Raw genomic sequence first — 47,332 nt, 5'->3', positions numbered from 1 at the left:
GTGGCGTAGGCGTCGCCCAGCCGGCCGAACGACGATCCTGCCAGGGTGCCCGTCAGTTGCTGCCAGGCGTTTTCATGGACAGGATCGGCCGCTCGCCAAGCCAGGAAGTCGTTGTAGTCTTGGGCCGTTGCCTTGCCGGAGCGCAGCAACAGCAGCCAATTGATCACCTGGTCCGCCATGGGTTGTCCTTGGGCGTACTTCAATTCATGCTTCCCGCAGGCAGGGGCCTACAGGGGGTCCTCTCAGTGGCAATTTTTAAATCATAAAGGTTTTTTACCAAAGATTACGGGGTGGTTGTCAATTCTTGACGAAATTAATGCCAAAAGCCGGCGTTTGGCCGGCTTTTTGAAGGCAATGTAGCCCGAACGGGCGGAATTACTGCTTAGGACGTCGTCCAAAATCCCTGAGTCGGAATCCAAACAGTAACAACATTCCGAAGTACACCACGCCGCTTGCCGCCAGCACGCCGGCCAGCAACAGGGCGCGTTGGCCGGCATGCGTCTGCAGCGCAATCCAGTCGATGCGCGTGTCCGCATACCAGAGCAGCGCCGCCAGCCCGGCCAGCGCGGGCACCAGTCGCAAGGCAAACACCGTCCAGCCGGCGCCGGGCACGTAGACGCCGCGGCGGCGCAGCCCGATCAGCAGCGCCAGGGCGTTCAGGCAGGCGCCCAGTCCGATGGCCAAGGCGAGTCCCGCATGCGCCAGCGTCGGCACCAGCAGCACGTTCAGCAACTGCGTCACCACCAGCACGGCGATGGCGATCTTCACGGGCGTGCGGATGTCCTGCTTGGCGTAGAACCCGGGGGCCAGGATCTTGACCGCCAGCAGGCCGATCAGCCCGGCCGAATAGGAGACGACGGCCAAGCGCGTCTGCAGCACGTCCTGCGCGCTGAAGGCGCCGTAATGGAACAGCGTGGCGACCAGCCCGTCCGACAGCATGGCCATGCCCACCGCAGCGGGCAGGCCCAGCAGCAGCACCAGGCGCAGGCCCCAGTCGAGCAGCGCGCTGTAGCCGCCGTGGTCGTCGCGGGCATGCGCTGCGGACAGGCTGGGCAAGAGGACGGTGCCCAGCGCCACGCCCAGCAGCGCCGTGGGGAATTCCATCAGGCGATCGGCGAACGACAGCCAGGTCACGCTGCCAGGCGTCAGCCACGTCGCTATATTGGTGTTGATCAGGAGCGAAATCTGCGCCACCGACACGCCGAGCGTGGCGGGCGCCATCTGCTTGAGAATCCGCTGCACGGTGGGATCGGCCCAGGCCTGCCGGAAGCGCAGCGAGAAGCGCGGCGTGAGACCCAGGCGCGCCAGGGCCACCCATTGCACGGCCAACTGCAGCACGCCGCCGATCATGACCCCGACGGCCAGCGCGTAGACCGGCACGTCCATGCGCGGCGCAAGCCAGATGCAGGCGCCGATCATGGACAGGTTCAGCAGCACGGGCGTGAAGGCGGGCACCGCAAAGCGCCGCCAGGTATTGAGCACGCCGGACGCGAAGGCGATCAGGGACATGCAGAGGATGTAGGGAAACATCATCCGCGTCATCCAGACCGCCGCGCCAAATTCGGTGTCGCGCGCCGCGCCGCGCAGGCCGCTGGCCATGGCCGACACCACCCAGGGCGCCGCGACGATGCCGATCAGCGTGACCAGCATCAATGCGGCGGTCAGCAGCAAGGCCACGCGGTCGAGCAGCGTGCGGACTTCTTCTTCGGAACGGTTGTTGCGCGCGGCGCCCAGGATGGGCACGAAGGCCTGAGCGAAGGCGCCCTCGGCGAACAGGCGGCGCAGCAGATTGGGAATGCGGAAAGCGACCCAGAAGGCATCGGTAATGGGGCCGGCGCCAAAGGCGCGGGCCACCAGGATGTCGCGGATCAGGCCGGAAATGCGGGACAGCAACGTAAAGCTGCTGACCGTGGCCGCCGAACGGAACAGGCTCATGGGTGGACTACTGAAGAGAAACGCGGGCCAGCAACTGTAAAGAACCTGCCCCTGCCCGCAAGAAGGCCTTTTCCCCGCCGGGCCGCCCCAAGGGGAAAAGCGCCCCCTCGGGGGGCAGAGAACCCGCGCAGCGGGTGAAGCGTGGGGGCATACTTTCCCCGCCGGGCCGCCCCAAGGGGAAAAGCGCCCCCTCGGGGGGCAGAGAACCCGCGCAGCGGGTGAAGCGTGGGGGCATTATTTTGGCGGCATGCGGATGGCGCCGTCCAGGCGGATCGTTTCGCCGTTCAGCATGTCGTTGGTGATGATGCTGTGGACCAGTTTGGCGTAGTCTTCCGGGCGGCCCAGGCGCGCGGGGAAGGGGATGCTGGCGGCCAGCGAGTCCTGCACTTCTTGCGGCATGCCGAAGATCATCGGGGTGCCGAAGATGCCCGGCGCGATGGTCATGCAGCGGATGCCGGTCTTGGACAGGTCGCGCGCGATCGGCAGCGTCATGCCCGCCACGCCCGCCTTGGAAGCGGCATAGGCCGCCTGGCCGATCTGGCCGTCAAAGGCGGCGACGGACGCCGTGTTGATCATCACGCCGCGTTCGCCGGTGGGCTCGGGCGTGTTGGCGCTCATGGCCTCGGCGGCCAGGCGCATCATGTTGAAGCTGCCGATCAGGTTGATCGACACGACCTTCTGAAAGAGCTCCAGCGGGTGTGCGCCGTTCTTGCCGACGATCTTGGCGGCGGGGGCGACGCCCGCGCAGTTGACCAGGCCAAACAGCGCGCCCAGTTCCAGCGCGGCGGCCACGACCTTCTTGCCGTCGGCTTCCTGCGTGACGTCGCAGTGCACGTAGCGCTGGCCGAGTTCCTTGGCGAGCGCTTCGCCCGGCTCGTCCTGCAGGTCGGCAATGACGACCTTGGCGCCATGTTCAACCAGCATGCGGGCGGTGCCGGCGCCCAGGCCGGATGCGCCGCCGGTAACGATGAATACCTTGTTCGCGATTTCCATGTGTGTACCACCAGATCAGTTCAAGGGAAGGAAGGCGGCGCGCCGGGCGCCGGATGCAACAAGGCCTTCGGGCCAGGGCCGGGACGCGCTGCGTCCGGCCGGCGCCGAAGGCCTTTGGGCCATCGAGGCGCCGATCAGCTTTGAACGGCTTCGAACAGGCGCGACTTGATTTCGTCGACGGCGCCCACGCCCGAGATCTTGCGGTATTTCGGGGCAGCGGCGGAATCTTGCTGCGCCCAGGCAGAGTAGTAATCGACCAGCGGACGCGTTTGCTCGCGGTATACCGACAGGCGGTGGCGCACGGTTTCCTCGCGGTCGTCGTCACGCTGGACCAGCTCTTCGCCCGTGACGTCGTCCTTGCCTTCGGTCTTGGGCGGGTTAAAGCGCACGTGGTAGCTGCGGCCGCTGGACTGGTGCACGCGGCGTCCGCTCATGCGTTCGATGATGTCTTCTTCGGGGACGGCGATTTCCACGACGTAGTCCAGCTTGACGCCGGCGCTCTTGAGCGCGTCGGCCTGCGGGATGGTGCGGGGAAAGCCGTCGAACAGGTAGCCGTTGGCGCAGTCGGGCTGCGTCAGGCGGTCTTGCACCAGGCCGATGATGATCTCGTCGGAAACCAGGCCGCCGGCGTCCATGACCTTCTTGGCTTCAATACCCAGCGGGGTGCCCGCTTTCACCGCGGCGCGCAGCATGTCGCCGGTGGAGATCTGGGGAATGCCGAAGTGCTGCGTTAGAAACGCGGCCTGGGTGCCTTTGCCGGCGCCGGGGGGTCCGAGCAAGATGAGACGCATGAGTGCTCCTGAAGGGGTTTATTTTTTGTGATCCGGGGGATTATGCCGCAACGCAGCAGCCAATGCGGGGCTGCGCCATGCGAAATAACCCTTATATCTGATTGCTGTAGATCAAGCGGACGCGATCAAGATCGGCCGGGGTATCTACCCCGCCCGCAGGAGGCGTCGAGGCCCGATGGACGACGATGACGTGGCCGTGTTCCATGGCCCGCAGTTGCTCCAGCGATTCAAAGCGTTCCAGCGCGCCTTGCGGCAGCGTCGGAAAGCGGCGCAGGAACGACGCGCGGTAGGCGTACAGGCCGATGTGATGCCAGGCGGGCAGGCCCTGCGCCAGCACGCGTTCGCCGCCGGCCAGCGCGTCCCGGGCCCAGGGGATGGGGGCGCGCGAAAAATACAGCGCGCGGTCGTCGGCGGCGCAGACCAGCTTGACGACGTTGGGATTGAACAGAGCCTCGGCATCCGCCAGGGGGCATGCACAGGTGGCGATGTCGGCCTGCGGATAGGCCTGCAGCTTGGCCGCCACCGCGTCGATGAGTTCGGGTTCGATCAGGGGCTCGTCGCCCTGCACGTTCACGACGATCGCGTCGTCGGGCAGGCCAAGCTGCTCGACCGCTTCGGCCAGCCGGTCGGTGCCGGTGGGATGGTCGCCGCGGGTCATCAGGGCGCGCAGGCCGTGCGCCTGCGCAGCCTGCTGCACGCGCAGGTCATCGGTGGCGATGAAAATTTGCGAGGCGCGCGACAGCGCGGCGCGATCGGCGGTGCGCACGACCATGGGCTTGCCAGCGATGTCGGCAAGCGGCTTGTCGGGCAACCGGGTCGAGGCGGTGCGCGCCGGGATGATGGCGATGAAGCTCACGATGCGGCGTTCAGCGGGAGGCGGCGGCGTCGTCCAGCGCGCGGGCTTCGGATTCCAGCATGACCGGAATACCGTCGCGCAGCGGGAAGGCCAGCCGGTCCGCACGGCAGACCAGTTCGGCCTGCTGCCGGTCGTGTTCGAGGCGGCCCTTGCACAAGGGGCAAACGAGGATGTCGAGAAGGCGGGATTCCATGACCGGGATTCTAAAACAGTTTTGCCGCCTGACAGCGCGCGGCGCGTCGGGGTTGCAGCAAGCCGCCCGTTACGCGGCCGGGTTGCGGCCCCGGTTTTTGCCGCCGCCGTTCTGGCCACTGACCGGGCGCTCTTTGCAAGCGCGCAGCGCGTCGGCCAGCCAGTCAAAGAGCTCCGGGTCGGAGAACGCGGCCTGCACCGGCACTTCCCACAGCCGGGGATCGTTCAAGGCGTCGCATTTGATGGCGTCCTTGGCGGTCACCAGGATGACGTCGGCGTCCAGCGCCTGGAAGGGTGACGTGGCGTAGTCGTGGTGATCTGGCAGGTGAAGCGTCGCGGACAGCGTGATGCCGGCTGCCCGCAAGGTGGCGAAAAAACGCTCCGGATTGCCGATGCCGGCCGCCGCCGCGATGCGGGGCTGGCCGGCAAAGGCCGATAGCGGCTGTGTGGCGTGTCCCCCGATATGGCGCGCCAGGCCGGGTTCAAGCCACATCTGGACCTGGCGGGGACGGCTGCTTGCGGTGTCTGACACCCTCGGGAGCCGGCCGTCAGGCTGTGACGGTTCCTCAAGGGTGTCAGACACCGCAAGCAGCCGTCCGTCATGCCGCGAACGTGCCTCAAGGGTGTCAGACACCGCAAGAGAATTGCCCGGCGTGCCGATATTGGTGACCACGGCGTCCACGTCGGCCAGCCGGCTGGCGGGCTCGCGCAGCGGGCCGGCGGGCAGCAGGCGCCGGTTGCCCACGCCGCGCTGGTCCTGCACCACGATTTCGATGTCACGCGCCAGGGCCAGGTGTTGCAGGCCGTCGTCCGAGACGATGACGTCCACCCGCGGATGGGCCTGCAGCAAGACTTGGGCGGCGCGCGCGCGCTTGGGGTGGATGCACACGGGCGCGCCGGTGGCGCGGGCGATCAGCGCCGGTTCGTCGCCAAAGCGGGCGGCTTCCAGGTCGCCCAGCCCCACACGCGGATGCGGGCCGACCTTCACACCGTAGCCTCGGCTGACCACACCCGGGGTGTAGCCCCGGGCCCGCAGGTTCTCGACGGTGGCGATCACCATGGGCGTCTTGCCCGTGCCGCCCACGTAGATGTTGCCGATCACGACCACGGGCACGGGCGGCCGGTAGGACACCTTGGCGCCGCTGGCATAGCGCGCGCGCTTGCGCTCGACCGCCCAGGCGGTCAGCGCGGACAGCGGGCGCAGGGCGGTGGACAGCCAGCCGCCGCGCTGCCATTGGCGGGCCAGCAGTGATGCGCGTCGGGTTTTCAACGGTTGGTCTGGGCGGCGAAATTGACGCGGCCGATGCCCGCAAGGCGCGCGGCTTCCATGATGTTGATCACGGACTGATGGGTGGCCTGGGCGTCGGCATTGATGATGATGAGCGGCTCGGTCTTGCCGGCTGCGGCTTGGCGCAAGGCCTCGGCGATTTCGGGCGGGGTGGACACGTCGATCAGGGTGCCGTTCAAGGCGTAGCGGCCATCCTGGCTGACCGCGACTTCCAGCGCGGGCGGCGTGTCCTGTTCGGACGACGCCTGCGGCAACGTCACCTTCAACTGCGTGAAGCGGGTGAACGACGTGGTGGCCGCCAGGAAGATGAGGATGACCAGCAGGACGTCGATGAGCGGGATCAGGTTGATGTCCAGCTCATCGCGGTCGCCCCGGGAACCGCGGAAATTCATGGACGGGCCTCGCGGGAGGCGCGCGCGGGCGAGAGCGCGCGGATCAGGCGCGACGCGGCCTGTTCCATGGCGTTGAGGTAACCGTCCACGCGACCGCGCAGATAGCGGTGCGCGATCATGGCGGGAATGGCGATCAGAATGCCGAAACCGGTGTTGTAAAGCGCGATCGAGATGCCGCGCGCCAGTTGGGCGGGGTCGCCGCCGCCGGGGGTGTAGGAGCCGAAGATTTCGATCATGCCGACAACGGTGCCGAACAGGCCCATCAGCGGGGCGACGACGGCGATGGTGCCGATGGCGGAGATGTAGCGGCCGAGGTCATGCGCAACGGCGCGGCCGGTGTCTTCGACCACGTTGCGCAGTTCTTCGCGCGGCAGGTGGCGGTGACGCATCACTTCAGCCAGCACGCGGCCCAGCGGGGAATTGCGTTCCAGTCGGTGGATCGATTCCGCCGTGTCCTGGTGGTTGCGCAGCATCTCGGCGACCTGGTCGTTCAGGCCGCGCGGCATCACCAGGTTCCGGCGCAGGGACAGGAAGCGCTCGAAGATCAGCGCCAACCCCAGCACGGATGTCGCCAGCAGGGGCCAGATAGGCCAGCCGGCCTCGCGCAGAATGGAAAGCAAAGCGGTCAACTCCTGAGGAGCCGAAGGCGCCGCAAGCGGCGCGCAGTGGCATCTGAATAAGCCGAAACTGTAACGGTGCGGCGCGCATGTGGCAAGGCAGGGGGATCCCCAAATTATCCACAGAATCTGTGGATAATTCTGTGTAGAACTCAGCCAGAAGGCTTATGGGCACGGGGCTTGCGCTTGTTTGCTTCAATTGCGCGCACTGCTGTTCCCTATAAAAATTCATTGAAATCAATGGCTTGCACCGAATTTGCTGGCGTTCTGGGCAGTTCGTGCAAATTTCTGCGGACGCGGTATCATTGCGCCCCGCTACGCCTGCCCTGTGGACAGGTTCGCATCGGAAAGCCCCATGACAATTGAGCTCCCAGTCACAAACAACGCATTTGCGCGGGAAATCCTTACAGTTGCCCAGCTAAACCAAGCAGTGGGGCAGTTGTTGGAGCGCAGCATCCCGGCGCTGTGGGTTCGCGGCGAGATTTCCAACTTCACGCAAGCCGCGTCCGGGCATTGGTACTTCACGCTCAAGGACAGCCGGGCCTCCGTGCGGGCCGTCATGTTCCGCAGCCGCGCCAGCGCGGTGGGCTTCGTCCCCCGAGCGGGCGACCAGGTCGAGATCCGGGCCCGCGTTTCCCTGTACGAACCGCGGGGCGACTATCAGCTCCAGGCTGACGCCATGCGGCGGGCAGGATTAGGGAATCTGTACGAGGCCTTTCTGCGGCTTAAAGAGCAACTGGCCTCCGAAGGCTTGTTCGATCCGGCCCGCAAACGTGAGCCTGTCCCTCTTCCCCGCGCAATCGGCGTGATCACCTCGCTGCACGCGGCGGCGCTGCGCGACGTGCTGTCGGCGTTGGCCCGGCGCGCGCCGCAGGTGCCGGTCATCATTTATCCGGCCCCGGTTCAGGGGGCGGACGCCGCCAACAAGCTGGCCGCGCAGTTGCGTCTGGCCAACGAGCGGGCCGAAGTCGATACGCTGCTGCTGGTACGGGGCGGCGGCAGCATCGAAGACCTCTGGAGCTTCAACGACGAAGACCTGGCGCGCCAGGTGGCGGTCAGCGAGATTCCCGTCATCAGCGGCGTCGGCCACGAAACCGACTTCACCATCGTGGACTTTGTGTCGGACCTGCGGGCGCCCACGCCCACCGCTGCGGCTGAACTGGCGTGCGCGCCGCGCGCCGAACTGCTTGGCCGCGTCATGCAGTCCCTGCAAACCATGGTGCGCGGCCAGCAGCGCCGGCTGGAGCGGGCGGCGCAGCGCCTGGATCGCGCCACCGCGCAACTGGTGTCCCCGGCGCAACGCCTGCAACACCAGCGCGAACGACTGAACAGCCTGCAATACCGCCTGGCCTCGGCCTGGTCGGCGCCGCAAGGCCGGCGCGCCGCGCGCGTCAATCTGCTGGCGCAGCGCCTCAGCCATCGCGTGCCGGATACCGGCCGGGCAGCCGAACGTCTGGCTGGCGCCGTGCGCCAATTGGGGCAGGCCCATGCCCGCCTGCTGGTGCAGCGGCGCAATCGGCTTGCCGCCGCCTCGGCGCAGCTACGCGCCCTGGATCCCGGCAACACGCTGGCGCGCGGCTACGCGATCGCCCGCGACGCGGAAGGCCGCATTGTTCGTGACGCGGCCGCGCTATCGGCGGGCCAGCCGCTGGACCTGAGCTTCGCGCAGGGCGGCGCGCAGGTTCAGGTGCAAACCACCCGTACCACGCGCGACCCAAGCTGATTTTTCCGCGAGCCCCCGACTGGGGCGGCGTGCGGCTCGGTCGCCGCAAATCCTTTCCACCCAAACCATGGCGGCAGGATGTTCCACGACAGAAATCTGAAATGGGCGGCCACCGGTCTGGCCGCGGCGATATGGGCATCTGGAGTTGGCTCCGTGGCCCATGCGGAAAACGCAGCCGTTTCCCCGGCGGCATCCGCAGCCGCCGATTGCAACTGCGCGTCGCCGTACCGCGAATACAAGAAAGCCGACACCCCGCAGACCGAGGCGCTGTTCGCAGCGGTAAGCCGCAACGATGAGGCGGCATTCCTGGCCGCGTTGGCGCAGGTGGCGCGGCCCGGCGATTACGCTCTGGACGGCGTCCCCTTGCTGCACGCCGTGCTGATGCCGACTCGCAGCCTGCGATCGCAGTACGTGTATTGGGATATGACGCCGGAAGACGCGGCGCGGCTGCGTAAGGCCCACGAGGCCAACCTGCCGGTCCGCGCGCGCATGCTGGCCGCGCTGCTGGCCACCAAGCCGGGACTAAACGACATTACGTACGACTCGCGCCGGCCGCCGCTTCACCTGGCGCTGCTGTATGGCACGCCCGAGATCATGGAAACGTTGCTGGCCGCGGGCGCCAACCCCGATCAGCGTGGCGACGCCAACGACACGCCGCTGGAATTCCTGCTGAACCGCGATTTCGAATTCGCGGTGCGCATGACGTACCTGCCGCGCCTTGTCGATCGCAAGAACCTGACGCGCATGGTGGTGGCCTTGTTCGGCGCCGGCGCCAGCCGCCCGTATGCGGCGCTCGATGCGGCCGACAAGACCGCGACGAGTGTTTTCAAGGACGGACAGGGCAAAGCGCGGCCTGCGGCGGACTTCCTGTCCTGGCTGCCTCTGGTGGAATTGACGGAAGGCGGGCAAGCCCTGCGAGCGCTGGCCGCGACCGGCAGCCAGCCCGCCTATGAAGAGGAACTGACCGCCCTGGCGTTCGCCGCCTACGAGGGCGATGCGCAGGCGGTGTCGTACCTGATGGACCAGGGGCCGCGCACGATCCCGGCCACGGCGTACGGCGAAACCCGGGATCGCGACGTTTGGCTGGATGCGGCGCAAGCGGCGGTCGAAGGCGGGCATCCCGCAATCGCCGAACAACTGCTGCGCGCGGGCATGCCCTTCGCGCAACGCGGCCCGCAAGTGGGCTCGGGCGGCCTGATCTTCGCCAAGCCTCAGATGAACAACCGTCCCATCATGAATCTGGCCGCCCAGCGCGGCGACACGCAGACAGTGCAGCGCCTGCTGGCTTTGGGTGCGCCGGTTGACGGCGATCCCGCCGAGCCGCATGGAAACACACCCTTGGCCGATGCCGTCGAAGCCGGCCAGTCCGACTCCGTCAAGGCGCTGCTGGCCGGGGGCGCCGATCCGGGCTTGCGGCGCGAAGGGTACGACCGCCGGTCAGCGCTGGAGGTTGCGGTGCGGGCCGGAGACACAACGCTGTTGCGCACCCTGCTGGCCGCGATGAAACCCGACGCCCTGCGCGCGGCGCTGCAGAACCCTGCCGACTCGCCCATCGCGCAACTGTTGCGGCAGCCGGGCGGGCAGGGCGCGGCGGTGCTGCGCATGTTCGCGGACGCGGGATTCGACATGAAGACGCTGGACGCAAGCGCCATTCGCCAGGCTCTCGAAAGCCGCGATACGGCGATGGCCATGATGCTGATCGACGCGGGCGTGCCGGTGAATCCGCCCGTGGGTCCGTCAGCGCAAACAACCGGCGGTGACGGCTTGCCGATGGCCATGGACGATCCGCGCGGCACGCCGCCGCTGCTGTTGGCGGCAACGTCCGGCCAGGTCGCGGTCGTCGATGCATTGCTGGCCAAGGGCGCCGACCCCGCCGCCATCGCGCCGGACGGCGAAAGCGCCCTGTATTGGCTGATCGGCCGTCAGGACACCGCCATGCTGGATCGGCTGCTGCGCGCCGGTGCGCGGTTGGACGACCCGCGGCTGCCGGTCGCGCCCAAACCGTACGCGCTGCTCAACGCGGCCGTGGTGTCCGGCGACATGGAAACGGTGCGCCGCGTGAGCGCGGCGAACCGCCAGCCGGTTGCGCAAGCGTGCATGCCAGACAACGGGGAGTTCGTGCTGATCGACAAGCCTGGCTACTTTGCGGCATTGCACGCAGCCGGCTTCACCGGCCAGCCATCGTCATGCGCGCGCGATGGGCGCCCCTTGCCCGAGCGCATCGTGTCGATGCTGCTGCAGAGCCGGCAATTGATCACCGCGCGGCATGACACGGTGGTGCAGGTGTTGGGCCAGTTGAAGGAGTCGGGCACCGATCTGGATGCGCCTTTGGCCGATGGCGATACGCCGCTGAACGTGGCCATCCGGCTGGGCCGCCGGGACCTCGCCCAAGCGTTGCTCGATGCCGGCGCAAGCCCTGACGCCGACGACGGCGCGGGCCGCGGTCCTGCGTGGATCGCACTTGAAACCGGCCAACCCGCCATGTTGTCCCTGCTGGCTCAGCACCACGCGCGCTTCGACGCGGCGGTGGCGCCGTCGGGCCAGTCGTTCCGCACGGCGCTTGCCTGCCAATCCGATCCGGCCTTCGCCCGCGTCCTGCAGGATGCGGGCATCACGCTGCAGGCGGACTGCGCGCCGCCGCCCGCGCAAGGCCGGCGCGTGGGCGCCAAGGCCACCAGCAAGTCATCCGAAGCGCTGCGCGTGCCGGGGCACTACTACCTGCGTGGCGTGCGGGAAGTGGGCAGCGAATTGCTGCTTCTGGAAGACGGCAACTTCGAATATTTCCTGAGCTATGGCGCGGTCGACATCAATGCGCGCGGGGCCTGGCGCACCGATGGTAAGCAGGTCTTCCTGGACACGCCGCCGCTGCGGCCGTACACCGCCATTGCGAACGTGCGCGCCGATACACGCACCGATACACGCGCCGGCAACAGGCCGGCCGAGCCCGGCATGCTGACGGTGCGCGTCTATCACCGTGGCCGTCCGGTCAGCATCGACGTGGCGATGTCCTCAGCCGATCAGGATTACGGCGGCGGGCCACGCCAATCTGAAGGGGCGGACGGCGTCTCCGTTCCCATCGCGGCGGGCGCATTGAAGGCGCTGGCCGTCTTCGTGCCGGTGCCGTCGGGCGGACGTTGGCACGACGTGGATGTCGCCCGCATCGACCCCGCCACCCGCGCCGTGCGCATCGACGTCGACGTGCCCGACGCCGCGGCCAGCGCGCCGCTGCACAAGGTCCTGATCATGGATAAGGACGGCGCGCTGGTCGAGACCGGCAGCGGGCGGGAGCTGCGTTACGTGAAGTGACGCCATGCGCGCCGCCGCGCGCGGGCGCAACAACGCAGGGTCATAAGCATGTGCCTGTTAACCCCGCGCCAGCGCGGGGTTAACACGGTATCCTCGGGAGTTGCCGATACAATTGTCCGGCTTGATCGTGCTCTCAACAGAAGGAACCATCACATGGCACATACTCTTCCCCCCCTGCCTTACGAACTCGACGCTCTGGCGCCGCACATCTCCAAGGAAACGCTGGAGTTCCACTACGGCAAGCATCACCAGACGTACGTCACGAATCTGAACAACCTGATCCCGGGTACGGAATTCGAAACGCTGTCGCTGGAAGACATCGTGAAGAAGTCCTCGGGCGGCATCTTCAACAACGCAGCCCAGGTCTGGAACCACACGTTCTACTGGAACAGCCTGGCTCCCAAGGCCGGCGGCGCACCGACGGGCGCGCTGGCTGACGCCATCAACGCCAAGTGGGGCAGCTTCGACGCCTTCAAGGAAGCCTTCAACAAGTCGGCTGCCGGCAACTTCGGTTCGGGCTGGACCTGGCTGGTCAAGAAGGCCGACGGCTCGGTCGACATCGTCAACACCAGCAACGCGGCCACCCCGCTCACGACGGCCGACAAGCCGCTGCTCACCTGTGATGTCTGGGAACACGCGTACTACATCGACTACCGTAACGCGCGTCCCAAGTACCTCGAAAACTTCTGGGCCCTGGCGAACTGGGATTTCGCCGCCAAGAACTTCGCCTGATCGGCGGTTCCGGCATGCATGCGGCCTCTGCGCCGCAGCCCTGAATTCAACCCCTCGCCCCGGCGAGGGGTTTTCTTTTTGTTCAGGAAAAAGTCAGTTTCGAAAACCCTGTCGATTGTCGCGTTCATTACACGGAACTGACGCGGGAACTGGCTTTTCTTCAGGGTAAGCCCTTACCGAAACGTCGCTATCGTTGCCCACGGTCAGCGGCTGCACCCCGGAGCACATGGCTGCGGCAAGACCGCAAAAGCCGGGGCAATCACAGGGAAGGGAAGCATGTTGCGGTTATTTTCGGGGATGCGCATCGGCGCTCGCCTGACAGGGGCGTTTTTGCTGGTGGCGGTAATAGGCGGTGCGATCGGGGCCTTTGGGGTGTGGGGGCTGGCGCGCATCAATGACATGAACGACAGGCTTTACGACACCGAACTGCGCGGCATTTCGGATCTGAAGGAAGCCAACATCAATCTGATCTACGCAGGACGCGCGCGCAATGCATACCTGGGCGCGTCCACCGACCAGGAGCGTCAGGCGCTGCGCAAGCAGTTTGACGACGCGGTCAAGAACATGGATGTGCTGCGCGAGAAGGCTGCCGCGAACTTCTACGAAGAACAGACCAAAAGCCTGTTGGCCCAGTTCGGTGAAACCGAGCAGGTGTGGAAGCGTGAGGCTGCCGCGTTCTTCGATGCGGCCAAGTCGCAGCCCATGACCCAGACCGATCCGCGCGTGGCCGATATCGAAAAGCGTGTCATCGCCTCGTCGCAGAAGCTCGATGACCTGATGACCAACCTGGCCATCAGCAAGGAAAAGGTCGCCGAGCGCTCGGTGGCGGAAGGCACGGCGCTCTACAACACGGTTCGCGCCATCATGATCGCCCTGGCGATCGCGGGCGTGGCCATCGGCATGCTGTTGGGATGGCTGGTGACGCGCGGCATCGTGCGTCCGCTGGGCGAGGCTGTGTCGGCGGCACGGCAGGTGGCCGCGGGCGACCTGACCACCGATATCCGTGTGGTCACGCGCGACGAGACCGGCGACCTGATGGGCGCGCTCAAGGCCATGAATGAAAGCCTGGCCCGCATCGTCAAGGACGTGCGCGACGGCTGCGAGAACATCGCCTCGGCGTCGTCGCAGATTGCGCAGGGCAACGCCGACCTGTCGCAGCGCACGGAAGAGCAGGCATCCTCGCTCGAAGAAACCGCTGCATCGATGGAAGAACTGACCAGCACGGTGCAGCAGAACGCCAACAATGCCAGCGAGGCCGACCGTCTGGTCAGCCAGGCGTCGACCGTCGCTGTGCGCGGCGGCGAGGTTGTCGAGGGCGTGGTGCAGACCATGAGCGCGATCTCGGACAGCTCGCGCCGCATCGCCGACATCACGGGCGTGATCGACGGCATCGCATTCCAGACCAACATCCTGGCGCTCAATGCGGCCGTGGAAGCGGCGCGCGCGGGCGAGCAGGGCCGCGGCTTCGCGGTCGTGGCGGGCGAGGTGCGCACGCTGGCCCAGCGTTCCGCGGTGGCGGCCAAGGAAATCAAGGCCTTGATCGACGAGTCGGTGACGCGCGTCGAAGGTGGCACGCGTCAGGTCGACGAGGCCGGACGCACGATGCGCGAAGTGGTCGACAGCGTACGTCAGGTCGCGACGCTGGTGCGCGAGATCTCGGGCGCATCGGAAGAGCAATCGACCGGTATCGGTCAGGTGAACCAGGCCGTCTCGCAGATGGACACGGTGACCCAGCAGAACGCCGCCCTGGTCGAAGAAGCCGCGGCCGCCGCTGCCAGCATGCAGGAGCAAGCCACGCGTCTCGCGCAGGAAGTGCGCCGTTTCAAGGTGGATGCAAGCGGCGGGTCGGCGGCGCAGCCGCAGGCCCGGCTGATGCCGGCCGAACGCGCGCCGGTGCGCAAGCCCGTCGCGCCGGCAGCCCGTGCGGCGCAGTCGCGGCCTGCGCTGGCGAGCGCTTCGCAGGACGACTGGTCGTCATTCTGAGGTCCGGCCGCGCGGCGATGGACGGCCGTTGACGGCCGTTCCCATCCAAACTTCCGGTTGCGGAACGCTGCATCTTTCGGCTACGGGTCAGGCTGGGATGGTAAGGTTGGCAACTTCCCACGCCGCCCTGTCCCCCTCCATGAGTCTGCCCGACCCCGTCCGCCGCGTCATCGCCCGAACACGCCGGGTCGCGCGCCGCAAGGTGCGTCAGATCAACCGTCTGTCGAAGAAGAGCGTGCAGCTTGGGCTGCTGCTGGGTGGCGCGGCGATGGTGGCGCTCATGTCGCTGGGCTTTACCTATCTGGCCGACAAGGCGCTGGCCTGGAACCGCCAATGGGTCGCCTACAACGGCTGGCTGGCGCTGCTGGTCATGCCGTTCGGGCTTGCCGCCCTGCGCTGGCTCACGCTGCGCTTCGCGCCCAACGCCTCTGGCAGCGGCATTCCCCAGGTTATCGGCGCGTTGTCGCTGCCGCCGGGCCCCAGCCAGAACAGCCTCGTGTCGCTGGCCCAAAGCCTGTGGAAGATTCCGCTGGCATTCTTTGGCATGCTGTGCGGCGCGTCGATCGGCCGTGAAGGGCCCTCCGTGCAGGTGGGCGCGGCCCTGATGCTGGCGTGGGGCGATTTCTGGAAGCGCCGCGGCTTGCAGTTGCGCGGCTTTCACGCCAACGAGCTGATCGCGGCGGGCGCCGCGGGCGGCCTGGCGGCGGCCTTCAACGCGCCGCTGGCCGGCGTGATCTTCGCCATCGAGGAACTGGGGCGGGGCACCGTGCTGCGCTGGCAGCGGCTGGTGCTGATCGGCGTGCTTTCGGCCGGCTTCCTGGTGGTGGCGGTGGAAGGCAACAATCCTTATTTCGGCGTCTTCGCCGGCGCGCCGCTCTCGCAGAACATGGTGATGTGGATCGTCATCTGCGCCGCGCTCAATGGTGCGCTGGGCGGCATCTTCGCCCGCCTGCTGGGCAAGGGGCCGATCGGCGCGGCGCCGCAGTCGTGGCGCGCATGGATCCGCGCGCATCCGATCTGGACGGCGTTTGTCATGGGGCTGGCCCTGGCGGTGATCGGCCTGTGCACGGCAGGCAGCGTGTACGGCACCGGCTATGCCGTGGCGGCCGACCTCCTGAACGGCAAGGACTCGGTGCCGGACGGCTTCGGTCTGGCCAAGCTGGCGGCCACCGTGGCGTCGTACTGGGCGGGCATTCCCGGCGGCATCTTCACGCCGGCGCTGACCACCGGCGCGGGCATCGGTCATCACATCTGGGAGCTGGCGGGCGAGGGCGTCGACCAGCGCGTGCTGGTGCTGCTGTCGATGGCCGCCTTTCTGGCGGCCGCCACGCAGGCGCCGCTGACCGCAAGCGTCGTGGTGATGGAAATGACGGGTAGCCAGCCGATGCTCTTCTGGCTGCTGGTGGGATCGTTGCTGGCATCGGGCGTGTCGCGCCAGTTCTGCCCGCAGCCGTTCTACCATCTGGCGGCCGGCCGTTTCCGCCGTCAGGCCATCGTCGACGCGGGCCGCGCGGCCAAGTCCGGAGCGCACTGATCCCGGGCATGGCCGCCCGGTTTCGTGCACGCGCGCGCCGGGTAATGTGAACGTCCACTGGACACTGTCCGTGCTGCGGACATCCTGGCCACGCACCAACTTGGCGCGAAACCGCTGCGTTAACATCGTCGGATCCCGAGTTCTTTCACTTCACTCCGAGCTTCCCATGACCGTGAATGCCTTTATCTGTGATGCGATTCGTACCCCCTTCGGCCGCTACGGCGGTGCGCTGGCTTCCGTGCGGCCCGACGATCTGGCTGCCGTAGCCATCAAGGCCCTCGCGGCGCGCAATCCTGGCGTGCGCTGGGAAGAACTCGACGACGCCATCATGGGTTGCGCCAACCAGGCGGGCGAAGACAACCGCAACGTGGCGCGCATGGCCACGCTGCTGGCCGGCCTGCCCGTCGAAGTGCCCGGCGCCACGGTCAACCGTTTGTGCGGTTCGGGTCTGGATGCCATCGGCACCGCCGCGCGCGCCATCCGTGCCGGAGAAGCCGGCCTGATGCTGGCTGGCGGCGTGGAAAGCATGAGCCGCGCCCCGTTCGTGATGGGCAAGGCCGACAGCGCCTACTCGCGCAGCGCCGCCATTTATGACACCACCATCGGCTGGCGTTTCATCAACAAGCTGATGAAGGCGCAGTACGGCGTGGACTCGATGCCCGAGACCGCCGAAAACGTCGCCGACGATTTCAACATCAGCCGCGCCGACCAGGACCTGTTCGCGCTGGCCAGCCAGGAAAAGACCGCGCGCGCACAGAAGGAAGGCTTCTTCGACGCGGAGATCGTGCCCGTGTCGATCGCCCAGAAGAAGGGCGACCCGATCATCGTCTCCAAGGACGAGCACCCGCGTGAAACGTCGCTGGAGTCGCTGGCCAAGCTCAAGGGCGTGGTCCGCGAAGGCGGCAGCGTCACGGCCGGCAACGCGTCGGGCGTGAACGACGGCGCCGCCGCGCTGCTGCTGGCCGACGAAAAAGCCGCTGCCCGCCATGGCCTGACTCCGCGCGCCCGCGTCGTCGGCATGGCAACCGCCGGTGTCGCGCCGCGCATCATGGGCATCGGTCCGGCGCCCGCCACGCTGAAGGTGCTGGCCCAGACCGGCCTGACGCTGGACCAGATGGACGTGATCGAACTGAACGAAGCGTTTGCCGCGCAAGGTCTGGCCGTGCTGCGCCAACTGGGCATCGCCGACAACGACCCGCGCGTGAACCCCAACGGCGGTGCGATCGCCCTGGGCCACCCGCTGGGCGCCAGCGGCGCGCGTCTGGCCACCACGGCCATCAACCAGCTGCACCGCACCGGCGGCCGCTACGCGCTGTGCACGATGTGCATCGGCGTCGGCCAAGGCATCGCGCTGATCATCGAGCGCGTGTAAAGCGCGTCGAACGCCCGGCGGGGCACATGGCGCTGCCAGGCAAACAACAAGGGAGCCCTCGGGCTCCCTTTGTCATTCAGTACGTCGATGGTCTGCCGAAAAGCTTCAGGGCAGGCCGTCGAGCTTTTTGCCGGCGGCGATGCCGTGCTTGTCGAACCACCCTTGCGCCATCTCCAGCGCGTAGCGCACCGGCTTTTTCGCGCAATGCGGATCTTCGGTCTGGGGCGCCATGTCTTCAATGTTGACGATCGTGCCGTCGTCGGCGATAAAGGCAATCGACAGGGGCAGCAGCGTATTGCGCATCCAGAAGCACTGCACATCCGGGCGGTCGAAGACGAACAGCATGCCGTCGTTGCCGGGCAGCTCTCTGCGGAACATCAGGCCGTCGCGCCGCGTGGCGTCCGTGTCGGCGACTTCCGCGCGGATAATATGGATGCCGGCCGACAGTTGCGTGGTGGGCAGACGCGGCTGCGGGCCAGTCTGTTGCTGTGCGCTGGCGGGCAGGGGCAGGGCGGCGGTTGCGATCGCGAGGGCTGCGGCGGCGATCACCGACACCTTGCGGCCGGCCGCGGTGCCCGCTGACGATGCTTTGGTAAACGTTGTTTTGAACAGCGTGTGAACAATGGGAAACAAAACGGCAATCTTCAGCATGGCCCGGCGGAGTAATAAGAAAATAACAAGGCGGGGCCCGAAAGCCCCGCCTGCATAATGGCGCAACCTAACCGTTGCGCTTTAAAGGGTAACTCAGGCAGCCGTAATATTGAGCGCCTGTTTACCTTTAGGCCCCTGGATAATCTCGAAGGCCACTTTCTGGCCTTCTTTCAGGGTTTTAAAACCATTCATCTGGATGGACGAGAAGTGGGCGAACAGATCTTCACCGCCATCGTCGGGCGTAATGAAGCCAAACCCCTTTGCATCGTTGAACCATTTGACGGTGCCCGTCGATTTGGGATTGTCCCCTTGGACGGCGGTTGCGGTCGTATCAGACATGCGGCCTGCCTCATTGAATCGTATGTTGACAGAAGGGCATTGTGGTCTAGACCCCTGTCCCCCCTCCGGCTTCCTGGCAGATTTTCGGTAAATTGAAAACCCCAGAATGCGTGGATAATGCGCCGCTTTTCTTGACCTAGTCAAGTATGGATACTACGTATTTCTGCGTGTAATTTTCAGTAAGTTGAGTGGTTGCCGTCCCCAGTTTAAATAGAATACCCGCCCTATGAGTTCTACCTTGGATTCCCAGCATGACTTGGTCGTCGAGAAGGCGCCGGCACGCACTGCGCCGCCGCCGATGTACCAGGTGCTGCTGCTCAACGACGACTACACCCCGATGGAGTTCGTCGTGAAAGTGCTGCAGAAATTCTTCAATAAGAATCAGGAAGAGGCGACGCGGATCATGCTGCAAGTGCATCACGAAGGCCGAGGCGTCTGCGGGGTTTACCCGCGTGACCTGGCCGCCACGCGCATTGCGCAGGTCGGACAATATGCGCGGGCGCGTCAGCACCCGCTGCAGTGCGTGATGGAACCAGTTTGATTTCGACAAAATACAGCGCCGCCAGCAATGGCGGCGTTGTGCTGCCGGTTGCATCCCGGGTTCCGGGATGAACGGTTTTGCCGCGTAACGGGAAGCGCGCGGCACATGCGGGTCGGCAGCTCCGCCGCTAAGGAGCGTTGTGTTCTAGTGGGCGGGGAGGTTTCGCCGTGAGTGGAAAGTTCAACAAGACCTGGCTGGCCGTAGCCGGGGTCGCGGTGTTGGCCGGCGCCATTGGCGTGGGCTGGTGGATGGGCAAGGGGCAGCAGCCGGCAAGTCCGGCAGCGGTTCCAGCGGCGCAGACGGCAACCGCCACGGCCGCGCAGGCGCCGAGCAGCGCGGCGCCAACGCTGCCTGCCACCGCAACGGTGGGCGCCGCAGATCCCTTCGCAGCGCTCAATTGCCAGCCTCGCCAATACAACGATGCCTTGTCGCTGGCCGTGACCTTCACGCAGCCGGTGGATGCCAAGAGCAATCTGGACGCTTTCCTTCAGGTGACCGATACGGGTTCCACGGCCGGCAAGGCCGACGAGGACAGCGAATCGGCCGCCGCGCCGGGCCAGCAGCCGGCCTCGGTGCGTCCTGGCGATTCCGCGCCCAAGGGCAAGATACTCAAGGGCAACTGGGTCGTCGGCGACAACCCGCGCGTGGTGTACTTCCCCTATGTGCAGCCGCAGCGCTCCTATGCCATCACGGTCCGTTCGGGCCTGCCGGGCGCGGGCGACAAGGTCGCGCTGACCGAGGCGTCGCATTGCGAAGTCAGCACGCAGGCCATGCCGCCGTCGTTCTACTTCGCGAGCCGCGGCGTGGTGCTGCCGGCTGGCCAGAACGGCGGTCTGCCGGTGGCCACGGTCAACGTGCCCGAGGTCGACGTGCAGTTCCTGCGCGTGTCCCCCGACCGCGTGCCCGAACTCTTCGACGCTGTCCTGGGCGTGGGTCGCACTCCCGCCGCCTCGGAAGACGAGGACGACGGCAACTATGACGAGAACGACTGGCGCTATGCCGGCAATCGCAGCCTGAAGGGCTCGGTCAGCAACTGGGACCTGGACCGGCTGAATTCGCTGACGACCAGCGTTTATCAAGGCCGTTTCGTCACCGACGACAAGCCGAATCGCCGCCATGTCACGTTCCTGCCCGTCGAGGGCATCAAGGAACTGCAGGAGCCGGGCATCTACGTTGCGGTCATGAGCCAGCCGGGCCGTTTCCGCTACGAATATCAAGTCACCTATTTCTATGTCAGCGACATCGGGCTGCACGCACGCCGCTACAGCGACCGCATCGAAGCGTATTCGGTGTCGCTGAAGTCCGGCCAGGCCATCTCGGGCGCCGTGTTTGAACTGGTGGACGGCGCCGGCAAGCCGCTGGCCAAGGCCGCCGCCGATGCGCAGGGCCATGTCCGCTTTGACGGCAGCTTTGCCAATGCCCGCGTCATCCGCGCTTCGCGCGACAAGGAAATGACCGTGCTGGCGCTGGGCGAGCCGGCGCTGGACCTGTCCGAGTTCGATACGGGCGGCCACGCGTCGCGCGCGAACAACCTGTTCGTCTACGCCGGCCGCAACCTGTACCGCCCCGGCGAAACGTTCCACGTATCGGTGTTGCCGCGCGACCTGGACGGCCGCGTGCTGACGCCGTCGCCGCTGACCGCGACCCTCAAGCGTCCGGATGGCCGCACAATGCAGACCGCGCTGTGGCAACCGCAGAAGGATCTGCCCGGCTATGTCGAGCGCGCGATCGATCTGCCGCTGGATGCGCAGACCGGCACGTGGCTGCTGGAACTGCGCGTGGATCCGTCCTCGCGCGCCCCGGATGCCTCGTGGAAGTTTCAGGTCGAGGAGTTCCTGCCCGAACGCATGAAGATGGCGCTGACCTCGGGCCAGGACGTGCTGTCCCCCGACGAGGAACTGACCGTCGATGTGCAGGGCGACTACCTGTACGGCGCGCCAGCCGCGGGCAACCGCCTCTTGGCGACGTTCCAGGTCAAGCGTGACCGCTTTGCGCTGGCCCAGCAATGGCCGGGCTTCATCTTTGGCGATGTGGCCGACGACACGCGCCGCAGCTTCGGCGAACTGCCGGAGTCCGCGCTGGACGACAAGGGCCGCGCGCAGCTCGACGTGAACCCGAACGCCGCCGGCACGCATTCGCCCATGAAGGTCCGGGTGTCGGCCAGCCTGCTGGAATCCGGCGGCCGCCCGGTGGTCCGCTCCATCGAGCGCACCGTCTGGCCCGCCGACAAGTTGATCGCCGTCCGTCCGCAGTTCGACAGCGACGTGGCACGCGAGAACTCGCCGGCCGGTTTTGAAGTGATCCGCGCCAACGCGCAAGGCAAGATCGAACCGCTCGCCCAGGCGCAGATGCGTCTGTTCCGCGAAGAGCGCCAGTACTACTGGCGGTTCGACGACCAGCGCGGCTGGAACAGCGGCTACACCGAAACCGAAGAACTGGTCGACTCGCGCGAGATCGCGCTGAACGATCGCTCCCAACTGACCGTCCCGGTCAAGTGGGGCCGCTACCGTCTGGAAATCACGGATCCGGAAACCGGCGAGACGATGCGCTATCGCTTCTATGCCGGTTGGAACGCGCAGGACGCCGATGCCATGGGCAACCGTCCCGACCGCGTGCAGATGAAGCTGGAAGGCGTGCCCGCCAAGCCGGGCGACACCGTCAAGCTTACGCTGACGCCGCCGCATGATGGGCAGGCGCTCATCACCGTCGAAGGCGACCGCATGCTGTGGTCCCAATGGGTGGCCGTTAAGGCCACTGGCACCGAGGTCGAGATTCCGGTCGACAAGGAATGGAAGCGTCACGACCTGTACGTGGCTGCGGCAGTGTTCCGCCCGGGCAGCGAGGGTGACCGCGTCACGCCGGCCCGCGCGCTGGGCCTGGCGTTCCTGCCGATCGCCAGCGCCGATCGCAAGCTGGACGTCAAGCTCACCGCCGCGCCCAAGGCCGTGCCGGAAACCAAGACGACCGTGCGCGTCAAGGTTGACGGCGCGCAGGGCAAGCAGGCGATGGTGACGCTGTCCGCGGTCGACGTGGGCATTCTCAACATCAACCAGTACGCCACGCCCGATCCGCTGGATTACTTCTTCGGCAAGCACCGCTACGCGCCCGAATTGCTGGACATGTACGGCAAGCTCATCGAGAAGATGGACGGCACCAAGGGCAAGCTGAAGTGGGGTGGTGACGCCGCGATGCGCGGCGACAGCAAGAGCCTGCCCAAGAAGGTCAAGCTGGTGGATCTGTTCTCTGGCCCCGTTGCGCTCAACGCGCAGGGCGAGGCGGACATCCCGCTGGACCTGCCCGACTTCAACGGCACGTTGCGCCTGATGGCCGTGGCGTTCACGCCCGACAACTACGGCAGCACCGACGCCGAAATGGTCGTGGCCGCGCCGATCGTGGCGGAACTGAACACCCCGCGTTTCATCACGCCGGGCGACCAGGCCGCCATCGCGCTGGACGTCACCAACCTGAGCGGCGCCGAGCAGAAGATCTCGGTCAAGCTCGAGGCCCTGGATCCGCTGGCCATCGTTGATGGCGTGCGCACCGTCACGCTGAAAGACAAGCAGCGCACGACGTTGCGCTTCACGGCGACGACCACCGGTTCCTACGGCCTGGGTCTGATGCGCTTGACGGTAGACGGGCAGGGCGGCGCCAAGCCGGTGCACATCGTGCGCGAGTCCGTGCTGCAGGTGCAGCCGGCGCACGCGCCCGAGCGCCAGGTCCGGCGTCTGCGCCTGAATCCGGGCGAGTCGCAATCGGCGCAGGCTTCTTGGGTCGCGTCCTACTACCCGGACTCGACGACCGTCAGCCTGACCGTGTCCAACCGTCCGCCGTTCAACGTCAACCGCCTGGTCGAGGACCTGCTCAACTATCCCTATGGATGCACCGAGCAGACCATCAGCGCGACCATGCCGTGGGTGATGCTGGATGAGGATGCCGCCAAGCAGTTCGGCCTGAAGCCGCGCACCGAGGCCGAACGCGCCGCCAAGGTCGCGGGCGCCATCGGCCGCCTGTCGGGCATGCGCAACTCGGTCGGTTCGTACAACCTCTGGAGCGGCGCGTCCTCGCGCGATGTGTGGCTGACGGCCTATGCCGTGGGCTTCATGCAGGACGCCCGGGATCGTGGTTTCGACGTGCCCGAGGCTTCGCTGGACCGCTCGCGGACCTGGCTGCTGGAACAGGTGCAGCAGAGCGCGGGCGCATTCGGCACGTGGTCGGCCAACCTGCGCCGCAACGTCGAGGCCAACCGCATCGACAGCAGCGACGCCAACGTGCTCCGCGAAGACCATCGCCGCTTCGCGGGCCTGGCCACCGCCGCACTCGTGCTGGCGCGCGACAAAAAGGCGCCGCTGTCGACCGTGCGTCAGCTTTTCGACAACTACCAGGAACGCGCGCGCTCGCCGCTGCCGTTGGTGCAACTGGCCGCCGCCTTCAAGCTGATGGGCGATGAAGGGCGCATGAAGCAGGCGCTCGACCTGGCCATGGCGCGCGCCTACGGCATCAACATCAACAACCGCAGCAGCGCCTACTACGACGAATGGATGGGCGATTACGGCAGCAGCGTGCGCGACTACGCGCTGTCTTACGCGCTGGTCTCGCAGTACGAGCTGCGCCATGAGCGCAGTGAAAACCTGCTGACGCAGCTCTCCAGCCGCCTGGGCAACCGTTCGTACCTGTCCACGCAGGAACAGATGGCCCTGCTGCTGGCCGCGCGTGCCGCGGGCGGCAGCAAGAACACGCCATGGGAAGCGGTGCTGACCGTCAACGGCGAGCGCAAGCCGCTGACCGGCGGCAAGAGCGACCAGACGGTCTCGCTGTCGGCCGCGGATCTGGCGGGTACGCAGTTGCAGAACACCGGCAGCCAGTCCTTGTTTGTCGAATACGACATCCAGGGCAGCCCGACCGCGACCCCCGCGCCGCGCAACGACATCATCCAGCTCAAGCGCGGCTGGTACCGTCCGGACGGCCGTCCGTGGGATGGCGGCACCCTGCAGACCGGCGACATGCTGGTGGTGTGGGTGCAGGCCAGCGCCAACCAGAACATCCCGGACGGGCTGCTGGTTGACCGCGTGCCGGCAGGCTTCGAGGTCGAAAACCTCAATCTGTCGCAGAGCCCGGAGATGCAGGACTGGTCGATTGGCGGACGCCGCGTGGCCGACGCAATGTCGGATTCCAACATCAAGCATCGCGAGTTCCGCGACGACCGCTACGTCGCGGCGGTATCGCTGGGCCGTGGCAAGGTGGACGTGTTCTATCTGGTGCGCGTCGTGACGCCGGGCCGCTACGCGGTGCCGTCAACGGTGGCCGAGGATATGTACCGGCCGGAAATCCGCGGCGTGGGTGAGCAATGGAGCACGGTCGAAATCCGCGATCGCGGCGCCAAGCGTCCTTGAACGCCGCCGCTGCTTCCGGGGCGGGCGCATCGCGCGCCCGCCGCTGGCGGCGGCGCGGCATCATCGCGGCCAGCGCGTTGTCAGCGCTGGCCGCGTTGTTATTCGCGCTCGACCGTCTGTATCCGCTGCCCCCCATCGACTCGGGCGGGGCGGCGGTTGTCGTGGCGGCCGACGGCACGCCGCTGCGCAACTATCCCAGCCGCGACGGCATCTGGCGCTACCCGGTCCAGCCGGATCAGGTCTCGCCCCGCTATCTTGAAACGCTGCTTACCTATGAGGACCGCTGGTTTTACTGGCACCCCGGGGTGAACCCGGTGGCGCTTGCGCGCGCGGGCTGGCAATGGGCCACCAACCGCCGCATCGTGTCCGGCGGATCCACGCTGACCATGCAGGTGGCGCGGCTGATCGATCCGCAACTGGCGGGCAAGCCGTCGCGTACGATGTCGGCCAAGCTGCGGCAGGCGTGGCGCGCCGTGCAGCTTGAAATGCACTACAGCAAGGACGAGATCCTTTCCCTGTACCTGACGCATGCCCCCATGGGCGGCATCGTCGAAGGCGTGGAAATGGGTTCGCGGCTGTGGCTGGGCAAGCCGGCCCGCGATCTGGGTCCGGCCGAGGCCGCCATGCTCACTGCCTTGCCGCAGGCGCCGTCGCGGCTGCGTCCCGACCGCCACCCCGAGGCCGCCCAGGCCGCCCGCGACAAGGTGCTTGACCGTATGGCCGAACTGGGCCGCTGGACCCCGGCCGAGGTCGCCGACGCCAAGATCGAGACGGTCATTGCGCCGCCGCTGCGAGCGCGCTGGCTGGCGCCGCTGGCGGCCCAGCGCCTGCTGCTGGAGGCGGGCGGCGCGCGCCGTGCCGGCGACCGCCCGCCGCTTGTCACGTCGACGCTGGACGCCGACATGCAGGCATCGGTGGAACAAATGTTGCTGGACCGGGTCGATAACCTTCCGCCCAAGGTGTCGATGGCCGTGCTCGTCATGGACAACGACTCCCTGGAGATCAAGGCCTATGCCGGATCGGCGGATTTTTCGGACGATTCGCGGTACTCGCACGTCGACATGGTGCGCGGCGTGCGGTCGCCGGGCTCGACGCTCAAGCCGTTTCTGTATGCCCAGGCGCTGGACGAGGGACTGATCCATTCGGAAAGTCTGCTGATGGACGCGCCGATGTCGTTCGGCGGTTATGCGCCCGGCAATTTCCAGGCCGCCTTCGCGGGGCCGATCAGTGTGGCGCAGGCGTTGCAACGGTCGCTGAATGTGCCCGCCGTGGACCTGCTGGACCGGGTCGGGCCGGTCAGTTTTGCCTCGGTTATGCTGGCAGGCGGCGTGAAGTTACGTATGCCCGCGGGCGCCGAGCCAAATCTGAGCTTGATTTTGGGCGGGGGTGGCACCACATTGGAAGAACTGGTCGGCGCTTATCGCGCGTTGGCCCGGGACGGTGTCTCGGGGCGGCCCCGTCTCAGGCCGGAGCAGCCCCTTGTCGAGTCCCGTATGATGAGTCCTGGCGCGGCCTGGATCGTCCGGGACATCCTCGAAGGCGGTGGACACCCGGACCGGCCGTTTTACCAGTCGGGCAATCCCGGCCGGCAACTGGCCTGGAAAACCGGGACCAGTTTCGGTTTCCGGGACGCCTGGGCAGTCGGTGTGACCGACAGATGGACGATCGGCGTATGGGTCGGCAGGCCCGACGGTACGCCGAATCCGGGATTTTTCGGGGCGAATGTGGCGGCGCCGCTACTGCAAGATATCGTGGCGGCATTGCCCGAAGGCGCCCAGCAAGTCCGCGTCAGGCCCGAAACGGTGCAGGCGGTGGTGACATGCTGGCCCCTGGGTTACAGGCTGGGCAGCGAGCCCTCGGGCACGTGTCCCGAGCAGCGCGCGGCCTGGATGCTCAATGAAACGGCGCCGCCGTCGTTTGCCGGTTATGCCGATGCCACCCAGGGACCGCTGCGGCTCGGTGGCGTGGCCAACGGCTCGGTGCTGCGGCCCGTGCCCGGCATGCGGCAAGTCGCGCTGGACGTTGATGTCCAGGGCGCTGAAGGCGAAGTCTGGTGGATGCTCGATGGTCGTGTCGCAAGTCATGGCGCCGCGGGTCATCCGTTTAATTTGGTGCTGGCGCACGACGGCCGGTATACGCTAACCGTCATGGATACACATGGCCGGCACGACAGTGTGGTTTTTGAAATCGCTGGCGTTACGCCATGATCGGCATAGAATATGAATCGTGTATTAGCCCGCTTCGATGCGTTACGGAGGAAGCGTGATTTCTCAAGAGCTTGAAGTCAGCCTGCATATGGCTTTCGTCGAGGCCCGTTCGGCCCGGCACGAATTTATTACCGTCGAGCATCTGCTGTTGGCGTTGCTCGACAACGCTTCGGCGGTCGAGGTCCTGCGCGCCTGCGCGGCCAACCTGGATGACCTGCGCCGCAACCTGCGCCAGTTCGTTTCGGAAAATACGCCGGTAATTCCCAGTGGCGCCGAAGTCGACACGCAGCCCACGTTGGGTTTCCAGCGCGTCATTCAGCGCGCGATCATGCATGTCTCCGCCGGCGGCACGGGCAAGAAGCCCGTGACGGGCGCGAACGTGCTGGTGGCCATTTTTGGCGAAAAGGACTCGCACGCCGTGTACTACCTGCAACAGCAGGGCGTCACGCGCCTGGACGTGGTCAATTTCCTGTCCCATGGCATTACCAAACAGCCGCAGGTGGAGTCCGCCGCCGTGCAGAAAGAGCAACAGCCCAATGGTGAAGAGCAGGGCGATTCGCGTCAGTCGCCGCTGGATCAGTACGCCACCGACCTGAACGCCGCCGCGCTGGCCGGCCGCATCGATCCCCTGATCGGCCGCGAGCACGAAGTCGAGCGCGTCATTCAGGTGTTGTGCCGCCGCCGCAAGAACAACCCGCTTCTGGTGGGCGAGGCCGGCGTGGGCAAGACCGCCATCGCGGAAGGCCTGGCCTGGCGCATCACGCGCGGCGAAGTGCCCGAAGTCCTGCAGGCCGCTCAGGTCTTTTCGCTGGACATGGGCGCGCTGCTGGCCGGCACCAAGTACCGCGGCGATTTCGAACAGCGTCTGAAAGGCGTGCTCAAGCAGATCCGCGGCAATCCCGATGCGATCCTGTTCATCGACGAAATTCACACGCTGATCGGCGCCGGTTCCGCGTCGGGCGGCACGCTGGATGCCTCCAACCTGCTCAAGCCGGCCTTGTCGTCGGGGCAGTTGAAGTGCATCGGCGCAACCACCTACACCGAATACCGCGGCGTCTTCGAGAAAGACCACGCGCTGTCGCGCCGGTTCCAGAAGATCGACGTCCCCGAGCCCAGCATCGAACAGACCGTGCAGATTCTTCGCGGCCTGAAGAGCCGCTTCGAAGAGCACCACAGCGTGCGTTATTCGGCTGCGGCGCTGTCGGCTGCGGCCGAACTGTCGGCGCGCTTCATCAACGACCGCCACCTGCCTGACAAGGCCATCGACGTGATCGACGAGGCCGGCGCCGCGCAGCGTCTGCTGCCGCGTTCGCGCCAGAAAAAGGTGATCGGCAAGGTCGATATCGAGAACATCGTTTCCAAGATCGCGCGCATCCCGCCGCAGTCCGTCTCCAACGACGACCGCAGCAAGCTCGCCACGCTGGACCGCGACCTCAAGACGGTGGTATTTGGTCAGGATGGCGCTATTGACGCGCTGTCCGCCGCCATCAAGATGGCGCGCTCGGGCCTGGGCAAACCGGAAAAGCCGATTGGCGCTTTCCTGTTGTCGGGCCCCACGGGCGTCGGCAAGACCGAAGTCGCGCGTCAGTTGGCATTCACGCTGGGCGTCGAACTGCTGCGTTTCGACATGTCGGAATACATGGAACGCCACGCGGTGTCGCGCCTGATCGGAGCGCCGCCGGGATACGTGGGTTTCGACCAGGGCGGCCTGCTCACCGAGGCGATCACCAAGCAGCCGCATTGCGTGCTGCTGCTCGACGAAATCGAAAAGGCGCACCCGGATGTTTTCAACATCCTGCTGCAGGTCATGGACCACGGCACGCTGACCGACAACAACGGCCGCAAGGCAGACTTCCGCAACGTCATTCTCATCATGACGACCAACGCGGGCGCCGAGACCTTGAACCGTCCGTCGATCGGTTTCGCGAATTCGCGGATGGTGGGCGACGAAATGGCGGAAATCCGCCGCATGTTCACCCCTGAATTCCGCAACCGCCTGGACGCGATCATTCCCTTTGCCGCGCTGGACCACGAGGTCATCATGCGCGTGGTGGACAAGTTCCTCATGCAGCTTGAAGACCAGTTGCACGAACGTCGCGTGGAAGCCGTATTCACCTCGCGCCTGCGTGAACACCTTGCCAAGGAGGGGTTCGATCCGCTGATGGGCGCGCGTCCCATGCAACGCCTTATCCAGGACACCATCCGGCGCGCGCTGGCCGACGAGCTGCTGTTTGGCAAGCTGGTCGACGGCGGCTCGGTCACAGTGGATCTGGACGAGTCGGGCAAGGTTACGCTGGACTTTGACGACAGCGGCAAGCCGCCTTCGTCGGACGCGCCGGACAAGCAGGAAGTCGAACTCGTCGACTGATGACCGCGGACCGCCAGCCGCTGATCGAATGCGAACACTGCGCAAGCATTTATCGCCGACATCAGCTTGAACCTGGCGAGACCGCCAATTGTGCCCGCTGCGGTGCCGTCCTCTGGCGCTACAGCGGGCTTACTTTGTCCAATTGGCTGGCGCTCGCCATCACCGCCCTGATCGTCTTCGGGGTGGCCAATGCCTACCCGGTCGCTTCGATGTCCGTGCAGGGCATGGTGCAGCAGGCTTCTCTGCTGGACTCCATTTCCATCACCTGGCGCCAGGGCCATTGGCTCGTGTCCATCATGACCGGGTTGGCGGGCTTCGCGCTGCCGCTTCTGCAACTGATCGTGCTGCTGTGGGTGCTGGGCCCGTTGTCCCGGGGCCGCGAACCGGCGGATTTCCACGCCGCCATGCGCCTGTTGGGCGTCTTGCGCCCATGGTGCATGGTGCCCGTGTTTCTTTTGGGCGTGCTGGTCGCCGTGGTGAAACTGGCGGGGATGGCCGCGGTCGCGCCGGGCATCGGCCTGGCCGCGTTCGGCGTCCTGACCGTGCTGCTCACGATTCTGGGCAGGTTGTCACCCCATGTGTTGTGGCGGTATGCCGAATCCGTCGGCGTGGTGCCCGTGCATGTGCCCGAAGCCGGGCCCGACGTCGTGTTGACCGGTTGCCACGTTTGCGGCCAGGTGCAGGCCCTGCCGCGGGACGCCGATCCCGAGGCGCACCATCACTGCGTGCGCTGCGACGCGGTGGTGCATTACCGCAAGCCCGATCACGTGGCGCGCACATGGGCGCTGTTGCTGGCGGCCGTGGTGTTCTACATTCCCGCGAACGTGCTGCCGGTGATGAAAGTCAATTCGCTGCTCGGCGACAGCGCCCACACCATTCTGGGCGGCGTCGTGGAACTCTGGCAGATGGGCTCATGGGACATTGCGCTGATCGTGTTCATCGCCAGCGTGGCGGTGCCGCTGACCAAACTGTTGGCGTTGATTCTGTTGTTGCTTACTGAACAATGGCGTAGCACAACCAATCTGGGGGCGCGTACGCGGTTGTATCAGATGGTTGAATTCATTGGCCAGTGGTCGATGCTGGATGTATTTGTCGTTATATTGCTGGCGGCGCTGGCCGACTTTCAGGGCTTGATGGAAATCAGCGCCGGTGCGGGCGCTGCCGCGTTCGGCGTGGTCGTCATCCTGACCATGCTGGCGGCCATGAGCTTCGACCTGCGCCGTAGCTGGGACCTTGAAGGTCAGACCGAAATTGAATCAGCGCCGGTGGAGGGCCGGCATGCGCCGGTGTCCGTCTCCGGCAAGCAAGTGGGCTAGGAAAGGCCTCCCGCCGTTGTTTTCCGCTCAGAAAAGGAAAAAGTAGATGTCCGAGCAAGCCCCCGGATCTGGTGAAGAGAAGTTCGCGTCGCCCGCGATCTCGCGCAAGAAGAAAAGCCGGATCTCCTGGATCTGGCTGGTCCCCGTTGTTGCCGCGTTGATGGGCCTGTCGCTGGTCGTGCGGACCTGGATGCAGGCCGGGCCCGACATTTCCATCTCTTTCAATACTGCCGAGGGTCTGGAGGTGGGCAAGACCCAACTTCGCTACAAGGACGTGAACATCGGCACGGTCAAATCCATTGGTTTTAATTCCGACCGCAGCAAGGTGGTTGTCAAAGCCGAGCTGTCCAAGCAGGTCTCTGACCTGGCGCGCGAAGGCACCAACTTCTGGGTGGTGCGGCCGCGGCTGGACGTAAGCGGTGTCTCGGGACTGGGCACCTTGCTGTCGGGCGCCTACATCGGCGTGGACGCGGAAGAGGGCAAGGACGGCAGCAACCGCGCCACCAAGCTGTCTTTCGAAGGCCTGGAAACCCCGCCCGCCGTGACCCATGATCGCGCGGGCAAGCGTTTCATGCTCAAGGCCTCGGACCTGGGCTCGCTCGATATCGGCTCGCCCGTGTATTACCGCCGCATCAACGTGGGCCGCGTGATCGGCTACGCCCTGGACGAGAACGGCAGTGCCGTGAACGTCGAGGTGTTTGTCGATGCACCCAACGACAAGTTCGTCACCAATAGCACCCGCTTCTGGAACGCCAGCGGGGTGGACTTCAGTGTCAACGCCGACGGCCTGAAGGTGCGCACGCAATCGCTCGTGTCGATGGCGGTGGGCGGCGTGGCGTTCGCGTCCGTGCAGAACGCCCGCGATGGCGAAGCGCCCGCCAAACCCGACGCCGAGTTCGACCTGTACGCCACCGAGGCGGCTGCCAAGGCCAACCCGGACGGCGAAGCCTTCCCGATCCGCATGCGCTTTGACCAGTCGATCCGCGGGCTGACCGTGGGTGCGCCTGTCGACTTCAACGGCATCACGTTGGGCGACGTCACGCAGATCACGCTGGACTTCGATCCCGCCACCAAGCGCTTCTATTCGCTGGTGGACGCCACCCTGTATCCGGAGCGGCTGGGCCGCGTCTACGAAGAGGTGCGCGAGCGTGCGATCAAGGACGGCGATGTGGCGGGCGGCCGCTTGCTGGGCGTGATGGTCAAGCATGGCCTGCGCGCACAACTGCGCACGGCCAACCTGCTGACCGGCCAGCTCTACGTGGTGCTGGACAACGTGCCGAACGCCAAGCCCGTCGAGTTCGTGATGTCCGAGCCCGCAATGATCCCGACGGTGCCGGGCAACCTGGATCAGCTCCAGCAGCAGGTCACCAACATCGTCACCAAGATCGAGAAGATTCCGTTCGACAAGATCGGCGAGGACCTGCGCGCCACGCTGGCCAGCACGTCCAAACTCATGAACCGCCTGGACAAGCAGGTGGCGCCCGAAGCGCAGAAGGCGCTCAAGGCGGCCAAGGACTCGATGGCGAACATCAACTCGCTGCTGGCCTCCGACGCATCGCTGCCGGTCAATACCGAACGGGCGATGCAGGAACTGAGCCGGGCGGCGCGTTCGCTGCGCGCGCTGGCCGACTTCCTGCAATCCAATCCCGAAGCCCTGCTGCGCGGCAGAGGTGAAGACCCCATCCCGGGCGCCGGCCCAGTCAGGAACTAGACGCTCATGAAAAGCCGACTCTCTTGCTCCGCAACCCCGTCCCGCAACGGACGCGCGCGCGCCGCGCTCGCCGTGCTGGCGCTGTCCGGCGCGCTGGCGGCCTGCGGCTCGTCGCCGCCCGTTCATTACTACACGCTGCAGACCCCCGAGCGGTCGGCGGCGCCCGGTGCGGCGCCGGGCTCGGCCTCGTTCCTGATCGAGGTGCAGCCTGTCACGCTGTCGACGCAGGCCGACCAGCCGCAACTCATGGTGCGCACCGGCGATGGCAGCATCTCCGCCCTGTATTCCGAGCGCTGGAGTTCGCCGCTGGGCGACGAATTGCGCAATGCCTTGTCCGATGCGCTCAAGCGCGATCTGGGTGCGCTCGACGTGCAGATGGTCAAGCCGGGGCCGGGGGCGCCGATCTGGCGCGTGCAGACCGACGTGCAGCGCTTTGAAATGGTGTCCGGCAGCATGGCGCAACTGGACGCCACGTGGCGCGTGCGGCCCGTCGACACCAAGGGTACGGGCCTCTTGTGCCGCAGCGTTGTCACCGAGAACGTTTCCGATGACGCCATTCCCACCCTGATCGCCGCGCAACAGCGCGCGGTGGTCAGCCTGGCGGGCGTCATGGCAGCGGCGATTCGCGGCCAGACCCCAGCGGGGTCGGGCTCGGTTCAGATGATGGGATGTTCCGCGCTGAAGGAATGATCCACCCCGAGTTTCGGGATAAACCTCGCGATCTCAAGCGGTTAACTGGGCTCAACCTAGGGTTAACCTTAATACAAACGCGGTTGCAACCTGTCTAGCATACGGTCCTACCCATACTGGGTCCCGATTGGGCCCAGTTACACCTTTGCCATGCGACAGGAAGCAATCTCTTATGGCCAGCACGACCCTCGGCGTCAAAGTCGACGACGCACTCCGCGACCGCCTGAAAGCCGCCGCCAACAAGCTCAACTGCACGCCGCACTGGCTGCATAAGCAGGCGATCCTGTCCTATCTGGACAAGATCGAACGCGGTCATCTCCCCGCCGAGATGTCCCACCTGAGCGCGGATGCCGCGGGTGACGAGGATGCGGCCGAATCCCATGCAGCACCCACGCCGCCGTTCTATGAATTCGGCCAGGACGTACAGCCGCAGTCCGTGCTGCGCGCGGCCATCACCGCGGCCTATCGCCGTCCCGAGCCCGAGTGCGTGCCGCTGCTGCTGGGCCAGGCCCGCGTGCCGAACCTGGAAAAGGTGCACGCGATGGCGGCCGGCCTGGTCAAGAAGCTGCGCGGCAAGCGCACCGGTGGCGGGGTCGAAGGCCTGATTCAGGAATTCTCCCTGTCCAGCCAGGAAGGCGTGGCGCTGATGTGCTTGGCCGAAGCGCTGCTGCGCATTCCCGACCGCGCCACGCGCGACGCGCTGATCCGCGACAAGGTCGCTCGCGGCGACTGGAAGTCGCACATGGGCGGTTCACAATCGCTGTTCGTCAACGCCGCCACCTGGGGTCTGATGATCACCGGCAAGCTGGTGGCCGTGAGCAGCGAGCAGTCGCTGTCCAAGGCGCTGACGCGCCTGATCGGCAAGGGCGGCGAGCCGCTGGTGCGCAAAGGCGTGAACATGGCCATGCGCATGATGGGCGAACAGTTCGTGTCCGGCCAGACGATTTCCGAGGCCCTGGCCAACAACCGCAAGATGGAATCGCGCGGTTTCCGCTACTCCTACGACATGCTCGGCGAAGCCGCGACCACGGCCGAAGACGCCGAGCGCTACTACGCGTCGTATGAGCAGGCCATCCATGCCATCGGCAAGGCCGCCGCGGGCCGCGGCATCTACGAAGGCCCCGGCATCTCCATAAAGCTGTCCGCCCTGCATCCGCGTTACTCGCGCGGCCAGCGCGAGCGTGTCATGGCGGAACTGCTGCCGCGCGTGAAGGCGCTGACCATCCTGGCGCGCAGCTACGACATCGGCCTGAACATCGACGCCGAAGAAGCCGACCGTCTGGAGATCTCGCTGGACCTGCTGGAAGCGCTGTGCTTCACGCCTGAACTCGAAGGCTGGAGCGGCATTGGCTTCGTCATCCAGGCCTACCAGAAGCGTGCGCCGTTCGTCATTGATTACGTGATCGACCTGGCCCGCCGCAGCCGTCACCGCGTGATGGTGCGCCTGGTCAAGGGCGCCTACTGGGACAGCGAAATCAAGCGCGCCCAGGTCGACGGCCTGGAAGGCTACCCGGTCTACACGCGCAAGCTGTACACGGACGTGGCGTACATTGCCTGCGCCCGCAAGCTGCTGGCCGCACCCGAGGCCGTGTATCCGCAGTTCGCCACGCACAACGCCTACACGCTGGCCGCGATCTATCAGCTTGCCGGCCAGAACTACTACCCCGGCCAGTACGAGTTCCAGTGCCTGCACGGCATGGGCGAGCCGCTGTATGAAGAAGTGGTCGGTCCGCTGGCCCAGGGCAAGCTCAACCGTCCGTGCCGCATCTATGCGCCGGTCGGCACGCACGAAACGCTGCTGGCTTACCTGGTGCGCCGCCTGCTGGAAAACGGCGCCAACACCTCGTTCGTGAACCTCATCGGCGATGAAACCATCCCGGTCGAAACGCTGGTCGCTGACCCGGTGGAAGCCGCCGCGCGCATCACGCCGCTGGGCGCCCCGCACGAGAAGATTCCGCTGCCGCGCGAGCTCTACGGCAATCCGCAGGACGGCGCCCGCGCCAACTCGGCGGGCCTGGATCTCAGCAACGAACATCGCCTGGGCTCGCTGTCGGCGGCGCTTTTGGCCAGCGCCGGTACGCCATGGCACGCCGGTCCGATGCTGGGTGAAGGGAGCGAGCACTGGGATGCCGCCAAGGCGATCGAAGTGCGCAACCCCGCAAATCTGCGCGACGTGGTCGGCCATGTGATCGAAGCCGATTCGGCCGACGCTGAAGTCGCCCTGCGCGCTGCCGCCAATGCCGCGCCGATCTGGCAGTCCACGCCTGTCGCCGAACGCGCCCAGTGCCTGCGCCGTGCGGCGCAGTTGCTGGAAGAGCAGATGCAGACCCTGCTGGGCCTCATCGTGCGCGAAGCCGGCAAATCGCTGCCCAACGCCATCGCGGAAGTCCGCGAGGCCGTGGATTTCCTGCGCTACTACGCCGATCAGGCCGAGCAGGAATTCAGCAACGATACGCACCGTCCGCTGGGCACCGTGCTGTGCATCAGCCCGTGGAATTTCCCGCTGGCAATCTTTACCGGCCAGGTCGCGGCCGCGCTGGCGGCGGGCAACACCGTGCTGGCCAAGCCGGCCGAGCAAACCCCGCTGATCGCGGCGCAAGCCGTGGCCATCCTGCGCGCGGCCGGCGTGCCTGCCGGCGCCGTGCAGTTGCTGCCGGGCCGCGGCGAAACCATCGGCGCGCAACTGGTCGCCAATCCTGGCGTGCGCGGCGTGATGTTCACGGGCTCGACCGACGTGGCGCGCATCATCGCCCGCACCCTGGCCGACCGTCTGGACGATAACGGCCACACGATCCCGCTGATCGCGGAAACCGGCGGCCAGAACGCCATGGTGGTGGACTCGTCGGCCCTGTCGGAGCAGGTCGTGTTCGATGTGCTCAGTTCGGCCTTCGATTCGGCCGGCCAGCGCTGCTCGGCGCTACGCGTGCTGTGCGTGCAGGAAGACAACGCGGACCACGTGCTGACGATGCTGCGCGGCGCGATGCGCGAGCTGGCCGTCGGCAACCCGGACCGCCTGTCGGTCGACGTGGGCCCTGTGATCGACACCGATGCCCGCAACGGCATCCAGCGTCACATCGAAACCATGCGCACGGCCGGCCATCGCATCGACCAGGTCGAACTGAACGGCGAATGCCGCCACGGCACCTTCGTGCCGCCGACCATCATCGAAATCGACAACGTCAGCGAGCTGACCCGTGAAGTCTTCGGGCCGGTCCTGCACGTGGTGCGCTACAAGCGCGACGAACTCGACGCGTTGCTCGACGCCGTCAACGGCACGGGCTATGGGCTGACGTTCGGCGTGCACACCCGCATTGACGAAACCATTGCGCACGTGACGGGCCAGGTTCACGCCGGCAACGTCTACGTCAACCGCAACATCGTGGGCGCTGTGGTGGGCGTGCAGCCGTTCGGCGGCGAAGCGCTGTCGGGCACGGGTCCGAAGGCTGGCGGTCCGCTGTACATGTATCGCCTGCTGGGTACGCGCCCCGCAGGCCTGCCGCCGGCCCTGGACGCCGCGGCGCCGCTGCCGCAGCGCATCGCGCTGCCCGGCCCGACGGGCGAGACCAACACCTATATGGTCGAGCCGCGCGGCGCCGTGTACTGCGTGGCCGCTACCGAGGCCGGCGCGCGGGCGCAGTGGTCCGTGGCCCGTCTGACCGGCAACCATGCCTGGTTTGCGGACACGCCCGCGGCGCAGGCGCTGCTGGCGACGCTGGACGCCGATCAGCAGGGCCAGGCAGGCATCCTTCCGGATGCCGACGTTGACGAGGCCGACTACCAGGCCGTGTTGTTTGAAGGTGATGGCGACGCGCTCAAGGCGCTGAACCAGCGCATCGCGCGGCGTCCGGGTCCCATCCTGGCGGTGCATGGCCTGACCTCCGACGCCTTGGCGGCGGGCGCCAGCTATGTGCCTGAACGCCTCCTGACCGAGCGTTCCGTCAGCGTCAACACGGCGGCGGCGGGCGGCAACGCCAGCCTCATGACCATCGGCTAAGCGTGACCAGGGGTAACCCTCGGAAAACTGAGGGTTATCTCCAATATCGGGCTGGGTTGCACTGGAACGAAAATCCGGTCGCACCTCTGGTCTGGCTGCCGCAATCCGGCATTCAGGCTCTGCAGAAAATGCATTCGCGGGACCCGGATATCACTGGGCTCGCGGTAGTAAAAAACCAAAAGCCTGGCTAAAAGCTCAGGTATAACAAGGCCTTAGTCCGATATTTCGGAGGATTCCCCATGAAGTTCCGCACCACTTTGAAGCTTCTCGCTGCAAGCATCGCCGCCGCCGGCATGACGGCCGCCGTGCAGGCCGCCGACGTCAAGTTCGGCTTCGCAGCCCCGCTGACCGGTCCGCAATCGCACTACGGCGAGGACATGCAGAACGGCCTGAACCTGGCCCTCGAAGAAGCGAACAAGAAGGGCATCAAGATTGATGGCGAGACGGCCAAGTTCGTGCTGGTTTCGCGCGACGACCAGGCTGATCCGCGCGTGGGCGTGCAGGTTGCTCAGCAACTCGTCGACCAGGACGTCGTGGGCATTCTGGGCCACTTCAACTCGGGCACCACGATTCCCGCGTCGCGTGTCTACCACGAAGCCGGCCTGCCGCAGATCGCCATGGCAACGTCGCCCGAATACACCAAGCAAGGCTACGAAACCACGTTCCGCATGATGACCAGCGACACCCAGCAGGGCGCCGCGGTCGGCAAGTTCATCGTGCAGAACCTGAAGGCCAAGAAGGTCGCGATCATCGACGACCGCACCGCCTACGGCCAGGGCCTGGCCGACGAAGTCGAGAAGGCCGTCAAGGCCGCCGGCGGCCAGGTGGTGCGCCGCGAATACACCACCGACAAGGCCAACGACTTCACGGCCATTCTGACCAACATCAAGGGCTCCGCGCCTGACGCCATCTTCTACGGCGGCCTGGACGCGCAGTCCGGCCCGATGAAGCGCCAGCTCGCCACGCTGGGCCTGAAGGCGCCGCTGGTGTCCGGCGAAATGACGCGTAGCGACACCTTCATCAAGCTGGCCGGCGACGCCGCCGATGGCACCTACGCCTCGCTGGCCGGCGTGCCGCTGGACAAGATGGCCGCGGGCAAGGACTTCGATCAGAAATACCAGGCCCGTTTCAAGAAGGCCCCCGGCGTCTACGCGCCGTATGCCTATGACGGCGCCTGGAACATGATCACGGCCATCGAAGAGGCCGGTTCCGCTGACCCCGAAAAGTACCTGCCCAAGCTGGCCAAGCTGAACCGCAAGGGCGCGACGAGCGAGCACATTTCCTACGACGACAAGGGCGATCTGAAGGAAATCTCGGTCACCATCTACGAAGTCAAGAACGGCAAGTGGGAGATGGTTGAAACGATGGTCAGCCAGGCTAACTAAGCCGGCTTGAACGAGGGCGGAACCTGGCTGCGCCACGGTCCGCCCGCTTGTCCGCAGGCGCCGTCCGGCGCGTGCTGCGCGCGACGCGCGGTCAGGCCTTTGCGCCCTGGCCGCCACGCGCGATTCTTCCAGGCTTATTCAGCGGCCCCTATGGATATCTTCATTCAACAACTGATTAACGGCGTCACGCTCGGCAGCGTGTACGCCCTGGTCGCCCTTGGCTACACCATGGTGTACGGCATCATCGGGCTGATCAACTTCGCGCATGGCGACGTCGTCATGATCGGCGCAATGGCGGCCACCACGGTCGCCATTACGCTGGTGGGCGGCGATCCCGGCGCCTCGGCCTTCGTAGTGTTGGGCGTCGGCCTGCTGGTCTCCGTGCCGCTGTGCATGGCGGTGGGCTGGACGGCCGAACGCGTGGCCTACCGGCCGTTGCGCCGCGCGCCGCGTCTGGCGGCGCTCATCACGGCCATCGGCGTGTCCATCATCCTGCAGAACGTCGCGATGATGGCCTGGGGCCGCAATTACCTGAACTTTCCGCAAGTGCTGTCGCCGCAGGTGTTCGAGTTTGCCGGCGCGCGCATGAGCACGCTGCAGATCGCCATCGTGGTGATCGCGGCGCTCATCATGGGCGGACTGCTGGCCGTCGTGCACAAGACCCGGCTCGGCACCGCGATGCGCGCCACCGCGCAGAATCGCGAGGTCGCGGGCCTGATGGGCGTGAACATCAATACGGTGATCTCGGCCGCCTTCCTGATCGGCTCGGCACTGGCCGCCGTGGCCGGCATGATGGTCGCCACGTACTACGGCGTGTCGCAATACACGATGGGCTTCATGCTGGGCCTGAAGGCCTTTACCGCCGCGGTGCTGGGCGGTATCGGCAACCTGGTTGGCGCGATGGCCGGCGGCCTGCTGCTGGGCATCATCGAGTCGCTGGGCGCGGGCTACATCGGCGACCTGACGGGCGGCTTCCTGGGCAGCCATTACCAGGACGTGTTCGCGTTCTTTGTGCTGGTGCTGGTCCTGATCTTCCGTCCCTCGGGCCTGCTGGGTGAACGGGTGGGGGATCGCGCATGAGCACGCATCTGAAGAAAAGCGGGTTCTCAACCCGCACGCTGATCGGCATCGCGCTGATCGGCGTCGTGCTGGCCGTCCTGCCGTTCGTGATCGGCATGGCCGGGCAAAGCTGGGTCCGCATCCTGAACTTCGCGCTGCTGTACGTGATGCTGGCGCTAGGCCTGAACATCGTGGTGGGCTTTGCGGGCCTGCTGGACCTGGGCTACATCGCGTTCTACGCGGTGGGCGCCTACACCTGGGCGTTGCTCGCGTCGCCGCATTTCGGGCTGCATTTGCCGTTCTGGGCGATCCTGCCGATCGCGCTGGCGGTGGCATGCCTGTTCGGCGTGCTGCTGGGGGCCCCGACGCTGAAGTTAAGAGGCGACTACCTGGCAATCGTGACGCTGGGGTTCGGCGAGATCATCCGCATCTTCCTGAACAACCTGAATGCGCCCATCAACATCACCAACGGGCCTCAGGGCATCAATCGCATCGACACGTTCAAGGTCGGCGAGTTTGCGTTCGGGCGCACCCAGAACCTGCTGGGCATCCGCTTTACCGGGCCGGAAAAGTACTACTACCTGCTGCTCGCGCTGACGCTGATCATCATCGTGGTCTGCGTGCGCTTGCAGAACTCCCGCATCGGCCGCGCGTGGGAAGCCATCCGCGAAGATGAAATCGCCGCCAAGGCCATGGGCATCAACACCCGCAACATCAAACTGCTGGCCTTCGCAATGGGCGCGTCGTTCGGCGGCGTGGCGGGTGCGCTGTTTGCGTCGATGCAGGGATTCGTCAGCCCCGAAAGCTTCTCGCTCATGGAGTCCATTTCGATCCTGTGCATGGTGGTGCTGGGCGGCATGGGCCACATTCCGGGCGTCATCCTGGGCGCGCTCATTCTGGCGGCGTTGCCGGAGTTCCTGCGTGCCGTGGTGGAACCCGTGCAGCACCTGTTGTTCGGCGCCGTGGTGCTGGATCCCGAAGGCATCCGCATGCTGCTGTTCGGCCTGGCCATGGTGTGCGTGATGCTGTTCCGTCCGGCCGGCCTGTGGCCGTCGGCGGTGCGCAAGCGCGAACTTGCCACCAAGACGCAAGGAGGCGCGGCATGAGCAAACTGCTGCAAGCCCAGGGACTGGGCAAGCGCTTCGGCGGGCTGCAGGCCTTGTCGGGCGTTAGTTTCGATATTGAACAGGGCGAGATCTACGGGCTGATCGGACCGAACGGCGCGGGCAAGACCACGCTGTTCAACGTGCTGACCGGCCTGTACATCCCCGAGGAAGGCACCTGCACGTTCAATGGCGAATCCATGTCGGGCAAGAAGCCGCACGAGGTTGCCTACGCGGGCCTGGCGCGCACCTTTCAGAACATCCGCCTGTTCGCCAACCTGAGCGCGATCGAGAACGTGATGATCGGCCGCCACATGCGCACCCGCGCCGGCGTGCTGGGCGCGGTGTTTCGCACGCGTGCAACGCGTGCGGAAGAAGCCGGCATCGAGGCGCGCGCCCAGGAGCTGCTCGACTACGTCGGCATCGGGCATCGCGCCAACGACGTCGCGCGGTCGCTGCCGTATGGCGACCAGCGGCGCCTGGAAATCGCGCGTGCGCTGGCGACGGATCCCAAGTTGCTGGCGCTGGACGAACCCGCCGCGGGCATGAACGCGTCGGAAACGGTGGTGCTGCGCAAGCTGGTCGAAAAGATCCGCGCGGACGGCGTCACCGTGCTGCTGATCGAACACGACATGAAGCTCGTCATGGGCCTGTGCGACCGCGTGCTGGTGCTGGAGTACGGGAAGGTGCTGGCGATGGGCAAACCCGCCCAGGTGCAGCGCGATCCCAAGGTCATTGAAGCGTATCTGGGCGCGGGCGCCGCACAGGATCCGCTCATCCATAACGAGGGCCAGGCAACATGACGGCATCCCAACCCCTGCTCGAACTGCGGGGCCTGCAAGTGTCCTACGGCGGCATCCGCGCGGTGCGCGGCATCGACCTGCGCGTGGACGATGGCGAACTGGTCTGCCTGATCGGCGCGAACGGCGCGGGCAAGAGCACGACGCTGCGTGCGATCTGCGGACTGGTGCCGCTGGCCGGCGGCGAAGTCGTCTACGCCGGGCAATCCATCGGCGGTCAGAAGTCGCACGAATTGGTCCGCAAGGGCCTGGTCATGGTGCCCGAAGGCCGTGGCATCTTCGGGCAGCTCACGATCGAGGAAAATCTGGCGATGGGCGGCTACATCCGCCGCGACGCGGCCCAGATCCGCCAGGATACGGATCGCGTCTTCACCTTGTTCCCCCGCCTGGCCGAACGCCGCAAGCAGGCCGCCGGCACGCTGTCGGGCGGCGAGCAGCAGATGGTGGCGATGGGCCGCGCAATGATCGCGCGTCCCAAATTGCTGCTGCTGGATGAACCGTCGATGGGCCTCGCGCCGCTGATGGTGGAAAAGGTGTTCGACGTGGTGCGCACCATCGCCAGCGAAGGCGTCACCATTCTGCTTATCGAGCAGAATGCGCGTCTGGCCCTGGAGAACAGCCATCGCGGCTACGTGATGGAATCGGGCGAGATCACGCTGTCCGGCCCCGCGCGCGACATGCTGCACGATCCCAAGGTGCGTGCGGCGTACCTGGGCGAAGTGGAGTAATCAAGCGGACGCAAGGCGGTCTTGCCGCCTTGCGTTCCCCCGCTTTAAGCCTGTACCGGCTCACGGTCCACGGCCGCGACCACACCGGCGCCGATCAGCGCGTCGATCTCTTCCTTGCCATAGCCGAATTCGCCCAGGATCGCGATCGAGTCCTCGCCCAGCCGTGGCGCGGCGCGATGATAGCGCGCGGGCGTGGCCGACAGTTTCACGGGCATGCCCACAGTGCGGACCTTGCCGGCCACGGGATGGTCCTGTTCCACCACCATTTCACGCGCCAGCGTCTGCGGGTGCGACAACGCCTGCGCAATCGAATGCACCGGGCCGGCGGGCACACCGGCGGCATCGAAGATGTCCAGCCATTCCTGCGCGTCGCGGGTCTTCAGGATGGCGGAGATGCCCTCGACCAATTCGTCGCGGTTCTGCATGCGGTCGCGATTGCGGGCAAAGCGCGGGTCTTCCGCCCATTCCGGCTTGCCCAGCGCCTGCGCGATGCGCTGCCAGTTCTTCTCGTTGGCGCCGCCGATGATGATCCAGTCGGTGCGGGTGGGAAACGCCTGATAGGGCGCGCTCAGCACATGCGCCGATCCCGTGGGACCGGGCGAGACGCCGCTGCCAAAGTAGATGGCGGCGTGCCAATAGAGTTGCTGCAGGCTGGCCTCCAGCAACGAGGTTTCCACGATCTGGCCTTCGCCGGTGCGTTGCTTGTGCTGATACGCGGCCAGCACGCCGAACGCGGCGAGCAGGCCGGCGTTGATGTCGGCCACCGAATTGCCGGTGCGAAGCGGCGGGCCGCCGGGTTCGCCGGTGATGGCCATCAGCCCTGAAAACCCCTGCGCCACCAGATCGAAGCCGCCTTTGTCCGCAAAGGGACCGGTCGTGCCATAGCCGGATACGGCGCAATAGATAAGGCCCGGATTCTCCTTGCGCAACGTCTCGTAGCCGAGCCCCAGCTTTTCCATCGTGCCCTTGCGGAAGTTCTCGGTCACCACGTCGGCGTCGCGGATCATGCGCAGGAGCACCTTCTTGCCGTCGGGGTGCTTAAGGTCCAGCGCGATGGCGCGCTTGTTGCGGTTGAGCATCAGGTAGGGGGCCGAGATGCCGTTGATCTGCGGGTCGCGGTACTGGCGCGAATCGTCGCCGCCGTCGATCTTTTCGACCTTGATGACGTCGGCGCCCAAGTCGGCCAGCATCATGCCGCAGGTGGGGCCGGCCATGATCTGCGACAGCTCGATGACGCGCATGCCGGCAAGCGCGCCGGCAGGGGTGGCGGAGGCGGGGGAGTGCGAGCGGCCGGAGCCGCGGGTGTCGTTGTGCATGCGTGTTCCTCGATCGTTCGTTCAGCGGCCGGTGAATTGCGGCTTGGCCTTCGCCAGAAAGGCGCGATAGCCTGCGCGGAAGTCCTCGGTATCGAAGCAGTCGAAGGCTTCGTCGCGGTCGGCGTCGGTCAGCGTCTTGCCCTGCACCAGATTGCGCACGAACTTCTTGTGCCAGCGGGCCACCAGCGGCGCGCCATCGGCAATCCGGCGCGCGGCCGCCTGCGCCTCGCTGGCCACCTGGTCGTCCGCCACCACGCGCGTGACGACGCCCAGGCGCAACGCTTCGGCCGCGTCAGAGATGCTGCCTTCCAGCAGCACCTGCAGCGCCACGGTCGGGCCGACCAGCCGAACCAGCGGCGCCAGCTCCGAGTACGACATCACCAGGCCCAGGTTTTTGATGGGCACGCCGAACCGCGAGCTTTCGCCGCAGATGCGCAGGTCGGCCAGACTGGCGATCTCGAGCCCGCCGCCCACGCAGATGCCGTGTATCTGCGCCACCACGGGATGGCGGCAGCCGCCGATCGCCTCGATCGTGCGGCGCATGACGGCGCCGTATTCCACCGCCTGCCGTTTGTTGCTGCGCGCGGTCTCGAATTCGCCGATGTCGTTGCCGGGCGAAAACGCCTTCTCGCCCGCGCCACGCAGCAGCACGCAGCGCACGCCGTCGTCGCGATCCAGTTCGAGAAAGGTGTCGCCCAGCAGCCGCCAACTGTCGATGGTGAAGGCGTTGAGTTTTTCGGGCCGGTTCAACACCACGGTTGCGATGTCGCCGTTGCGCTCGAGCAGAATGGGCGAGGTGTCAGGGGTAGCGGTGGCAGTCATGGGGTTCCTTTTGCATGCGCGGGGGAGCGTCCCCCGCCGGATGGGTTGGGTCAGCGGCCGGGGGCTTACTGCTTCTTCAGGCCCAGGCTGGCGGTGAGCTTGCCGTACTTGCTCCACTCGTCCCGCACGTAGGACGCGAAGGCTGCGGGGGTTTGCGGACCGCCGCCCAGGTCCATGCCCTGGTCGGCCAGCTTGGCGGCGATCTCGGGGTCGGCGAGCGTCTTGGCCAGCGCCTGATCCAGCTTCTCCATGATCGGGCGGGGCAGTTTGGCCGGCGCAAGGACGGCGTACCACTGCACGACGTCCAGGCCCTTGATGCCGGATTCGGCCAGCGTCGGCACGTCGGGCAGCCGCTTGCTGCGTTCCGGGCTGGTCACCGCCAGCGGACGCAGCTTGCCCGCCTGGATCTGGTTGATCGCGCCGGGCAGCGTGTCGAAGTTCAGGTCCACGTTGCCGCCCAAGAGATCGGTCATGGCCTGGCCGCTGCCTTTGTAGGGCACGTGCTCCATCGACACGCCGGCAATCTGCGAGAACCGCGCGGCGCTCAGGTGCTGCGGGCTGCCCATGCCGGACGACGCATATAGCAGTTGCTTCGGTTTGGCGCGGGCGTCGTCCACCAGGTTCTGCACGGTGGCATAGGCGTGCTTGTCGGGGTTCACGACCAGCACGTTGGGCACAGACCCGATGTACCGCACCGCCGTGAAATCCTTGTTGGGGTCGATGTTGGACTGCACGACATACGGGGCGGCGACGGTGGATTGCATGTTGGCCAGGAGCAGCGTGTAGCCATCCGGGTCGGCCTTGACCACATAATCGGCCGCAATCAGGCCGGAGGCGCCCGGCTTGTTCTCGACCACCACCTGTTGGCCCAGCAGGGTGGACAGGCGTGCCGACAGAATCCGGGCCGACACGTCGGTGCCGCCGCCCGGGACAAAACCGACGACCAGGCGGATGGGGCGTTCCGGCCATTTCGAGTAGTCCTGCGCCAGGGCGGGGCTGGCGGCCGCCAAACCGGCGGCCAGCGCCAGTACGCCGGTCCAGGCGCGAGCATGCTTTTTCATAGGGTCTCCTTTGGTGGATGAGGCCTGCCCAGGGGCTGCTTGCTCTATGATTGGGTCAGGTTGGTATGCCGCTGGTGTTTGGTATACCAGATACAAAAATAGTCGATGTCGCGAGCATGAACAACCCATGGCTAACCCTGAACCCCTGATTGCCGATGTGTCCGTCCCCGATTTGGCCATCCACCATCCCACCTTGCCGGCGGTCGTGGCGGAACGTTTGCGCCAACTGATCATCGACGGCACCCTCAAGCCGGGCACGTGGCTGAACGAACGGGATCTGTGCGATCAACTCAAGATTTCCCGCACGCCGCTGCGCGAGGCGTACCGGATGCTGGCGTCCGACGGCCTGGTGACCTTGCAGCCCAAGCGCGGGGCGATGGTGATCGAACTGTCCGCTGAAGACATCGAGAACATCTTCGACGTGCTGTCCGTGCTGGAAGGGCTGGCAGTGCGCAGCGCCGCCGAGCGCGCATCCGAAGCGGAGCTTGCCCAGATCGCGCGCCTGCACGCGCAGATGCTTGAAAACTACGAGAAACGCGATATCCGCGCGTACTTCGCGGCCAGCATGGGCACGCACATCGCGATCAACCGCGCCGCGCGCAACCCGGCGTTGTCACATTCCTACGACCGGCTGAACCTGCAGGTGCAGGCCCTGCGCTACAAATCCAATTTCGACCTGGATGAATGGACGACTGCGGTGGCCGACCACGAAGCCTTTGTGCAGGCGCTGCTGGCGCGCGATGGCGAACGCGCCGAAGCGCTTATCCGTAAGCACGTCGGCGGCAAGAAGGCCTACAACCTGCGCGGCCGGACCGGCAACGGCGCGGCCTGACCGCATGGCGGCGGGCGCCGCCATGCGGTGGGGAATCAGGCGGGCTGCGCGACCACGCGCTTTCTGCCGATCATCAAGGCAAGCACGGCGGCGATGATGCCCGTCGCGCCGGACACCACGAAGGCCATCAGGTAATTGCCCTGCGCTTCGCGCAACGCGCCGGCCATCCAGGCGGCGCTGGCCGCGCCCATCTGGTGTCCCGCCACGATCCACCCGAAGACAATCGACGCGTCTCGCTCGCCGAAGGCTTCCGTCGTCAGGCGCAGCGTCGGCGGCACCGTGGCGATCCAGTCCAGGCCGAAGAAGATCGCAAAGATCGACAGGCTGTAGAACGAGAAATCGGAGTAGGGCAGGTACATCAGCGACAGACCGCGCAACGCGTAGTAGACAAAGAGCAGCTTGCGCGGGTCGTAGCGGTCGGTCAGCCACCCGGATGCCGTGGTGCCGAGCAGATCAAAGATGCCCATCATGGCCAGCAAGCCGGCCGCTTGCACCTCGGGCATGCCGTGGTCGCCGCACAGCGCGATCAGGTGCGTGCCGACCAGGCCGTTCGTGGTGAAGCCGCACACGAAAAACGTGGCGAACAGATACCAGAAGGTACGGGTCTTGGCCGCCCGGGCCAGCGTGCCGAACGTGGCGGCCACCATGCCGGTACGCGGGGCGGCGGGCGCGGGCGGCGAGTGCGGATCGCTGCCGAACGGCACGAGGCCCACGCTGGACGGACGGTCGGGCACCAGCCACCAGGCCAGCGGCACCAGCGCGGCTGCGGCGGCCGCCACGGTCCACACCACGCGCGTCCAGTCGCCCGACGAGGCCAGCGCGGCCAGAACCGGCAGGAACACCAGCGTGCCGGTGGCGGCGCTGGCGGTCAGCAGGCCCATCATCAGTCCTCGGTGCTTGACGAACCAGCGGTTGACCACGGTGGCGCCCATCACGATCGCCACGGCGCCCGAACTGAGGCCTGAGAACACGCCCCAGGTCATCAGCAGGTGCCAGGGCTCGGTCATGTACGCGCTGACGGCGCTGGAGGCCGACATCAGGATCAGCGCGGTGATCAGCACGCGCCGCAGTCCAAAGCGTTCCATCGCGGCGGCGGCAAAGGGGCCCACCAATCCGTACAGAAAAATGCCCAGCGCGGCGGCAAATGAAATGGCGCTGCGGCTCCAGCCAAACGTTTCTTCCAGTGGCACCAGCAGCACACTGGGCGAAGACCGCAAGCCGGCGGCGACCAGCAGCGACAGAAAGATCACGCCGACGACCACGAATGCATACTTCTGTCCGGCGCGGCGGAAAGGGAAGGGAGGG

35 protein-coding genes are annotated in these 47,332 nt (G+C 66.2%); 20 read left to right on the top strand and 15 right to left on the bottom strand.

The genetic code is table 11. The features are described from left to right. The 9 genes from AC6LJW_RS22315 to AC6LJW_RS22275 form a co-directional block, all read right to left on the bottom strand. A partial coding sequence (locus AC6LJW_RS22315) for a FecR/PupR family sigma factor regulator (protein WP_498088268.1) occupies positions 1–179 on the bottom strand: 179 nt, incomplete at its 3' end. A gap of 196 nt (positions 180–375) precedes the next feature. Next, on the bottom strand, positions 376–1,935 hold the full coding sequence (gene murJ / locus AC6LJW_RS22310) for a murein biosynthesis integral membrane protein MurJ (RefSeq protein ID WP_498088267.1): 1,560 nt from the start codon (positions 1,933–1,935) through the stop codon (positions 376–378). Between the two features lie 234 nt (positions 1,936–2,169). Continuing rightward, complete coding sequence (locus tag AC6LJW_RS22305; protein WP_056562661.1) at positions 2,170–2,928, bottom strand: 3-hydroxyacyl-CoA dehydrogenase; 759 nt, start codon at positions 2,926–2,928, stop codon at positions 2,170–2,172. Between the two features lie 134 nt (positions 2,929–3,062). Then, positions 3,063–3,719, bottom strand: coding sequence for an adenylate kinase (gene adk / locus AC6LJW_RS22300; protein ID WP_498088266.1), 657 nt, complete (start codon positions 3,717–3,719; stop codon positions 3,063–3,065). A gap of 91 nt (positions 3,720–3,810) precedes the next feature. Next, positions 3,811–4,575, bottom strand: a complete 765-nt coding sequence (gene kdsB / locus AC6LJW_RS22295; RefSeq protein ID WP_498088265.1) for a 3-deoxy-manno-octulosonate cytidylyltransferase — start codon at positions 4,573–4,575, stop codon at positions 3,811–3,813. Positions 4,576–4,585: 10 nt separating this feature from the next. After that, positions 4,586–4,768, bottom strand: a complete 183-nt coding sequence (locus tag AC6LJW_RS22290) for a Trm112 family protein (protein WP_056562652.1) — start codon at positions 4,766–4,768, stop codon at positions 4,586–4,588. Positions 4,769–4,837: 69 nt separating this feature from the next. Continuing rightward, positions 4,838–6,037: a tetraacyldisaccharide 4'-kinase gene (gene lpxK, locus AC6LJW_RS22285; protein WP_498088264.1), complete on the bottom strand. Its 1,200-nt coding sequence runs from the start codon at positions 6,035–6,037 to the stop codon at positions 4,838–4,840. Further along, positions 6,034–6,447: an ExbD/TolR family protein gene (locus tag AC6LJW_RS22280; protein WP_056562648.1), complete on the bottom strand. Its 414-nt coding sequence runs from the start codon at positions 6,445–6,447 to the stop codon at positions 6,034–6,036. Before AC6LJW_RS22280 ends, lpxK begins: the two co-directional genes overlap by 4 nt. After that, positions 6,444–7,067, bottom strand: coding sequence for a MotA/TolQ/ExbB proton channel family protein (locus AC6LJW_RS22275; RefSeq protein WP_056562646.1), 624 nt, complete (start codon positions 7,065–7,067; stop codon positions 6,444–6,446). Before AC6LJW_RS22275 ends, AC6LJW_RS22280 begins: the two co-directional genes overlap by 4 nt. A gap of 352 nt (positions 7,068–7,419) precedes the next feature. On the opposite strand from AC6LJW_RS22275, the gene xseA reads away from it, so the two are divergent. The 6 genes from xseA to pcaF all read left to right on the top strand — a co-directional run bounded on the left by xseA (position 7,420) and on the right by pcaF (position 17,714). Next, entirely contained in the window at positions 7,420–8,787 is a 1,368-nt protein-coding gene (gene xseA, locus AC6LJW_RS22270; RefSeq protein ID WP_056562643.1) for an exodeoxyribonuclease VII large subunit, read from the top strand. A 153-nt stretch (positions 8,788–8,940) separates the two neighbouring features. After that, the gene (locus AC6LJW_RS22265) at positions 8,941–12,093 is read left to right on the top strand and encodes an ankyrin repeat domain-containing protein (protein ID WP_498088263.1); all 3,153 of its coding nucleotides are present in this window, start codon (positions 8,941–8,943) and stop codon (positions 12,091–12,093) included. Between the two features lie 153 nt (positions 12,094–12,246). Next, complete coding sequence (gene sodB, locus AC6LJW_RS22260) at positions 12,247–12,825, top strand: superoxide dismutase [Fe] (protein ID WP_056324270.1); 579 nt, start codon at positions 12,247–12,249, stop codon at positions 12,823–12,825. 276 nt (positions 12,826–13,101) lie between these two features. Beyond that, positions 13,102–14,808, top strand: coding sequence for a methyl-accepting chemotaxis protein (locus AC6LJW_RS22255; protein WP_056562641.1), 1,707 nt, complete (start codon positions 13,102–13,104; stop codon positions 14,806–14,808). A gap of 139 nt (positions 14,809–14,947) precedes the next feature. Further along, entirely contained in the window at positions 14,948–16,342 is a 1,395-nt protein-coding gene (locus AC6LJW_RS22250; protein ID WP_056562637.1) for a chloride channel protein, read from the top strand. A 166-nt stretch (positions 16,343–16,508) separates the two neighbouring features. After that, the gene (gene pcaF / locus AC6LJW_RS22245; RefSeq protein WP_056562633.1) at positions 16,509–17,714 is read left to right on the top strand and encodes a 3-oxoadipyl-CoA thiolase; all 1,206 of its coding nucleotides are present in this window, start codon (positions 16,509–16,511) and stop codon (positions 17,712–17,714) included. Positions 17,715–17,819: 105 nt separating this feature from the next. Here pcaF and AC6LJW_RS22240 read toward each other — a convergent pair whose 3' ends face one another. Next, positions 17,820–18,365 carry a DUF192 domain-containing protein gene (locus tag AC6LJW_RS22240; RefSeq protein ID WP_200949374.1) on the bottom strand — a complete coding sequence of 182 codons (546 nt, stop codon included), beginning with the start codon at positions 18,363–18,365 and terminating at the stop codon, positions 17,820–17,822. Between the two features lie 93 nt (positions 18,366–18,458). After that, positions 18,459–18,704 carry a cold-shock protein gene (locus AC6LJW_RS22235; protein ID WP_006220277.1) on the bottom strand — a complete coding sequence of 82 codons (246 nt, stop codon included), beginning with the start codon at positions 18,702–18,704 and terminating at the stop codon, positions 18,459–18,461. A gap of 226 nt (positions 18,705–18,930) precedes the next feature. Between AC6LJW_RS22235 and clpS the strand changes: the two genes are divergently transcribed. The 13 genes from clpS to AC6LJW_RS22170 all read left to right on the top strand — a co-directional run bounded on the left by clpS (position 18,931) and on the right by AC6LJW_RS22170 (position 41,996). After that, complete coding sequence (gene clpS / locus AC6LJW_RS22230; RefSeq protein WP_056562630.1) at positions 18,931–19,245, top strand: ATP-dependent Clp protease adapter ClpS; 315 nt, start codon at positions 18,931–18,933, stop codon at positions 19,243–19,245. A gap of 167 nt (positions 19,246–19,412) precedes the next feature. Then, complete coding sequence (locus AC6LJW_RS22225) at positions 19,413–24,635, top strand: alpha-2-macroglobulin family protein (protein ID WP_498088262.1); 5,223 nt, start codon at positions 19,413–19,415, stop codon at positions 24,633–24,635. After that, the gene (gene pbpC, locus AC6LJW_RS22220) at positions 24,632–26,842 is read left to right on the top strand and encodes a penicillin-binding protein 1C (protein WP_427986597.1); all 2,211 of its coding nucleotides are present in this window, start codon (positions 24,632–24,634) and stop codon (positions 26,840–26,842) included. Before AC6LJW_RS22225 ends, pbpC begins: the two co-directional genes overlap by 4 nt. Before the next feature lie 55 nt (positions 26,843–26,897). Further along, positions 26,898–29,210: an ATP-dependent Clp protease ATP-binding subunit ClpA gene (gene clpA, locus AC6LJW_RS22215; RefSeq protein WP_056566700.1), complete on the top strand. Its 2,313-nt coding sequence runs from the start codon at positions 26,898–26,900 to the stop codon at positions 29,208–29,210. After that, complete coding sequence (locus AC6LJW_RS22210; protein ID WP_056562624.1) at positions 29,210–30,526, top strand: paraquat-inducible protein A; 1,317 nt, start codon at positions 29,210–29,212, stop codon at positions 30,524–30,526. The genes clpA and AC6LJW_RS22210 overlap by 1 nt, the downstream gene beginning before the upstream one ends. A gap of 46 nt (positions 30,527–30,572) precedes the next feature. Beyond that, complete coding sequence (locus tag AC6LJW_RS22205; protein WP_498088261.1) at positions 30,573–32,237, top strand: PqiB family protein; 1,665 nt, start codon at positions 30,573–30,575, stop codon at positions 32,235–32,237. Positions 32,238–32,243: 6 nt separating this feature from the next. Beyond that, positions 32,244–32,927 (top strand): PqiC family protein, encoded by a 684-nt coding sequence (locus tag AC6LJW_RS22200; protein WP_427986624.1) that lies wholly within the window; start codon positions 32,244–32,246, stop codon positions 32,925–32,927. 172 nt (positions 32,928–33,099) lie between these two features. Beyond that, complete coding sequence (gene putA / locus AC6LJW_RS22195) at positions 33,100–36,921, top strand: trifunctional transcriptional regulator/proline dehydrogenase/L-glutamate gamma-semialdehyde dehydrogenase (protein ID WP_056562616.1); 3,822 nt, start codon at positions 33,100–33,102, stop codon at positions 36,919–36,921. 239 nt (positions 36,922–37,160) lie between these two features. Continuing rightward, entirely contained in the window at positions 37,161–38,306 is a 1,146-nt protein-coding gene (locus AC6LJW_RS22190; protein WP_056562612.1) for a branched-chain amino acid ABC transporter substrate-binding protein, read from the top strand. 150 nt (positions 38,307–38,456) lie between these two features. Next, on the top strand, positions 38,457–39,386 hold the full coding sequence (locus tag AC6LJW_RS22185; RefSeq protein ID WP_056562608.1) for a branched-chain amino acid ABC transporter permease: 930 nt from the start codon (positions 38,457–38,459) through the stop codon (positions 39,384–39,386). Then, complete coding sequence (locus AC6LJW_RS22180) at positions 39,383–40,471, top strand: ABC transporter permease subunit (RefSeq protein WP_056562605.1); 1,089 nt, start codon at positions 39,383–39,385, stop codon at positions 40,469–40,471. The genes AC6LJW_RS22185 and AC6LJW_RS22180 overlap by 4 nt, the downstream gene beginning before the upstream one ends. Beyond that, the gene (locus AC6LJW_RS22175; RefSeq protein WP_056562602.1) at positions 40,468–41,271 is read left to right on the top strand and encodes an ABC transporter ATP-binding protein; all 804 of its coding nucleotides are present in this window, start codon (positions 40,468–40,470) and stop codon (positions 41,269–41,271) included. The genes AC6LJW_RS22180 and AC6LJW_RS22175 overlap by 4 nt, the downstream gene beginning before the upstream one ends. Then, entirely contained in the window at positions 41,268–41,996 is a 729-nt protein-coding gene (locus AC6LJW_RS22170; protein ID WP_056324308.1) for an ABC transporter ATP-binding protein, read from the top strand. Before AC6LJW_RS22175 ends, AC6LJW_RS22170 begins: the two co-directional genes overlap by 4 nt. Before the next feature lie 44 nt (positions 41,997–42,040). Here AC6LJW_RS22170 and AC6LJW_RS22165 read toward each other — a convergent pair whose 3' ends face one another. The 3 genes from AC6LJW_RS22165 to AC6LJW_RS22155 form a co-directional block, all read right to left on the bottom strand. Continuing rightward, positions 42,041–43,312, bottom strand: coding sequence for a CaiB/BaiF CoA transferase family protein (locus tag AC6LJW_RS22165; protein ID WP_427986626.1), 1,272 nt, complete (start codon positions 43,310–43,312; stop codon positions 42,041–42,043). Between the two features lie 21 nt (positions 43,313–43,333). After that, positions 43,334–44,134, bottom strand: coding sequence for an enoyl-CoA hydratase/isomerase family protein (locus tag AC6LJW_RS22160; protein ID WP_498088260.1), 801 nt, complete (start codon positions 44,132–44,134; stop codon positions 43,334–43,336). A 65-nt stretch (positions 44,135–44,199) separates the two neighbouring features. Then, positions 44,200–45,195, bottom strand: a complete 996-nt coding sequence (locus AC6LJW_RS22155; protein ID WP_056562595.1) for a Bug family tripartite tricarboxylate transporter substrate binding protein — start codon at positions 45,193–45,195, stop codon at positions 44,200–44,202. Between the two features lie 127 nt (positions 45,196–45,322). Here AC6LJW_RS22155 and AC6LJW_RS22150 point away from each other — a divergent pair, with 127 nt between their 5' ends. Next, the gene (locus tag AC6LJW_RS22150) at positions 45,323–46,027 is read left to right on the top strand and encodes a GntR family transcriptional regulator (RefSeq protein ID WP_056562592.1); all 705 of its coding nucleotides are present in this window, start codon (positions 45,323–45,325) and stop codon (positions 46,025–46,027) included. Positions 46,028–46,062: 35 nt separating this feature from the next. Here the strand turns inward: AC6LJW_RS22150 and AC6LJW_RS22145 are convergent. Continuing rightward, positions 46,063–47,332: MFS transporter (locus AC6LJW_RS22145; RefSeq protein WP_498088259.1), on the bottom strand; the 1,270-nt coding region annotated here is incomplete at its 5' end.

It is taken from the genome of Achromobacter sp. 1012554356, from assembly GCF_059760815.1.
This window is presented reverse-complemented; position numbering and strand designations above follow the sequence as displayed.

Bases quoted from the DNA above. Each gene is read 5' to 3' on its own strand.
- AC6LJW_RS22240 (WP_200949374.1), bottom strand. From the start codon at position 18,365: ATGCTGAAGATTGCCGTTTTGTTTCCCATTGTTCACACGCTGTTCAAA.
- AC6LJW_RS22210 (WP_056562624.1), top strand. From the start codon at position 29,210: ATGACCGCGGACCGCCAGCCGCTGATCGAATGCGAACACTGCGCAAGC.
- AC6LJW_RS22170 (WP_056324308.1), top strand. From the start codon at position 41,268: ATGACGGCATCCCAACCCCTGCTCGAACTGCGGGGCCTGCAAGTGTCC.
- AC6LJW_RS22155 (WP_056562595.1), bottom strand. From the start codon at position 45,195: ATGAAAAAGCATGCTCGCGCCTGGACCGGCGTACTGGCGCTGGCCGCC.
- AC6LJW_RS22165 (WP_427986626.1), bottom strand. From the start codon at position 43,312: ATGCACAACGACACCCGCGGCTCCGGCCGCTCGCACTCCCCCGCCTCC.
- AC6LJW_RS22200 (WP_427986624.1), top strand. From the start codon at position 32,244: ATGAAAAGCCGACTCTCTTGCTCCGCAACCCCGTCCCGCAACGGACGC.
- putA (WP_056562616.1), top strand. From the start codon at position 33,100: ATGGCCAGCACGACCCTCGGCGTCAAAGTCGACGACGCACTCCGCGAC.
- AC6LJW_RS22185 (WP_056562608.1), top strand. From the start codon at position 38,457: ATGGATATCTTCATTCAACAACTGATTAACGGCGTCACGCTCGGCAGC.
- AC6LJW_RS22205 (WP_498088261.1), top strand. From the start codon at position 30,573: ATGTCCGAGCAAGCCCCCGGATCTGGTGAAGAGAAGTTCGCGTCGCCC.
- AC6LJW_RS22150 (WP_056562592.1), top strand. From the start codon at position 45,323: ATGGCTAACCCTGAACCCCTGATTGCCGATGTGTCCGTCCCCGATTTG.
- xseA (WP_056562643.1), top strand. From the start codon at position 7,420: ATGACAATTGAGCTCCCAGTCACAAACAACGCATTTGCGCGGGAAATC.
- murJ (WP_498088267.1), bottom strand. From the start codon at position 1,935: ATGAGCCTGTTCCGTTCGGCGGCCACGGTCAGCAGCTTTACGTTGCTG.
- AC6LJW_RS22280 (WP_056562648.1), bottom strand. From the start codon at position 6,447: ATGAATTTCCGCGGTTCCCGGGGCGACCGCGATGAGCTGGACATCAAC.
- AC6LJW_RS22160 (WP_498088260.1), bottom strand. From the start codon at position 44,134: ATGACTGCCACCGCTACCCCTGACACCTCGCCCATTCTGCTCGAGCGC.
- AC6LJW_RS22255 (WP_056562641.1), top strand. From the start codon at position 13,102: ATGTTGCGGTTATTTTCGGGGATGCGCATCGGCGCTCGCCTGACAGGG.
- AC6LJW_RS22175 (WP_056562602.1), top strand. From the start codon at position 40,468: ATGAGCAAACTGCTGCAAGCCCAGGGACTGGGCAAGCGCTTCGGCGGG.
- AC6LJW_RS22250 (WP_056562637.1), top strand. From the start codon at position 14,948: ATGAGTCTGCCCGACCCCGTCCGCCGCGTCATCGCCCGAACACGCCGG.
- AC6LJW_RS22235 (WP_006220277.1), bottom strand. From the start codon at position 18,704: ATGTCTGATACGACCGCAACCGCCGTCCAAGGGGACAATCCCAAATCG.
- AC6LJW_RS22305 (WP_056562661.1), bottom strand. From the start codon at position 2,928: ATGGAAATCGCGAACAAGGTATTCATCGTTACCGGCGGCGCATCCGGC.
- AC6LJW_RS22180 (WP_056562605.1), top strand. From the start codon at position 39,383: ATGAGCACGCATCTGAAGAAAAGCGGGTTCTCAACCCGCACGCTGATC.
- clpS (WP_056562630.1), top strand. From the start codon at position 18,931: ATGAGTTCTACCTTGGATTCCCAGCATGACTTGGTCGTCGAGAAGGCG.
- adk (WP_498088266.1), bottom strand. From the start codon at position 3,719: ATGCGTCTCATCTTGCTCGGACCCCCCGGCGCCGGCAAAGGCACCCAG.
- AC6LJW_RS22190 (WP_056562612.1), top strand. From the start codon at position 37,161: ATGAAGTTCCGCACCACTTTGAAGCTTCTCGCTGCAAGCATCGCCGCC.
- pcaF (WP_056562633.1), top strand. From the start codon at position 16,509: ATGACCGTGAATGCCTTTATCTGTGATGCGATTCGTACCCCCTTCGGC.
- AC6LJW_RS22290 (WP_056562652.1), bottom strand. From the start codon at position 4,768: ATGGAATCCCGCCTTCTCGACATCCTCGTTTGCCCCTTGTGCAAGGGC.
- sodB (WP_056324270.1), top strand. From the start codon at position 12,247: ATGGCACATACTCTTCCCCCCCTGCCTTACGAACTCGACGCTCTGGCG.